Genomic DNA, 57,671 nt, shown 5'->3' with positions numbered 1-57,671 from the left:
TGAAAAATTTTTCCAAGATCGGTGTTATGAGGACCGTCGAGGTGGGTACAGCACCACCGTGCCTGGCGCCGTCCCACCCCGTCCTGGCCTGTCGTTTCCTGCCGTCTCAACACCGGTACAGCGAGTTCCGTCGGCTTCGCTGGCAAACGATGCGGACACGGACAGGAGCAGCTCCAAGGCGCACGACAGCACCCCGGTGACCGATACCTCACGGCATGGCCATCTGGGAAGTCGTCGTACGGCTCGAGCTGGTGTGGTGCTGGTGGATACTGCTCAGGCGGTGYGAACGCGGGTGCGCGCTGGGCGTTTGAGCGCTCGGCGTTCATCCTCGCTCAAACCGCCCCAGACCCCGGAGTCCTGCCCGGTGTCAAGAGCCCAGCTCAAGCAATCACTTGTCACAGCACACCGCCGGCAGACGGCCTTTGCTTCTTCGACCTGGCGTTCAGYCGGACCGGTAGTACCGATCGGGAAGAAGAGCTCGGGATCCTCGTCGCGACAGAGCGCTCTGTGGCGCCAGTCCATGCGTACAACTCCCTCTCTCGTCTCGGGCCACACTGCACGTGAGACGCTTTACGAGCCGCCACGGTTGTGTCGCACTTTCCGGCGGCCAAACGGCTGCCGGGTCCGCGCGGCTTCTCGATCTTTCAACCGGATGCACCGTCGCGTGTGAACCCGAGGTGTGTGGGTCCATCCACCTCGGACATTCGCCACCCTCCCACCGCAACTGGCATGGGCGCAAGGACCTGCAAGTGGCTTCCCGCCCCTTACCGACCCCTGACCACCTGGCTTCGTCCGTTAGAGACACAGGTGGACCACTCTTTGCGGCGGATCAGACGACAGCGACACACAGACCGTCCTAGTACCGCCAACTCAGTGAACACGCACGCCCGGCAGAGGCGGACAACATGCCGAATTGGCATTCGAGGTTGTCATCCTGGGTTTCTCGCTCAGTTCCCGAGTCCGGGCCTCCCGGATCTCTGGCTGGCTTCCGGCTCATGGGCGTACCAAGCCGTGATCACGCCGCTTTTGGCGTTTCGACGCAGCTGGCCTCGGCGGCCCTGGCGTTACCGGGGGCGTGGCCGTGATGGCATCGTTGGCGCATGCAGGTTCTTGGTCACCGCGGTAGCCGGGTTCCCGGTCCGGAGAACACATCTGAGGCGGTGGAYGCCGCGTTGCGCGCCGGCGCTGATGGTATCGAAGTGGACGTACGGCGCAGCGCCGACGGGGATCTGGTCTGCGTCCATGATCCTCGGCTGCCGGGGCGGCTGACCGGCCGGGCCGTGATACGCCGGACGACCCGCGAGCTCACCGGTCTGGGTGTGCCCACCCTGGCCGAGATCCTCGACGCCTGGGACGGCCGCGGCCGCCTCGTCCTCGAGATCAAGAATCAGCCGGGCCAGCCCGACTTCGACGCCCCCCGGGAACGGACCGCCCGGGCCCTGGTCGAACTCCTGCGCTCCCGTGGGCTCACCCGGACCTCCGGCGGCGCGTCCGGGGCCGTGACCGTCTCCTCGTTCGACTGGTTCGCGATCGAGGCGGTGCGCGACGCCGGGATCGGCGTGTCCACCGCGTTCCTCACCATGCCGCGGATGTCGGTCAGCGGCGGCATCGCCTATGTGCGCTCCGCCGGCCATCAGGAGCTGCACGCCCACATCTCCTCGGTGCTCGGCTCCCCGGACGTGCCCGAACGGGCCCGGGCAGCCGGCGTGGGCCTGGTGACCTGGACGGTCACCTCGGTGCGGGACGCCGACCGGCTGCGGGCCGCCGGTGTGGACGGGGTGATCTGCGACGACCCGGCCGAGGTCGTCCGAGGACTGGGCCGGGGAGCGGCCTGAGCGGACGTTCGCGTCCGTCTCAGACGATGACGCGCAGCGCCCTCGGCTCGGATCGCAGCGTCACCTGAGCCTGCGGGCCGATGTACTCGCCGTCCATCTGGAACGGCAGCTCGCGCGCGGCCRTCAACGTGATCGTGTGCTGGTCGTGCAGCGCACGGACGTTCTTGCCGTGGGGGCCTCGAGCGCTGTGCAGCATCTGCAGGCCGGCGTGGGCCGTCCGCGCGAGCGTCAGCCGGCGCAGGCCGAGAAGATCCAGGCCGGTGTCGAACGAGGCCGCCGGACAGGCACGTACCAGCCGGGAGTCGAGATACGTCCAGGGCGTCGTGTTGCACACCACGACGGCCTGGACGGTGCCGGGCCGCGCGGTGCCCGGGTCGGCACCGTCGGCGGCTGCCCCGGCTGCCCCGGCTGCCCTGGCTGCCCCGGCGGTCTGGCCCGGTTCGTCGGTGGTGATGGTGATGGGCGGACGGTGGCGCCCGGCGCCACGGACGAACTGCCCGAGTGCCGAGCGCAGGTACAGCCCCGGGGTGTTGCGGCGTCCGCGTACCCGCTTGCGCTCCACCCGTTCGACCACGGCCGCGTCCACGCCGAGGCCGGCGCAGAACATGAACCAGCGGGACTGGCTGATGCCCGACCGGCTGGTGAAGGTGGCGTGCCCGAGGCCGATCCGGCGACTGCGGCCTTCGCGCAGTGCCTCCAGGAGTTCTCCGGTGGCCTCCACCGGGGAGGCGGAGTAGCCGAGCGCGCGGGCGAAGACGTTGGTGCTCCCACCGGGCACCACAGCCAGCGCGGGCGCGCCCGGAACCGGCCCCGCCCGCAGGAGACCGTTGGCGATCTCGTTGACCGTTCCGTCGCCGCCGAAGGCGACGACGAGGTCGACACCGGCGTCGGTGGCGCGCTCGGCGAGTTCGATGGCGTGGCCGCGGCCCTTGGTGGYGACGGTCTCCAGGTGCAGATCGGCGGCCAGGGCACTGACCAGGACATCCCGGATGCGCTGGGTCGTAGCCGTGGCGAGGGGGTTAACGACCAGCAGCGCACGCATGATGTCTACGTTAGCCGTTCAGGGCTTTCCAGGYGTCATGACGTAATTCTTGCCACCGGTGGAATCCCGTGACCGGTGGAATCCCGACGCCGGCGGACATCCGCGTGTCAGGTGGGGGCCCGTCAGGCATACCCACCGGGGTTACGTGGCCGTGGGGAACACGTACTGTCGGCATGTGGGTTCCAGGGCTGGATCCGAGCGGATCATACCGACGCCGGCGGGCGGTCGACAACACGACGATGCCCGGCATGGCGCCCGGCGTGCCGTACGCGCGTTGCGGGCCGCCGTGGTACTGCTGGCCGCCGAGGGGCTGTTACTCGTCTCCCTCGGCGTCTTTCTGGTGGTGCGGGGTTTCGGCGCGGACACCGACGACCGGGGCCGGGCCGAGCTCGGCGGCCTGTTCGCGGTTGTCGCCGGAGTTGTTCTGTGGCTGCTCACATGGGCGTTGCTCGCGCGCCGACAGTGGGCCCGTTCTCCGCTTGTTGTTGTTCAAATTTTGTGTATTCCGGTTGCTGTTGGCCTTCTGCAGGCCCACCGCTATGGCGAGGGTGTCCCGCTGGTCGTGGTCCCGGTCGGGGTGCTGGTGCTGATCGGTCTGGCCGGTGCCTACCGCCCGCACCAGCCCACGGGCCCGGGTGGTTCCTCTGAATGACCTGGCACGATCTGGCACGAGCGGGCCACCGCCGCCGGGGGCGGCCCGCTCGGCCGGGAGCGAGGGGGCCGAGCGGCAGCCGCCTGGCCGCGCGGTGAACGCTCGTCAGGTGTCGTCCAGCAGGCCGCGGCGCAGTTGGGCCAGCGTGCGGGCGAGCAGCCGCGAGACGTGCATCTGGGAGATCCCGAGCTCGGTGGCGATCTGCGACTGGGTCATGTTGCCGAAGAACCGCAGCAGCAGGATGCGCTTCTCCCGTGGGGGCAGCTTCTCCAGCAGCGGCTTGAGCGACTCCCGGTACTCGACTCCCTCGAGGGACTCGTCCTGGACGCCCAGGGTGTCGGCCACCGCCGGGGCCTCGTCGTCGCCGGAGTCCGGTGCGTCCAGGGAGACCGCCGAGTAGGCGTTGGCGGACTCCAGGCCCTCCAGCACCTCCTCCTCGCTCATCTGGAGATGAGCCGCGATCTCGCTGACCGTCGGTGAGCGGCCGAGCGTCTGGGAGAGTTCCGAGGTGGCCTTGGTCAGCGCCAGCTTGAGTTCCTGGAGCCGCCGCGGGACCCGGATCGCCCAGYCCTTGTCCCGGAAGTGCCGTTTGATCTCGCCGACGATCGTCGGCGTCGCGTAGGTGGAGAACTCCACGCCACGCTCGGGATCGAAGCGGTCCACCGACTTGATCAGGCCGATCGTCGCCACCTGGGTCAGATCGTCCAGGGGCTCGCCGCGGTTGCGGAAACGGCGCGCGAGGTACTCGACGAGCGGCAGGTGCATCCGGACGAGCTGGTCGCGGATCTCGGCTCGCTGCTGGTCCCCCTCGGGAAGGGCGACCAGTTGGGTGAACAGCTCCCGGGCACGCACCCGGTCGTTGGTCTCACCGGGATGGTCATGGCCGGAATGACCGGCGTCGGCATCGGGGTTGGAGTGATCATTTTTGGGATGGCCCTGGGCCGCGACCGTCGCCCRCCTGGGCGAGCGTGGCGTCAGGGCGGCCTCCGCCACCGGCGTGCCGGGCGACGTCTCGTCCGTGGCCTCCTCGTCCGCGGCGAGGAAAAGATCGTGGCTGTCGTCGAGAAAGGCCTTCGAGCGTTGCCTGGTCGTGGCCACGGCGTCCTGAAACGGTCGGGTACGCCCTGCGGTCACGGCGTGCCCACCGGTCCGGTGGCCGGCGCGCCGGCGTTCTCGGTCCACGGTGCCATGGGGGCCGCTGCCGCGGGCGCTGGTGTTTCGGGCGCCGCGGCCCGGGGACTGTGGATGTGTTCCTCGGGTATCCCGCGTCGCTTGCGTAGCACGATGGTGACTCGCGAGTCCGCGTCCACGGAAGAGGACACCTCGTCGGCCAGCGCGGTCAGGACCGTCCAGGCGAACGTCTCGACGGACGGTGGCTCGCCGTCCAGGCTGAGCACCGTGACCGAGACGTCGATGACGCCGGGGGAGAGCTCGAAGGTGCATTCCAGGCCCGAACCGGGAACGGCCGACAGCAGCAGCAGAGCGCATGCCTCGTCGACGGCGATCCGCAGGTCCTCGATGTCGTCGAGGGTGAAGTCCGCGCGGGCCGCCAGCGATGCCGTGGCGGTCCGCAGGACCGACAGGTAGGCACTCGCGGCGGGCAGGGTGAGCTGGACGACGTCTCGCAGCCGTCCACCGGGGACCCCTGTCCCGGGGACACCGCCCTGACCGCTGGTGGTTTCGGTCCTCGGCGTTGTGTCCACGGTGTTACCCCCTTGTGTGCCTTGTGATTCCGTATCCCATTTGATCTCTTGACCCCCACCTGGGCAGCGGTCGTGCCGGTCAAGGCTGGAGACGTCCGTGCCCAGTTCATGCCACGTGGAGACCACCGTACCCAGTGCCGAGGCGCCACCGCAGGTCGGGTGATCGATTCTGAGGATTGTGTGGGTGATGCCGACTACGTCCCGTCGTCGTTCGGGGATGCTCCTGCCCGCGGGCTCCGGCCGGAGCCGGGATTGTGATCAGCAGTAGTGGCAGCGTGCTCTGTGGCATGCTCCGCGGCCAGCCTGGTAGATCTTCCGGTCCGGTAGATCTTCATTGTCGCGACCGGCCGGGCCGGGCCGTATCGCGCAGAGCCCGGTTCCCCGGGCCACCAGCGAGCCGGCAACAGGCAGTCATGCTTGTTCCGGTCATGCCAACTCGTGGTGCCGGAAGCCCGGGTTCCCGGATCCCTGCGCGGAGGTTACGCGGCCCACATGGCCCACACGTGTGGCCTGGATGTGGGTGTCCCGCGCGGCCATGCGGCCTATGCGGCCTTGGTCTCCCAGAAGATCGTGGAGATCCGCTCGATGAGGTCGAGCAGTTTCTGCCCGTCGGCCGGGTCGACCGAGCCCTTGGCGCCGGCCGCCCCGGCCGCCTTGGTGGCCTGCCAGAACAGGTCGTGGAGCTCGGGGTACTTCTCGAGGTGGTTGGGCTTGAAGTAATCGGTCCACARCACCCACAGGTGCTGCTTGACCAGGTCCGCCCGCTCCTCCTTGATGGTCAGGGCGCGAGCGCGGAAGGCCGGGTCGTCGTTGCTCTGGTATTTCTCCTGGATCGCCTTCACGGACTGCGCTTCGATCTTCGCCTGGGCCGGGTCGTAGACTCCACAGGGCAGATCACAGTGGGCGCTGACCGTTGTCTTCGGACGTAGGAGGCTCATGCTGCCATCCCTTCTCGTCTCGTTGGACGCCTGAGGCAACTCTCGGGTGGGTRCGCATGCCGCCTGGTCGAAGGCCGGGACGCCGCGGACGTGCCCCAGCGGCCCTCGGATGGTGTCGATGCATGGCTCCACCTTGTGGCAACTTACCCGGGTGGGCCGACATGTTGCCGTGCGGATGGTCTCCGTCAGCGGCCGCTCCATGACACCGACGCTGCGGGACGGGGACGCGTGCGTGGTCCTGTGGGGAATGTCGCCACGAGTGGGTGACGTGGTCGTCGCACGGTTACCCGGCCGTGGGCTCGGGGTGAAACGGGCCGCCTTCGTCGAGCCGGACGGGTCGTGGTGGCTGCGATCCGACAACGTGGCGGCCGGCACCGACAGCGCGACGTTCGGCTCGGTCCCGGCCGAGGACGTGCTGGGCCGGGTGATCGCACGTTACTGGCCGCGGCCCGCCTGGATCCGCAGGGTCTCGTAGTAGGCCGTGCACGCGCTGTAGGACGGCAGCAGGCCGGCGGCCTCCGCCTCCTTCAGCGACGGAGCCCGCGCGTCCTTCTCGGACAGCAGCGGAGTCACGTCCCGCGGCCAGGGCAGCGTCAGGTCGGGGTCGAGCGGGTCGATGCCGTACTCGCGCGCGGGGCTGTAGGGCGTCGAACAGATGTACGATATCGCCGCGTTGTCGGTGAGCGCCATGAAGGAGTGGCCGAGTCCTTCGGCGAGGTAGAGGCCCTTGCGGTCCACGTCGTCGAGCAGCACCGCCTGGTGCGTTCCGTATGTCGGCGAACCGAGCCGGATGTCGACCACACAGTCGAGAACCCGGCCATGGACGCAGGTGACGTACTTGGCCTGGCTGGGCGGTACGGCGGCGTAGTGGATGCCGCGCAGCGTCCCGCGCCGGCTCACGCTGTGGTTCGCCTGGGBGAGGTGGAGCGGGTGGCCGACCGCCTCGACCACGGTCTCGGACCGGAACCACTCCAGAAAGGTGCCCCGGTCGTCGGTGTGCTGGCGGGGGGTGAACACCCAGGCGCCGGCTATCTCGAGTTCGTGAACCTCCACGAACGCGCACCGTACCCGGTAACGATGCCCCATGGGGGCCAATGCGCCCCCACCTGCCAGGTGGGCATCCCGGCCGGCGCACGAGGACCACGCCGGCCAGCGCCGGCCATCGCTGATCGCCGCTGATCGCTGCTGGTCACCGTTGGTCCGTGCCTGTTCCGGTATCGATCCATTGGTGTTCCGGTACGCCGGGCCGGCCACAAAAACTATTCGGGACACCCGGGGCACGCGCATGCTTCAGTCGAGGACATGGGGTGTCCGCGCAGGAGGCGGCGGGGCCCGCATGTCATATTGGAAGGCATCCCCGGGCGATCCCCGGACCTGCCGTCCACGCCTCCCACCCGTCGAGGCATCTCGTCCGAGGGAGTAGTGATGACTGCCACAACCGATCATTCTGTCAACCAGGCCGTTCCCGACGCGCTGGGGGATCTGCCGCCGGCCGTGCCCCGGCCCGCCGTCKAGTCGGATGGGCCGGGGTCGCTGGCCCGTGACATCGACCCCGTGTTCACCCTGCACAGGGGTGGCAAGATCGGCATTGCGCTGACCGTCCCGCTGAACGACCGGGAGGATCTTTCGCTTGCCTACACCCCCGGGGTCGCGCGGGTCTGCACGGCCATCGCGGACGAGCCGGGCCTGGCGGACGACTTCACCTGGCGGTCGAACGTCGTCGCGGTGGTGACCGACGGCACCGCCGTGCTGGGGCTGGGCAACATCGGCCCGGCCGCGGCCCTGCCGGTCATGGAGGGCAAGGCGGCGCTGTTCAAACAGTTCGCCGGGGTGGACGCGATCCCGATCTGCCTGGACTGCACCGACACCGAGCAGATCGTGGAGACGGTCGCCCGGCTGGCGCCCAGTTTCGGCGGCATCAACCTGGAGGACATCTCCGCGCCGCGCTGCTTCGCCGTCGAACGGCTGCTCCAGGACCGTCTCGACATCCCGGTCTTCCATGACGACCAGCACGGGACGGCGATCGTGGCGCTCGCCGCGCTGGAGAACGCGGCGCGGCTGACCGGCCGGCGGTTGGACGACCTGCGCGCGGTGGTCTCCGGCGCGGGCGCCGCGGGCCTGGCGGTGACCCGTATCCTGCTCGCCGCCGGCATCGGGGACATCGCGGTCGGTGACAGCCGGGGGATCCTGCACCCGGACCGGGCCGATCTCACCCCGGTCAAGGCGGAGATCGCGGCCACGACCAACCGAGCCGGGATCTCCGGTTCGATCAACGCCGCGCTGGCCGGGGCGGACGTCTTCCTCGGCCTGTCCTCGGGCACGGTGCCCGAGGCGGCCGTGGCCTCGATGGCGCCGGACTCGATCGTGTTCGCGATGGCGAACCCCGACCCCGAGGTCGATCCGGAGGTCGCGCGCCGGCATGCCCGGGTCGTCGCCACCGGGCGCAGCGACTACCCGAACCAGATCAACAATGTGCTGGCCTTCCCCGGTGTGTTCCGCGGGGCGCTGGACGTGCGCGCGAGCCGGATCACCGAGTCGATGAAGCTGGCGGCGGCGGACGCGCTCGCCGCTGTGATCGCGGACGAGCTGACCGAGGAGCACATCATCCCGAGCGTTTTCGACGACCGGGTGGCGCCGGCGGTCGCCGCCGCGGTGGCCCGCCAGGCACACGCCGACGGGGTGGCCCGCCGGTAGACGCACCACGCGCCGCTGGTGGATGTGCTGTCGGCCGGCGCGTGGCCGGTGGCGCGTGGGGCCCCCGGCCGGGGTCGTACCGCGGAGGCGTCCTGCGGCGGCCTCGGACAGCCGGGACAGGCCGTCCGCCGCGCCGCCACCGGGCCCCGGCCTCCCGTCACCCTGGCCGCGGTCGGAGCGGGCCGCTCAGACCCGGCCGCAGCCGGGGCACTGCCGGTTCTCGGACACTTCCGCCAGCGGCCGCAGCGTTCCGCATCCCTTGTAGGTGCAGGAGACGAAATCCGTCACGGAAACGACGATCGTGGTGCCGTCGGCGTAAGCGGTTGGCGCAGGATCGGCCACCGACACGGGTATTTGCTGTCTCCGGCGGAACCACCGGGACACACCCGAGCTGGGCTCCTGCACCCGCCTGTGTGTCGTCACGTTGAAGAGTGGAGCACAGCCGCCCCTGTCGTGCGACGCAGGCGGTGTAGCGCACATGGTTTTTCATGTGTGTGTAGTTATCTAGTAGTTTATTTGTTGTTTTTCCGATGGATGTGGATGGAGAAAATTCCGGCCACTCCTCCCGATCGATGTGATCACGAGCGTCACGCCGGCCGTGGCTTTACTGTTGGTTGGTGCTCGCTGTCGCCGCTGTGTCCCAGAACGCCGACGACCCCCTCTCTGCTCTGGACGTCGGTGAGCAGCCCGCCCCCGACGTCCCCGACGGTTGGACGACCGTGTCCGTCCGGGCCGCGACGCTCAACCATCATGATCTTTTCAGTCTGCGCGGGGTCGGGCTGCCCGCGGACAGGCTGCCGATGATCCTCGGCTGCGACGCGGCCGGGGTGAGCGCGGACGGCGACGAGGTGATCGTCCACGCGGTCATCGGTGACCCGGCCGCCGGCGGCGGGGACGAGACCCTCGACCCGCGGCGGACGCTGCTCTCGGAGCTGTACCCCGGCACCCTGGCCGAGGCGGTGGCGGTACCGCGGCGCAACCTGGTGCCCAAGCCGCCCTCGCTGTCGTTCGAGGAGGCCGCCTGCCTGCCGACCGCGTGGCTGACGGCCTACCGGATGGTCGTCCACCGGTCCGCGCTGCCGGCCGCCGGGGGCGGAACCCTGCTGGTGCAGGGCGCCGGCGGCGGGGTGTCCACGGCCGCGATCATCCTCGGGAAGGCCGCCGGCCACACCGTTCTCGTCACCTCCAGAGACGCCGCCAAGCGGGAGCGGGCACTGAAGATCGGTGCGGACGAGGCGTTCGAGCCCGGCGCGCGGCTGCCGGTCAAGGTCGACGCGGTGATCGAGACCGTGGGGGCGGCGACCTGGGGACACTCCCTGYGGTCGCTACGGCCCGGCGGCCGGATCGTCTGCTCGGGCACGACCACCGGTGCCAACCCACCAGCCGAGCTCAACCGGCTGTTCTTCCTCCAGCTCTCCGTCGTCGGCTCCACCATGGGCACCCGGGACGAGCTGGCCGAACTCGCCGCCTTCATCGACCGGACCGGGGTCCGCCCGCTCGTCAACGACGTCCGTCCGCTCGCCGACGCTCGCGCGTCGTTCGCGAAACTCGTCCGCGGGGACGTCTTCGGCAAGCTCGTCCTCACCGTCTGAGCTGTCTGGATCATTTGAACCATCTGAAACAGGCGAAAAACGGTACGAAAAAGGCAGGGGGCAGATCGAAATCGGTCTGTCCCTGCCTTTTTCTTTCGGCTGTTCGGCTCGGGGRGCCGCACCGTGGGAGGCCGGCTGGCCGGCGCGGTGGCCAGGGAACGGGTGCCCCTGCCGCTATGCCGGCCGTCCGCCTCAGTCGTCCAGGTCGTCGAGGCGGGCCAGGTAGGTGGCCAGTTCCTCGACCGCGTCCTCGTACTGGGGATGCAGGTCGACGAACGTGCGCAACTGGTCGGCGAGCCAGTCGAGCGTCACGGACTCCTCACCGCGACGCTGCGACAGCTCCTCGACACCCCGGTCGGTGAAATACACCGCGTACTCCGCCCCACGCTGAGATGACAGCCACGCTGAGATGAGAGGGAAGGCTAACCGGCGAACGCCTGTCCGAGCAGCTCCGCCTGCTCCTTCTCGTGCCGCGAGGAGGAGCCGGAGGCTGGCGCGGCCGACGCGTTACGGGAGGCCCGGCGCAGCACCAGGCCGGCGGGCAGCGCCTCCGGCAGATGGATGGCCATGTGCGGGTAGGCACCCTGGTTGGCGGGTTCCTCCTGCACCCAGGTCACCTCGGTGAGGTTCGGGTAGGTCGCCAACACCGCGCGCAGCTCCGCGACCGGGGTCGGGTAGAGCTGTTCGACCCGGACGAGCGCGGTGTCGGTGATCTCCTTCTTGGTCCGCGTGGCCAGCAGGTCGTAGTAGACCTTCCCACTGGACAGCAGCACCCGGCGGATGCCGGCGTGGTCATCGACGCTCGCGTCGTCGATGACCGGCAGCCACGACCCGCCGGTCAGCTCCTCGACCGTCGACGTCGCCGCCTTCAGCCGCAGCATCGACTTGGGGGTGAAGACGACCAGCGGGCGGCGCACGGGCGAGAGCGCCTGCCGGCGCAGCAGGTGGAAGTAGCTCGCCGGGCTGGACGGGGCCGACACCAGCATGTTGTTCTCGGCGCACAGGCTGAGGAAGCGTTCGACGCGCGCCGAGGAGTGGTCCGGCCCCTGGCCCTCGTAGCCGTGCGGGAGCAGCAGGCCGACCGCGCTGCGCTGCCCCCACTTGGCCTCGCCCGCCGCGATGAACTCGTCGATGATCGACTGGGCGCCGTTGGCGAAGTCACCGAACTGGGCCTCCCACAGCACGAGCGCGTCCGGCCGGGCCACCGAGTAGCCGTACTCGAAGCCCATCGCGGCGAACTCGGACAGCAGCGAGTCGTGGACGTAGAAGGTGCCGGCGCCCGACTCGACCTCCAGCGACTTCAGCGGCGAGTACTCCTCGCCGGTGTGCCGGTCGACCAGGACGGCGTGCCGCTGGCCGAAGGTGCCGCGCCGGCTGTCCTGCCCGGCGAGGCGGATGGGCCGCCCGTCCAGCAGGATCGAGCCGAACGCGATGGTCTCGGCGCACGCCCAGTCGATCGCCCCGGTGGCGACCATCTGGGCCCGGCGCTCGAGCTGCGGGCGCAGCCTCGGGTGGACGGTGAAGCCATCCGGCAGCGTGGTCTGGGTGTCGATGATCTTCTTGACGACGTCCAGTGACACGGCGGTGGACACGGCGGCCGCGGCGGCGGCCTCCGCCGGGGTCGTCACCAGCCGGGGCTGGCTGGCCGGCCGGCTGGTGGTGTCGCGGGTTTCCGCGAACGCCTTCTCCAGCTGCGCCGAGTAGTTCTTCATGGCCTGCTCGGCCTCGGCCGGGGTGATGTCGCCACGGCCGATCAACGCCTCGGTGTAGAGCTTGCGCACCGACCGCTTGGTGGCGATGGTGTCGTACATCAGCGGCTGGGTGAACGACGGCTCGTCCATCTCGTTGTGGCCACGCCGCCGGTAGCACACCATGTCGATCACGACGTCCTTGTGGAACGCCTGCCGGAACTCGAAGGCCAGCCGCGCGACGCGCACACACGCCTCGGGGTCGTCCCCGTTGACGTGGAAGATCGGGGCCTGCACCATCCGGGCGACGTCGGTGGCGTACACCGACGACCGGCTGGAGACCGGCGAGGTGGTGAACCCGACCTGGTTGTTGATGACGACGTGCACGGTGCCGCCGGTGCGGTAGCCGCGCAGCTGGGAGAGGTTCAGGGTCTCGGCGACCACGCCCTGGCCGGCGAAGGCGGCATCCCCGTGGATGAGCACGGGCAGGACGGTGAAGCCCTCCGGGCCCTTGTTGAGCAGGTCCTGTTTGGCGCGGACGACACCTTCGAGCACCGGGTCGACCGCCTCCAGGTGGGAGGGGTTGGACACCAGGGAGACCGCCACCTGGCGGCCGTCGAGGGTGGTGTAGGCGCCCTCGGCGCCGAGGTGGTACTTGACGTCACCCGAGCCGTGCGCGGTCTGCGGGTCGACGTACCCCTCGAACTCGGCGAAGATCTGCCGGTAGGACTTGCCGATGATGTTCGCCAGGACGTTGAGGCGGCCGCGGTGGGCCATCCCGAAGGCGACCTCGTCCATGCCGGCCTCGGCGGCCCGTTGCAGGACCTCGTCCAGCAGCGGGATCGCCGACTCCCCGCCTTCGAGGGAGAAACGCCGCTGCCCGACGTACTTGGTCTGCAGGAAGGACTCGAACGCCTCGGCCGCGCCAAGACGTTCGAGGACGTGCAACTGCTCGGCGGGGTCGGGGCGCTCGGCGGAGCGTTCGACCCGCTGCTGGATCCAGACCCGCTCGTCCGGCTCCTGGATGTGCATGTACTCGATGCCGACCCGGCGGCAGTAGGAGTCCCGCAGGACGCCCAGGATGTCGCGCAGGGTCATCGTCCGCTGGCCGGCGAAGCCGTCGACGGGGAACTCGCGGTCGAGGTCCCACAGGGTCAGCCCGTGGCTGATGATGTCGAGGTCGGGGTGGCTGCGGATGGCGAACTCGAGCGGGTTGGTGTCGGCCATCAGGTGGCCGCGGACCCGGTAGGCGTGGATCAGTTCCAGCACCCGGGTGCCGTGGTCGAGATCGCCCTCGTGGGACGAGGTGATGTCGGCGACCCACTGCACCGGCTCGTACGGGACGCGCAGTGAGCGGAAGACCTCCTCGTAGAAGTCGTCCGCGCCCAGCAGCAGCTGGTGGATGCGGCGCAGGTACTCGCCGGACTGCGCACCCTGGATGATCCGGTGGTCGTAGGTGCTGGTCAGGGTGATGATCTTTGAGACGGCCAGTCTCGACAGGGTCTCCTGGGAGGCGCCCTGGAACTCGGCCGGGTACTCCATCGCGCCGACCCCGACGATCGTTCCCTGGCCCTGCATCAGGCGGGGCACCGAGTGCACGGTACCGATACCGCCGGGGTTGGTCAGCGTGATCGTCACGCCGGCGAAGTCGTCGGCGGTGATCTTGTTTGTCCKGGCGCGCCGGATGAGGTCCTCGTAGGTGAGCCAGAACTGGCTGAAGTCCATCGTCTCGGCCTGCTTGATCGCGACGACGACCAGCTGGCGCGAGGAGCCCTTGACCAGGTCGATGGCGATGCCCAGGTTGACGTGTTCCGGCGTGACCAGGGCGGGCTTGCCACCGACCTCGGTGTAGGAGTGGTTCATCACCGGCGTGGCCTGCAGCGCCCTGACCATGGCGTAGCCGATCAGGTGCGTGAAGGACACCTTGCCGCCGCGGGAACGAGCCAGATGCCGGTTGATGACGATCCGGTTGTCCGCGAGCAGCTTGGCGGGCACCGCCCGCACCGACGTCGCCGTGGGGACGTGCAGGGACGTCTCCATGTTCGCGACGACGCGGGCGGCGGCGCCTCGCAACGGTGACGTCGGGACGCCACCGTCCGCGGCGGGAGCGCTCTGGCCGGCCGCTGGTGCGGCTGTTGCCGCTGGCGCGTCGGCCGCGGGGGCCACCGGGGCCACCGGGGCCACCGGGGCCACCGGGGCCACCGGGGTCGCGGTGGCCGGCTGGCCGGCTGGGGCCGCGTCGGGGACACCGCCCGCGGCCAGTACCGCACCGTCGGCGACGGCTGGCGGGATGGGCCCCGCCACGCCTGGCTGGCCGTTGACACCCTCTGGCCGGTAGTCGGAGAGGAACTCGCGCCACTGCGGCGAGACGCTCTCTGGATCGGCGAGGTACTGCTGGTAGATCTCGAATACCAGCCACTCGTTGGGGCCGAAGTCGGGGCCGGACTCGGGTACCGTCGGTGCTGTCACGGGGGCGTTCCCCTCTATCCACCTTCTGCTGGGGCCCGAGGCGCGGGCCCTTCCGCTGCCGTGTAATCAGGCTACTCGTCACCTTCACCTGTATGTGTCTGAAGGTCGTGGCCCGTGATCCGGGCCACGAGCGATCCAGGCGGCCGTAGGCGGCTGTAGTTTGTGAGTTGGGTAACTGGTGGCCTGCTGGTTTGATGACTGCGGCCTGCCTGTTGATTACTGATGGTCATTAGCACTGTTACCGTCGGTCTTCATCCTGGGCGGTGCCGTAGGCGGTCCGTCCCGGACGGCTGGGAGCGGGCCGCCGCGACATGCCAGGATCGCCACGTGGCGGTGTGGCTCGGTGTCGACGTGGGTGGGACCTTCACCGATCTCGTCGCGGTCGGCGACGACGGTCGGATGATCTTCGGGAAGGTGCCATCGGTGCCCGCCGACCCGTCCGAAGCGGTGCTCGACGCCGTCCGCGGAGCCGGTCTTGCCGGCCCTCTTGCCGGCCCCGGCTCCGGCCGGGGCGGAGCAGCCGGGGCCGTCGAGCGGTTCGCCCATGGCACCACCGTCGCGACGAACGCCCTGCTCGAGCGGCGCGGGGCGCGGACAGCCCTGGTGACCACGCACGGGTTCGCCGACATCATCGAGATCGGCCGCCAGAACCGGCCCGCGCTCTACGACCTCACCCGGGACCGCCCACCCCCGCTGGTGCCCCGCGAACTGCGGTACACCGTGGTCGAGCGCACCGGGCCGGACGGGGTGATCGTCCCGCTGGACGCCAACAGCCTGCGGGACGTCGTCGCCGCCCTCACCGCACTGTCGGCTGTTGCCGAGGCCGGCGGGACGCCGGCTGTTGCCAGGGCCGGCGGGGTGGTCAGGCCGCTGGCGGCCGTCGCCGTGTGCCTGCTGTTCTCCTTCGCCCATCCCGAGCACGAACGCCAGGTCGCCGACGCGCTGCGGGCCGCGCTGCCCGGCGTGACCGTGGTGGCCTCCCACGAGGTGCTCCCACGGTTCCGGGAGTACGAGCGGTTCGCCACCACCGTCGCCGACGCCTATCTGACGCCGACGCTGTCGACCTACCTTGGCGCGCTCGCCCGCCGGTGCGCCGCGGCGGGGCTGCCGTCCCCGCTGGTCATGCGCTCCTCAGGGGGAGTGGTGGAGCTCGCGATCGCCGCCGAGCACGCCGCGGCGTGCGTGCTGTCGGGGCCGGCCGGCGGCGTGGTCGGCGCCGCCTACGTCGCGGCCCGCTCGGGCCTGGCCGACCTGCTGACCTTCGACATGGGCGGGACGTCGACGGATGTCGCCCCGGTGATCGGCGGTCGGGTGCAGACCACGGCCGAGGCGGTGCTCGCCGGCATACCGGTCACGTTGCCGACGGTGGACGTCCACTCGGTGAGCGCCGGCGGTGGATCCGTCGCCTGGGTCGACTCCGGTGGGGCGCTGCGGGCCGGGCCCCGTTCGGCCGGCGCCGATCCGGGCCCGGCCTGCTACGGCCGCGGCGGTGTCGAACCGACGGTGACCGACGCGGACCTGGTCCTCGGCTATCTGGCGGACGGGGCGAGCCTCGGCGGCGAGGTCACCCTGTCCAGGGCGGCCGCCTTCAAGGCGCTGGCCGCTCTGGGCGCGCTGCTCGGGTCCGGCCCTCACGGCCTGTCGGTGGAGGAGACGGCGGCCGGGGTGGTGGCGGTCGCCGACGCGGAGATGATCCGTGCCCTGCGGGTGGTCTCGGTGGAACGCGGCCTCGACCCGCGGGAGCTGACCCTGGTCGCCTTCGGCGGCGCCGGCGGGACACACGCGTGCGCGCTGGCCGAGGATCTCGGGATGCGCCGGGTGCTGGTGCCGCTGGCCTGCGGGGTGCTCTCCGCGCTGGGGCTGGCCATCGGCGACGTCCGCCGGGACTATCTGCGTCCGCTGCACAGCCCGCTGGCAACGGCCGGCCTGGACGCCGCCTTCACCGAGCTGACCCGGGCCGCCCACGCGGACACCCCCGCCGCGGACGTCCCCGCGCTCGTGATCGAACACCAGGTGGACTGCCGGTACGTGGGTCAGTCACACGAGCTGACGGTGGTGGCCACCGCCGACGGGGGTGGTGCTGGCGGTGGTTTTTCCGTCGCGCGGATACGGGCGGCCTTCGAGGCCGAGCACCTGCGCCGCTACGGGCACACCGCGCCCGACCGGGAGGTCGAGGTGGTGGCCGTACGGCTGGTGGCCACGGTGCCGGGCCGCCGACCCGAACTGCGGGCCCCGGCCGCCGACCCCACCGCCGCCCGTACCCGTCGTCCGATCTACCTGGACGGCTCCTGGCGGGAGGTGGACGTCGTGCCCCGCGCCGCCCTCGGCCCCGGCGACACCGTGACGGGACCGGCCGTCGTCGAGTTCCCCGAGGCGACCTGCCTGATCCGCCCCACCTGGCACGCCCAGGTCGACCCCGCCGGCTCCCTCCTGCTCACCCGCGTCCACTGATACAGACCGAATTTCTCGCAGCCGGCCGTGGGTGAGCCCAACGGTGCGTGTCACGCAGATGGGTTTCGAGGTCGGCGTCGACAAGGGCCGACAAGGTGGGTAGCGTTCCCGCGCGGCCCGGTCGGGTTCGTCCACGAGCGCGGTCCGCCGGGAGACCACGGCTGCCGGCGGACAGGTCAAGAAGCGGGCGAGAGGCCGTCCGAGAGCGTCTGACAGCCGGAACGGCTCCAGAGCGTCGAGGTGACGGGATCCGCCTTCGGCTCGTCCGAGAGCGGATCTCTTGAGGGAGATCTTCGATGCCAGTTCCGCCTGCGTGAGACCGGCTGCCAGCCTGGCCTGAGCCTGGCCTGCCGGACCCGCTCACCGACATCCGAGCACTGCCGCACGGGCTCCATCTGTGCGCTTCTCCCACATCGTCAGTTCCCGTGTGGCGATGCCCCCCGGCCCGCGCGCCGAGATTGTCGCGCGGGTTCCATATGGGCAGATGAGGGGACCGCAACGTGTCGGAAACATATGTGTCATATTTCACTGCGACTCTGACGCCCGTGCCGTGTCTGCCGTGTCGTCACCAGCCCGTTGGGCAGGAATCTGGCGGGTTACGCCGCTCCTGTCAGGCGATGTTCGGAATGGCCGTGTTCCCGACCGCGTCCCTGGGCAAGCTCCTCGACGCCGGGTGCTCCGACGCTGGGCGTCCTGGCACCGGGCGCCGCGGGCGGCAGTCCCGGATGTCACGGTAACGGCGTCGTGGCGCTACAGCCCGGCAAGGGCAAGATGGACGGCAGGCACTACCTGCCGTCGACCCCGGAGACGATCCTGTGGGGGCGGCTGCCGACCGCCGACACCCGACCCGTACTGAGCGTGGAGTCGGGGGCCACGGTCACCATCGACACGGTCAGCCAGGAGGGAATCCTCGACGATCAGGGACGTGACCCGGACGCCTTCTTCGGCCGTTTCGGTGTTCCGGCGTCCGAGGTCCTCGACGACGCCCGGATGATCGCCTCCTCCGGGATTCCGCACCGGTTCGGGGTGGACAGCCCGCACCTGGTGACCGGGCCGGTGTTCGTACGCGGTGCCGAGCCCGGCGACGTGCTGCGGGTGGACGTCGTCTCGTTGCATCCGCGGGCCAGGTACGGGGTGGTGTCGACCCGGCACGGTGCCGGGCTGCTCACCGGGGAGTTCCCCGAGAACGACCCGCCCGGCCCGGACGCGAACGCCCGGAACTGGGCGGCCTTCCGGACGACAAGCAGCTTCTGCGCTGTCGAACGGCGCCGCGGCAGGCTCTTCGGCGCGCTGGAGGTCTCCAAGGGGCGGAAGGTGCGTTTTCCGCTGTCGCCGTTCATGGGGATCATGTCGGTCGCCGTCGACAGCCCTGGCCCGGTCCGCTCGACTTCCGTTGGGATACATGGCGGGGCGCTTGACTGCGGCGAGTTAGTTATTGGCTCTCGTTTGTTTCTTCCAGTGCGGGTTGCCGGCGCGCTGTTCGCCGTTGGCGATCCGCACTATTCTTTAGGTGACGGAAAGGTTGCGACGGGTGGCCTGGAGGGGCCGCTGCGGGCGACGTTCCGCCTGACCGTCCTGAAGGAACCCGCCGCCCGGGCCGCTCTCGGGACGTTGCGCGAGCCCTTTGCCGAAACCGACACCCACTGGGTGCCGCTGGGGGCGCAGGCCGATCTCACCGACGCCGCCCGTCAGGCCGCCCGGTCGGCGGTGCTCTTCCTGTCCAGCCGGCTGGGGATGGACCGGGCGGACGCACTTGCCTACCTGTCCGCGGCGGCTGTCTTCGGCATCGGCCGGTCGGGCAGCGATCTACAGACCGTGTACTGCCGGATCCGCCGGGCGGACTTCGGCGAGCCGGCCGCCGCCAAACCCCGTCTGGTACGCCCCGGATTCGGCCGGGCCGCCCCCACCCCCGCTACTGACAGCTCCGCTCCCGGCGGCTCTGTTCCTGCTACCTCCGTTCCTGGCGTCTCTGCTCCTGGTAGCTCCACCGCCGGCTCCGGCCCTCCCGCCTCTGTCGCAGGCCCCGCGTCCGCGGACGAGCGTTCCGAGGAGCCGCCGGCCGCGGGCACGGCTCACGAGCCTCCGGACACGCCACGGCCGGCATCGGACGCGTCAGGCCCGGCGGTCCCGGATCCGGCCGCCGCGAGCCCGGCGGCTTCGAGATCCGCGGCGGACACGTCCGCGCCGCCGAACGCGCCCATCGCCGAGCCCGACAACGCCGGGCCTGCTCCCCAGCCGTAGGTGAAAATCGTGGCAATGGCAGCGTTTTCCACCTACGGCCGCGGGAGCTGTAGGTGGAAAACGTCGTCACGGCAGCGGTTCTCACCTACAGCCGACAGACCTGACAGCAGGCAGGCGTGGCGCCGCGTGGGGAAGGAAAGGGGCGCCTGAGCGATCGGCATCAGCGCGGGCTGTGCCGTGGTGCCGCGTGGGGAAGGGAAGGGGCCGCGGTCAGCCTGGCGCGATCTGGTCGGGGGATGGCGCGGTGATGTGAGGGGGCACGCCGAAGTCCGAGTAGGTCACCGTCCGGACGATCTCGCTGCGTCCAGCGCTGGTGTCGGCGTCGGTGCTGGAGGTGGCGACGGTGACGCGGAGCTGGCGGATGAGCCCGTCGGCGTCGATCCATGCCTCGGTTGGCTGGATCGCCGTCCCCAGGGTGTTCTTGTAGTACTCGACCGTCGTGGCGCTGATGTTTCCCCGGGTGGCGGCGGTGTCCAGGTTCACGGACAGCGTGTAGTGGGTGGTCGTGACACCGTCGATCGTTTCCTGGCCGACGGTGGTCGCCGGGGCCGAGGCCCCGCTGAGGAAGCCGAGCCGCAGCGCAAGGGCGTCACCGGTCGTGGGCTGGGTGGTCGGTGTCGGAGCGGGCGTCGCCGGGCGGCTGCCGCTGGCGCCGGGGACGACACGGGTCCATCGAGGCGGGTTCGGCACGTCGGCGGGCGGGACGCTGCGCTGGTAGAGATCAGAGCCGACGATCAGCAGCTCGCTGCGGCCCCCGCCGGCCACGTCACGCACGGTCTGACTGGCGCTGTTGACGAAGTCGACCGTGCCGGTGCCGGTGATGGAGATCTGTCTGCGCCCGGACGAGGAGACGAAGTTCGCCTGGTCGCTGAAGCGGATACGCGCGGTCCCTCGGTTGATCGTCGCCTGGTAGGCGCCGGCGAGGGGCGCGGGCACCCCGTTGATTTCGGTGGGTGCGACGTTCGTCGGGATCGCCGGCGGCGGTGCGGGGGAGTCGTCGGACGAACAGCCGGCCGCGGCCAGCAGCAGGCCCGGCGCCAGCAGCGCGAGCGCGGACGCCGTGACCCGCGCGGCGCGGGAGAAGTCAGAGCGGGAAAAGCCAGAGCGGGAAAAGCCAGAGTGGGAAAAGCCAAAAAAGCTGGGCCGGCCGAACAAGCGGAAAAAGCTGAAAAAATGGAGAGCGTACAAAAAACGTGACTGTGTCGCCCCGGGCCCGCTGATGGTCATCACCGTCCGTCCTCCCTGGCCGTCCGTGCCGGCCGACGCGGGCCGTGTCACGCGTCGGCCGGCACGGTGGCCAGTGCCATCGGCCGGGTCCGGGCCATGTGATCGTTGTGACCGCGGCGTCGGGAGTCCCGGTGAAGATACGTGGTCACCGCACCACCGGATCGCCAGCCGCGCCCGCGTTATATGCGCCGGAAGATCAGCGCACGCTTGACCTCCGCGATGGCCTTGGTGACCTGGATGCCACGCGGGCACGCGTTCGAGCAGTTGAACGTCGTCCGGCAGCGCCAGACGCCTTCGCGCTCGTTGAGGATCTCCAGGCGTTCGTCGCTGGCGGCGTCCCGGCTGTCGAAGATGAAGCGGTGCGCGGCCACGATGGCGGCCGGCCCGAAGTAGTCGCCGTCGTTCCAGAACACCGGACAGGACGTGGTGCAGGCCGCGCACAGGATGCACTTGGTGGTGTCGTCGAAACGTTCCCGGTCGGCGGCGGACTGCAGCCGTTCCTTGGTCGGCTCGTGCCCCTCGGGAATGAGGTAGGGCTTGACCGCACGGAACGCGTCGAAGAACGGCTCCATGTTGACGATGAGGTCCTTCTCGACCGGGAGCCCCTTGATGGGCTCGATCGAGATTTYCGAGCCGAGGTCCTTGACCAGCACCTTGCAGGCGAGCCGGTTCGCGCCGTTGATCCGCATGGCGTCCGAGCCGCACACGCCGTGCGCGCACGAGCGCCGGAAGGACAGCGAGCCGTCGAGGTTCCACTTGACGTAGTGCAGGGCGTCCAGCAGTCGGTCGCTGGGGACGAAGGGAACCGCGAAGCTCTGCCAGTACGCCTTGTCGCTCTCCTCGGGGTTGTAGCGCCTGATCTTCAGCGTGATGGTCCGCCCATCCGAGGTACTGGGACTGGCGCCGGCCGGTACAGTGGTTGATAGATCGTCTGTGACAGTCACGCCGGACCTTTCTCACATCGGACCCACAAGGCGGGTCGGCAAATCATAGACCGTGCCGCCGGTCTCCCGACCGTCGGTGCCTCGCTCCCCGAGCCCGGAGGAATACCGGGCCCGGGATCGTGGCCGCCGTCCGGGAGTGCCGGGGCACGCTGGTGCGGGTACGGGTGGCCGTGCTGACCAGCACCCTTACGACGTCTTCCTGTCTCTTTTCAGCCGTCTTCCCGCGGCTGCCACCCCGAGTACCCTCCCGCGTTTTCCCACGGTCGTCGAGGCAGCGGCATCACCGCGCGGAACGGGTGGCCGGCCAGATCCTGGCGGGGTCCCGAGCACCGGGGCCGGGTCCCGCCAGGACCGCCCGCCACCCGGCGCGCGGTTGGTAGCGGTCAGTACTTGCGTTCCATGGGCTGGTAGCGGGTCATCGCCACCGGCTTGTAGTCCAGCCGGATCTCCGAGTCGGGTGAGGCGGCGGCCAGCGGCCCGGAGCGGTAGGCCATGGTGTGCCGCAGGAAGTTCACGTCGTCGCGGTTGGGGTAGTCCTCGCGGGAGTGCCCCCCTCGGGACTCGTTGCGGGCCAGGGCACTGGTGACCAGGCATTCGGCGAGGTCGAGCAGGAAGCCCAGCTCGACCGCCTCCAGCAGTTCGGTGTTGTAGCGGCGGCCCCGGTCGGTGACGCCGACGTTCTGGTAACGGGCCTTGAGCCCGGCGATGTCGCCGACCGCCTGCTTCAGGGTCGCCTCGGTCCGGTAGACCGACGCGTTGACGTCCATCGTCTCCTGGAGCTCACGGCGGATCGCTGCCACGTTCTGCGTCCCGCTGCCGTCGCGCAGCCGGCTGAGCAGGCCTTCGACGAAGCCGGCGGGATCGTCCGGGAGCTCGGCGTGGGTGGGGACCTCGTTCGCGTGCGCCGCCGCGGCGATGCCGGCGCGACGGCCGAAGACGTTGATGTCCAGCAGCGAGTTGGTGCCGAGCCGGTTCGCGCCGTGCACGGAGACGCACGCCACCTCGCCCGCGGCGTAGAGCCCCGGGACGATGTCGGTGTTGTTCCGCAGCACCTCGGCGTTGATGTTCGTCGGGACGCCGCCCATGGCGTAGTGGGCGGTCGGCTGGATCGGGATCGGGTCCGTGTAGGGCTCGATGCCCAGGTAGGTACGGGCGAACTCGGTGATGTCCGGGAGCTTCGCGTCGAGCTGCTCCGGGGGCAGGTGCGTCAGGTCGAGGTAGACGTGGTCGCCGTCGACGCCACAGCCGCGACCGGCACGGATCTCGGTGTAGATGGCCCGGGCCACCATGTCCCGGGGGGCGAGGTCCTTGATGGTCGGCGCGTAGCGCTCCATGAAGCGCTCGCCGTCCTTGTTGCGCAGGATGCCGCCCTCACCGCGGGCACCCTCGGTGAGCAGGATGCCCATCTTCCAGATACCGGTCGGGTGGAACTGGTAGAACTCCAGGTCCTCCAGGGGCAGCCCGCGCCGGAAGATGATGCCCATGCCGTCGCCGGTGAGCGTGTGCGCGTTCGAGGTGACCTTGAAGACCTTGCCGAAACCGCCGGTGGCGAACACCACGGACTTGGCCTGGAAGACGTGCACCTCGCCGGTGGCCAGCTCGTAGGCGACCACACCGGCGGCGACACCGCCGTTCAGCAGCAGATCCAGCACGTAGAACTCGTTGTAGAACTCGATGTCGTGCTTGACGCACTGCTGGTAGAGGGTCTGCAGGATCATGTGGCCGGTGCGGTCGGCRGCATAGCACGAGCGGCGGACGGGCGCCTTGCCGTGGTCGCGGGTGTGGCCGCCGAAACGACGCTGGTCGATGCGGCCCTCGGGGGTCCGGTTGAACGGCAGGCCCATCTTCTCCAGGTCGAGGACCGCGTCGATGGCCTCCTTGCACATGACCTCGGCGGCGTCCTGGTCGACGAGATAGTCACCACCTTTGATCGTGTCAAAGGTGTGCCATTCCCAGTTGTCCTCCTCGACGTTGGCCAGGGCCGCGCACATGCCGCCCTGCGCCGCGCCGGTGTGGGAGCGGGTGGGATACAGCTTGGTCAGCAMGGCGGTGCGACACCGCTTGCCGGATTCGAGTGCCGCGCGCATGCCCGCGCCGCCGGCACCCACGATGACCGTGTCGAACTTGTGAATCTGCACCGCTTGGACCTCCGCCTTCCCAGGCGCTATCAGGAGATGTTCGGGTCGAACGTGAAGATGACCAGTGATCCCAGGGAGATCACCAGGAACGCCGACACGTACAGCAACATCTTCAGCCAGAACCGKGTCTGTGGCCGCTCGGCATAGTCGTTGATGACGGTGCGTAGGCCGTTGGTCCCGTGCAGCTCGGCGAGGACGAGCATGAGCAGGTCCCAGGTCCGCCAGAACGGCGAGGCCCAGCGGCCCGCGACGAAACCGAAGCCGATCCGCTGCACACCGCCGTCAAGAATGTTCATGATGAACAGGTGACCGAGCACCAGGAAGACCAGCAGGATGCCGGAGACCCGCATGAACAGCCACGCGTAGARCTCGAAGTTCGTCCGCGCCTTGGTGCGTACGGGCCGGCGTTGTGGGCTGCGCGGAGCCTCGATGGCCGGGGTGGCCGCGCCGTCGATCGTTGTCGCCATCAGGACGCGCTCCCGAACAGGGTCTCGACCGTGTGTTTCAGCATGTAGAAGGTGCCTGGAACGACCAGGATGACCCACAGTACGATCTCGGTGTACAGCATCTGGCGCTGGAAACGGGGGCCGGACGCCCAGAAGTCGATCAGCACGATCCGGATCCCGTTGAGCGCGTGGAAGAGAACCGCCGCTACCAGCCCCACCTCCAGCAGGTTCACGACCGGGTTCTTGTACGTCGCGATCACGGTGTCGTAGGACGATGGGGACACCCGCACCAGCGCGGTGTCCAGGACGTGGGCGAACAGGAAGAAAAAGATCAGTACGCCCGTGATCCTGTGAGCAACCCAGGACCACATACCCTCGCGGCCGCGGTAGAGCGTGCCCGCTGGTGCCTTCGGCACTGAAAGCTCCTCCGGACCGGCCTTCCGACAGGCTGGTCCTGATGATCCGTCCGATGACTCATGGTGGCTTGTCCGGCCAAAGATGACACGGCTGTCATGGCCCCGCCAGTTCACGAGCGTGGCACAGGGGGCCGCGCTCGAGCCGATGATCCGGGCAGTGATCTGACGGGCAGGCAGCTCGCGTCACCGAGGAACCAGGGCACCCGGAGACATCATGATGTGGACGACGGTTTGTGTGCACCCGATGCTAGTGCTGGCCTCCTGGCGGGGCATGCYGGCTTCCGTGACACTTAGGTGAGGTATGTCACAGATAGTGATCGTCTTCATTGTGTGACGAAGCGCTCTGAAGGGTAAGGGGCCTCGCCGTCAGGGGCCTCTGCCGGAGGCGCGGCATCGTGACATCAGGCCCCTCCGGCAGGCGGCGGTGCTCCGCCGGACGGCGGAGGGGGCGGGGGCTCGGTGGGCGGCGTCGATGGTTCCTGCGTTGGCGTCCTGGGGGGCGGGCTCGTTGGCGGGGCCGGAGTGGTCGGGCTCGCGCCCACCTGCGTCGGCGAGGGGGTCACGGGCGGCGGCTCGGTCGCGGTAGGCGGCGGCTCGGCCGGTGTGCTTGCTACGGGCGGTGACGATGGGCGGGAGGTGGGGATCCTGTCCACCCCCACCGGGGCTTTCAGGCTGGACGTGAGCGCGGAGGGGTTGACGCTGCGCTGCCCGGCGACCCCGCTCGCCGACGGGCTGGTGCCCCCGCCAGGCTGCAACTGCACGTCGGTCTCGGGACCTGAGCGGAGCACCGTACCGATCACGAGCGCCACACATATGACCACGGACGCGGCCACCGCCGCGAGCGCACCGCGGTGCAGGGGAGTTCTGTCACGCCACCAGCCGGTTGACGTTCGTCCGCTTCCCAGGTGATCATGAGTTGTGCTGTTGCCGGGCGGGCTACCCACGGCACTGCTGGTAACCGGTAGCAGACCGTCATCGGGGTCGTCCTGGCTGCCGACGCCGTACCCGCCGAAGTCGAACGGGGGCGGGGTGAACCGGTTGCCGGCCAGGGTGGTTGCGGCCGAGGTGTCCAGCAGCGGGGCGCCGCCGGCACGCGTCCGGACCGCCACCGCGGTCGCCGGCTCCTCAGGACTGCCAGCACGGTCACGCCGCGCGGACGCCGCCGGGGCGCTGACCGCCCGGCCGGTGCTCGGCGCGTCCGTTCCCACCGTCGCGGCGGCGGCCGTCCTCCTGGCGACCAGCGTCCCGGCCTCGGTCGGATCCTCGGCCGCGCCGCCGGCCACCGCGCCGCCATCCTCGGCCGGGCCGCCCACCGACCGGTCCACGGTCGCCGGGTCGGCCGTGGGCGCGCCGGTGACGGGAGGAGTTACCCGCGGGCCGCGGGCCCGCGCGTCCCCGCCGGATGCCGGATCGCCGCTGGCGTGCTCCACGGCACCCACCGCGAGCCCGGGGCCGGACTTCCTCGCCGTGTCCGCCACCGCTTCGGTCACCGGTTCCGCGTCGGGTCCGGTGACCGAAGCCGGCACGGGCACGGCCCCGCCCGCGATCGGGCGCAGCCGCCGACGTACCTCGGCCACGTCCGGCCTGCTCTCGGCCGGCCGGTCAAGCAGGTCGCCGAGCAGGCCGCGCAGGGGGCCGGCGAGCTGGAACGGGCGCCGGCGCCCCTCCACCACAGCGGTCAGAACGGCGTAGGTCTCCGGCCCCTCGAACGGTGGCTGCCCCTCCACCGCCGCGTACAACGTGGCACCCAGCCCCCACAGGTCACTCGCGGGGGTGCCGGAGGAGCCACGCACCCGTTCCGGGGCGATGTAGGCGGGGGAGCCGACGAGCGCACCCGTGCCGGTGAGAGTCGCGTCGCCTTCGGTGGCCGCGATGCCGAAGTCGGTCAGCCGGACGTGGCCGTCCCGGCCGAGCAGCACGTTGCCGGGCTTGATGTCGCGGTGCAGCACGCCCGCCGAGTGGGCGGCGGCGAGCGCTTCGGTGAGTGTCAGCCCGATGGCCGCCACCTGGTCGGGCGGCAGCGGCCCCTCGGCACGGATGACCTCGCCGAGGCTGTCGGCGTCCACCAGTTCCATGACGATCCAGTGGCGCTCGGCCTCCTCGACCACGTCGTAGACGGAGACTATGGCCGGGCTGTTCAGCCGGGCGAGGGCGCGGGCCTCCCGCAGCACCCTCGCTCGCAGCCCGTCGCGCTCGACCTGTGAGCCGGTGTGCGGAATCAGAATTTCTTTGACCGCGACCGGGCGTTGGAGAAGCTCGTCCTCACCGCACCAGACGACACCGGCGCCACCTCGTCCGATTGGAGTATCCAGACGGTAACGCTGAGATACATATCGGGGTGTGTTGTGGCGCGCGGGGTCTCCGGGCGGCGGTGCCGATCTGGCCATCACCGTCAAGTCTTGCAGATGCACGGCCGGACGTGCAGACAGCCCTCATCTGGCCTGGCCCGGCGCGCATGGTCGGACATCGGCCCGGAAGACGGTCAGGGGCCGGGCCGGAACGTCGAGAAAAGTTGCCACATCAACGGAAGGTCCATTTCCCAGCGGGAGTCCGCGGTACGCCAGTACAACGCGTAGCCRTGGCCATTGCGCACAAATCCTCGATTGAGAACGTGCACCGTCTTTCCGCCTGATGTGTACGTGAACTCCCAGTCTGCCTGCATTGCCCCGTCCCCGCCGTCACTCGGTGCGATCTTCACTCGTCGGTAGTCGGGCACCTGGGCGCTCAGACCGTCCTCGTGCGCCGTCCAGTCCGCCAGCGCGGACGGATTGGCCTGCTGGGTGATGTCGATGTGCAGGTAGGCGCCGGTTTGCGGATTGGTGAAGTTTCGCCCTTCGTTTCCGGGCGCGGGCCGTTCCTYCCAGCCCTCCGGATAGGCGATCGACCAGCCCGACGGGCCGGAGTAGGTACGCCAGCCCGGTGGCGGGGGCGCTGGCGTGCTGTCCAGCGGGGCCACCCCCGGATCGGCTGTGACCGTGGCAGCCTTGATGCTCGCGCCAGGTGACGCCTGGGCGGAGGTCGGCGGGCCGGTGATCGTGGGAGTGGCCTGGCCCGTGGTGGTCCCGCCCGAGGCCCCCTGGCCGGTCGCGGCCGCGGCCGGCAGCCGGCCCGCCCCTGGCCGGTCCGGATCCGATGTCAGCGCCGCGGCGAGGACGATGACCGTACCCGCCAGCACCGCCGCGAGGACCGCGGCGATCACGCCGAGGCGCCGGCGGTTGGGCCGGTCGGCCGCCACGGCGCCCGTCGGCCCCGCGACGCCCGGCCCGCCTGGCTCGCCCGGCTCGGCGGCCGTGGTCGTCCTGGCCGTCCGGACGGACCCGGGCGTCTGAGCCGCTCCGGCGGTTGCTGCCGCCGCGGCTGTTCCCGGCGTTGCCGCTGAACTGACCGTCCCGGCCGGTTCAGCCGGTTCGGATGTCTTCGCTGGTCCGGGACGCGCGGCGGGAAGCTGACCCTGGAGGCCGGCCGGCGGGGTGGCCGTCCCGGTCGGTTCGGCCGCTGTTTTCGCTGGCCCGGAGCGTGCGGGGGGAGCCTGCTGCCGGGTGTGGGCCGGCGGCGTGGCCGGCTCCTCGGTTTTCCCGGTAGGGGACGTGGCCGGTTCCCCGGCAGGGGGCGCGGCCGGCTGCCGGGCGGCGGCCGCGGCGCTTACCGCCGCCTGGATGTCGGGAGCCGGGGCGTCCAGCGTCGGGATGTCGAGTGCCGGGGTGTCGACGGGACGGCCGGCCCGCTGGTGACCGGCTTCGGTGCTGTCGGGCGTGGCGTCACCGGCAGGGGCAGTGCCGCCGGCCGGCGGGGTGCCGCCGCCGGCCGCGGGGCTGCCAGCGGCGGGGCCGCTGGTGGAGGCCGGTGTCGCGCCCACCGGGTCGTCCGCCCCGGTCGTACGCGCCGGATCCTCTCCAGCGGGGACGGTGCCCGCCGGGATCGTGCCGGGCGCGGCGCCGGTGCGGCCCGCCGGTGCCCGCGGCGGACGCTCACGGTCGGTACGGCCCGCGCGGGTGCCCGGCAGCCGCCGGGAGGCCTCCCGTTCGCTGACCTTCCGCAGCCGTCGCCGGGTCAGGGACAGCGACGGGCGGTCAGCGGGCTGCACCGCCAGGAGGTCGGCGAGAATCGGCGCGAGGGCCCCGGCCAACCGGAAGGGATGGCGTCTGCCCTCGACGATCGCCGTCAGCGTCGCGATGGCGCTGTCGCGCTCGTAGGGCGTGCCACCCTCGACCGCGGTGAACAGGGTCGCGCCCAGCGCCCAGATGTCGCTGCCCGGGCCGCCGGCCTCCCCACGAGCCCGTTCCGGGGCGATGTAGGACGGTGAGCCGAGCAGGATGCCGGTGCGGGTCAGGGTCGGATCCCCGGCGGACAACGCGATGCCGAAGTCCGTCAGCCGGGCGCGCCGGTCCGCGCTGATCAGGACGTTCGCCGGTTTGACGTCCCGGTGGACGATCCCGGTCCGGTGCGCGGCCTCCAGGGCGTAGGCGAGGCTGATGCCGATCCGGGCCACCCGCTCACGCGGCAGCGGGCCCTCGTCGTAGATGATCTCTGCCAGGGAGCGGCCTTCCACGAGCTCCATGACGATCCACGGGCGGCCGTCCGCCTCGAGCACGTCGAAGACCGGGACGAGCCCGGGATGTTGGACCCGGCCGGCCGAGCGCGCCTCGCGCAGCACCCGCTGGCGCAGGATCGCCCGCTCGTCGGCGGAGATCGACGGTGGGAGGCGGATCTCCTTGACGGCGACGTCCCGCCGCAGCAGTTCGTCGGTGGCCGCGTACACCACACCGAAACCGCCGCGGCCGAGTTCGGCGCCGAGCCGGTAACGACCCGCTACGAGCTGGCCGGAATCCGGTTCCTGTCCGGTTTTCGACGTCGGGTGGCGTTCGAGCGGCATCCGGCCGTCCCACCTCCTCGTGGACTTTGCTCGTGGACATTGCCCCTGGACATTGCCCGTGGACTTCGCTCGTGGGCTTCGCCCGTGGACTTCGCCCGTGGACATTGCCCGTACTCGTGGACATCGCCCGTGGACGTCGCTCGGCCTACTTCATCACACGTCGACCGCACCGGTTCAGGGCGCGTTGTATACCGGCGCCACGAGCTATCCAGCAGAGGACGTCCAGCGCGGGGTGTCACGGAAGGCGCCAGACGTACACGCCACCGGTGAGCTCCGGCGGCTGCCCGGTCAGCGACGTCACCGTGTCGCGCAGGCCGTCCCGGTGCCTTGCCGGGCCGAGCACGACCGCGCGCACACCGAGCTCGGCGAAGTCGGCGCGGCTTCGGGCGATCTGTGCCGGGGCCACCGGACCGGTGAAGCTGCCGCTTTCGATGTCGTCAAGTAACTGAGCTGTCACCGTCGGCTTTTTTCCGCCCATGTAGGCCTTCCCGTCGTGGCCCGGACCGATGAAGTAGCCGCCCGGCATCGAGAAATGGAAGTCCGCCGCGGTCTGCCAGGACATCGCGGTTGCCCGCAACCCGGTCGGATAGGGCAGGAGAAGCCCGTTGGAGCCGGCCGGAAGGGTTTTCACGGCGTCGGTGGTGAAGAACGCGGGCACGTCGGGTGAGCGTTCGACGGTGTACGGCCGAGGAATCAGTGGGAGCACGCAGGCCACGGCAAGGGCCACCGCTGCCGGGACACCGGCAGCTGCGAGCCGGGCAGTCGCCGGGACACCGGCAGCTGCGAGCCGGGCAGTCGCCGGGACACCGGCGGCGGCGAGCCGGGCAGGCAGGCGGTCCAGGGCGCAGGCGAGCACGAGCCCGGCCATCAGAGCGGTGCCGAGGGAGAACCGGTTCGGCAGGGCGGCATCGAAGACCGGCAGGCCGGCGACCAGGCCCCAGGGCAGCCGCAGGCCCGTCTCCACGTTGTTGACCAGCAGCGTCTCGCCCAGGGAGAGGACCGCCAGCACCGCGCCGGTGAGCCCGGCTATCCGTATCCGCAGGTCGCGAAAGCCCAGGACGACGGCGCACACGCACACGCTCAGCAGGGGCCAGCCGAGGAAGCTCATGTACTCCGGCGCACCGCCGGGGAACTCGGCCGCCCGCGCGCTCTGCGCGGATGTCGCGAGCCACTGGCGTTCGGAGGGGACGTACAGGCCGGTCAGATCGCTCTTGAAGAAGTTCGCCAGGAACGGGCTGCCGTGGGCCCGCAACGACCCGAGGAACTGGATGCCCAGCGGCACCGCGGTCAGCGCCAGGCAGGTCAGGAAGGCGATCGCGAACGTGCGCAGCGGCCCGCCGGTCAGGCGGAGGTACCCCGGCCGGCTCACCAGCAGCAGGACGATCCCGACGGCGGCCGTCACCGCGGTGATGAACAGCACCTCTTCGCCGGTCAGCAGTTGCAGGCCGGCGCCGACGCCGAGCGGTACGCCGGTCCGTGCCGGCCGGTGCGTCCCCCGGACGGCGTCCACGACAAGGCCGAGCAGCAACGGTACGGCCGGCGCCAGTGCCAGGCTGAGATGCCCCGTCCCGGCCGCGACGAGCGCCGGCGAGAAACCGTAGACGAGCCCGGCCACGTAGGCCGCCGCGGTACGCACCCGCAGTTTCCGCGCGAGCAGGTAGGCGCTGAACGCGGACAGCGAGAACGCCAGCATGACGAGCAGGTTGTAGGAGGCCACCGGTCCGGCGGCCCGGGTCACCGGCGTCAGCAGCAGGCCGGGGACCAGTACGGACGTGTTCCACAGCGCGTTTATCCCCTCCGGCGCGTTCGCCAGGTGCGTGACGAAGGGGTTCGACAGGTTCGTGACGGCGTGCGCGGTGTGCGCCAGCCACCAGCAGTACAGGGAGGTGTCGTTCGGGTTACCGGCGATGATGTTCCGGGTCGGGTCGGACCACACCCGGGCGGTCAGCAACAGGGCCAGCAGGAGATAGCTCGACCCGATCAGGGTGTGCGTCCGGAGGCGCCCGCGCCGCCGCCCGCGGACGGCCGTACCGCCGGCTGCGGCCGGCTCCGTGACCGGCTCCGTGACCGGCGTTGCGCCGGGCTCTGGGGCGGGCGCGGCCCGGCGGACGGTCAGCGGCGTGGCTTTCTCCCCGGTCGCAGGCGTGTCCGTGTCGGCGGGATCCAACGCGTCCTCCTGTGGCCGACAACGTGTGAGCGCGGCCATACCGTCCGTTTATCAGGGCGTCGTTTGTCGATCGAACGCTCTGTCCGCGACCGTTCTTACTCTGCGAATCAGCAGCATTACATCAGTCGCTGTCACCGCAGGTCCGACAGTCGCCGTCCGGACAGTCGCCGTCCGGAGAAGCGCCGTCCTCGACACCGGGAGCCCTGTGACCGGCGGGCCGGCAGTAGCGATCATGTTTCCCGCGTGGCCGGCGGCCCGGGCCGGCGAGCGCCGGGCAGGCCTGGGCCGCGAGTGTGTTTCTCCGCACGGCCGGGAGTCGGCTTCCCGGGGCGTCCGGGTGGGGCATGCTGGACTGTGCGCTGTCACCCGGGAACGGGTCCAGGCCTCCGGGAGGTGTCGCATGGCAGCAGGAAGCGCTCCTGGGGGTGGTCCCGCGGGCGGCACCGGAGCTGGTCCCGCGGGCGCGTCCGCGGTGGATGCCGTCGACTGGCGGTGGCTGCGGGCCGAGGCGGCCCGGGTGGCGGCCCGTGCGTACGCCCCGTACTCACGGTTGCATGTTGGTGCCGCCGCCGTGGTGGACGACGGCAGACTGGTCGTGGGCTGCAACGTCGAGAACGTCTCCTACGGTCTCACGCTGTGTGCTGAATGCGTGCTGGTGGGCGCTCTGCACACCGCAGGCGGCGGCCGGCTGGTGGCGTTCGTCTGCGTGACCGGCACCGGTGCGCCGGTGCTGCCCTGTGGCCGCTGCCGACAGTTGCTGTACGAGCACGGCGGCCCGGATCTCCTCGTGGCGACGGCCGGTGGCCCGCGCCGGCTGGCGGATCTGTTGCCGGACGCCTTCGGCCCCGCCGACCTGCCATCCACCGACCTGCCATCCACCGACCTGCCATCCACCGACCTGCCATCCACCGACCTGCCATCCACCGACCTGCCACCGCCCGCTACCCGCGCCACCGGTACAGGCGCAGAGACCGGACGGGACGCCGGCACAGGCCAGGACGATGGTGACTTTCGGTGACTTTTCACGTCGTCGACCTGATCCGGACGAAGCGGGACGGCGGCCGGCTGCCCGACGCGGCCGTGGACTGGCTGATCAGCTCGTACACGGCGGGCGCCGTCCCCGACGAGCAGATGGCGTCCTATCTGATGGCCGTGGTGTGGCGCGGCATGCGGCCGGCGGAGCTGTCCCGGTGGACCGCGGCGATGGTCGCCAGCGGCGAACGGCTCGACCTGTCCGGGCTTGGCCGCCCGACCGTGGACAAGCACTCGACCGGCGGTGTCGGCGACAAGGTCTCGCTGGTCCTGGTGCCGCTGGTGGTGGCCTGTGGCGCGGCGGTGCCGCAGCTCGCCGGCCGCGGGCTCGGCCACACCGGCGGGACCCTGGACAAGATGGCGGCCATCTCCGGCTGGCGGGCCTCGCTGGCCCCGGAGCGGATGCGGTCGGTGCTCACCGACGTCGGCGGGGTCATCGCCGCCGCGGGCGCCGGCCTGGCCCCGGCGGACCGGAAGCTGTACGCGCTGCGGGACGTGACCGGCACGGTCGAGTCGATCCCGCTGATCGCCTCGTCGATCATGAGCAAGAAGATCGCCGAGGGGACGTCCGCGCTGGTGCTGGACGTCAAGGTCGGCTCGGGCGCCTTCATGACGGCCCAGGCGCCGGCCCGGGAGCTGGCCGAGACCATGGTCACCCTGGGTGACGCGGCCGGGGTGCGCACGGAGGCGCTGCTGACCGGCATGGACACCCCGCTGGGGCGGACCGCCGGCAACGCACTCGAGGTCGACGAGGCGGTGGCGGCCCTGCGCGGCGGCGGCCCGGCCGATCTGGTCGAGGTGACGGTCGCGCTGGCCAGGCGGATGCTCACCCTCGCCGGGCTGGCCGGCGGCCCGGACCCGGCGGACGTCCTCGCGGCGGGCCGGGCGCACGACGTGTGGCAACGGATGGTCACCGCGCAGGGCGGCGACCCGGACGCGCCCCTGCCCGTGGCCCGGCACGTCGAGACGCTGCCCGCGCCCGCGACCGGTTTCCTGCGCCGGCTGGACGCGCGCGCCGTCGGCCTGGCGGCCTGGCGGCTGGGGGCGGGCCGGGCGCGCCAGGACGACGAGGTGTCGGCGGTCGCGGGTGTGCGGTGGTTCGCCGGCCCCGGTGAGCGGGTCGTCGCCGGGGCACCGCTGCTGGAGCTGCACACCGACGACCCGGCCCGGCTGGCCACCGCCCGGGCGGCGCTCGCCGACGCCGTCGAGATCGCGGACACGCCGCAGTCCGTCCAGCCGCTCGTCCTCGCCCACGTCCACCTGTAGGCGGCCTACCTGCAGGCGCTGGCTGGCGGATGCCGGTCACCGGCATCCCGGATACCTACCGATGGTTTTCGCCGGTGATTTCTGCCGACAGATCTTTCCGCGGTTCCCCGCCCGTTTCGGTTCTTTCTGGTGGATTCTCCCGGGTGGCTCCCCCGAGTAGATCTCCGTTGCCGGGATTCGCTGGTAGATCCTCTGTTCGGCTCACCATCTGGGCACAGGACCTGGGGAGGACGGCCGCGCCTTCGGATATATGTTCGGACGATGACCGTGTCCGCGCCGTCCCCGCCCACGCTGGAGGCCATCCGGCGGGTGCCCAAGGTGCTGCTGCACGACCATCTCGACGGTGGGCTGCGGCCGGCGACCGTCGTCGAGCTCGCGGACGAGGTGGGCTACGGCGGRCTGCCCACCACCGACGCGGACAAGCTCGCGACCTGGTTCCGCGGCGGCGCCCACAGCGGGTCTCTTGTGCGCTATCTGGAGACGTTCAGCCACACTGTCGGGGTGATGCAGACCCCGGGCGCGCTCGCCCGGGTCGCCCGCGAGTGCGCCGAGGATCTTGCCGCCGACGGTGTCGTCTACGCCGAGGTCCGTTTCGCCCCCGAGCTGCACGTCGAGCGGGGGCTGGCGCTCGATGCGGTGATCGAGGCCGTCATCGACGGGTTCCGGGCCGGCTCGGYCGGTACCGGGCTGAAGATCCGCGCCCTGCTGACCGCGATGCGCCACGCGGCCCGCTCGCTGGAGATCGCCGAGGCCGCCGTCCGATGGCGGGACCGGGGGGTCGTCGGTTTCGACATCGCCGGGGCCGAGGCCGGCTACCCGCCGACCCGTCACCTCGACGCGTTCCAGTACATGCAGCGGGCCAACGGCCACTACACGATCCACGCCGGGGAGGCGTTCGGGCTGCCGTCCATCTGGGAGGCCCTGCAGTGGTGCAACGCCGACCGGCTCGGCCACAGCGTCCGGGTCACCGACGACATCACCGTCGACGCCGACGCGAACGCGATCCTCGGGCAGCTGGCCAACTACGTACGGGACGTCCGCGTGCCGTTGGAGATGTGCCCGACATCCAACGTGGACACGGGCGTGTGCGCGAGCATCGCCGAGCATCCGATCGGCCTGCTGCGCAGGCTGCACTTCCGGGTGACGGTCAACACCGACAACCGGTTGATGAGCGGGGTGACGCTGTCGAGCGAGTTCGCCGCGCTGGTGGACGCCTTCGGGTACGGATGGCCGGACATCCGCTGGCTGACGGTGAACGCGATGAAGTCGGCGTTCATCCCGTTCGACCAGCGGCTGACGCTCATCAACGACGTGATCAAGCCCGGGTTCGCGCCGGTGTGCGGCGATGGGTGACCCGCAGCCCGACCCGTCCGCCCCAACCGGCCCGGACGCCGGCTCCGGGCGGGCCGGGGCGCCCGGCGGTGCCGTGACCGGGCCGGACGGGCGCCCGCGCTGCCCGTGGGCGCTGTCCGCGCCGGAATACATCTTCTATCACGACGACGAATGGGGACGCCCGGTCCGCGACCGGGCCGGGCTTTTTGAACGGCTCAGCCTGGAGGCGTTCCAGTCCGGTCTTTCCTGGCTCACCGTCCTGCGTAAACGGGATGCCTTCCGGGCCGCGTTCGCGGATTTCGACCCGGTGGCTGTCGCGGCTTTCGGCCCGGCCGACGTCGAACGGCTGGTGGCGGACGCGGGAATCATCCGCAACCGCCGGAAGATTCTCGCGACAATCACCAACGCCCGGGCGCTGCTGGCGCTGGACGGGTCGTTCGAAGAACTGATCTGGTCGTTCCGGCCCGTGACCACGGCAGTGCCGCTGGTAACGGCGGACCTGCCGGCGGCCACGGCCGAGTCGGCGGCGCTGGCCCGGGAACTGAAATCCCACGGCTTCGTCTTTGTCGGCCCCACGACAGCGTATGCGCTGATGCAGGCGTGTGGTCTGGTCAACGACCACCTTGCGGCCTGCGCGGTCAGGAGCTTGGGGGGCTGACCGGCCCCCGCGTCGCCGGTGTCTGCGAGCCTCTCCGCGCTCCGGCCGCGCCGCGCGTGAACCGGCCGCACCGGGCCGCTCCGCTACCATGGCTGATCATGTCGGACGTGATGGTACTTGCGATTGTCAGTGTTGTCGTCACCGRCATCGGCGCGCCGGGAATCACCGCTTTCTCCGGCCGTATGGAAACACGACGATCACATCGTCTCGCCGTTCAGAAAGAATGTCGTGACGTGTTGGACTTCGCCGCCGAGCAGCTGACCCGGTCCCAGCTGGTAACTGCCTACTGTATTTCACTGTGGTCCCGGGGAATCATGGATGGCGACGACGAGGCGATAGAATATCTGAAGCGCCGGAACCACGCGAACGAAATGGCCCGGACCGCCTACGGGCGGCTGCGCGTCAGATTCGGCCCGACCGCCCCGGTCACCCGTCACTACGACGACGCCGTCGAGTGCATGCGACGGCTGACCGACGTGCTGCGGGGCTACCGGGCCGGCGACACCTACGGCGCCTGGGAGCAGCAGGCCGGCGCCGAGTCCGCCGAACTGACCGCGGCCGGCACCAAGTTCCTCACCGCCGCGAAGAAGGCCCTCTCCGCCCAGCGGTAGGCGCCGCCGCGGGGCACCGGCCCTGACACGGGACCGTGGCGCTACTCCGGGACAGCGGCCCTGACGCGGGACCCGGCGCTTACTCCGGGACACCGGCGAGCACGTCCCGGGTGGCGGACATGCCCAGCCTGGTCGCGCCGGCGCCGACGAAGGCGAGAGCCTGTTCGGCGGTACGGATGCCCCCGCTGGCCTTGATCCCGAGCCTGCCGCCGACCGCCGCCGCCATCGCCCGCACCGCCCGCAGGCTCGCCCCGCCCGCCGGATGGAAACCCGTCGAGGTCTTCACGAACTCCGCGCCACCGGCCTCCGCGGCCCGGCAGGCCGCCGTGATGCTGGCGTCCGGCAGCAGCGCGCTCTCGATGATCACTTTGAGGATCACGTGCGGTGGGACGGCCAGCCGCACCTCGGTTATCTCGGTCTCGATCGACCGCCAGTTCTCCTCCATCGCGCAGGCCAGGTCGATCACCAGGTCGATCTCGTCCGCGCCGTCGGCCACCGCCCGGCGGGCCTCCTGCGCCTTGACCGCCGTCAGGTGGGTGCCGTGCGGGAACCCGATCACCGAGGCCACGGCGAACGCCGGGTCGTCCGCCGCCGCCCGCTCGTCCTTCGGCCGACCCCGGCGGGCCGCGGCGGCGGCCAGGTAGACATGGGTGGGCGCCACACATACCGCGCCGACGCCCAGCTCGGTGGCCTCGCCGCACAGCGCGAGGATTTCCTCCCCGGTCGCCTCGGGGCGCAGCAGGGTGTGATCGATCATCCGGGCGAGTTCGGACCGGCGCGGGGCAGCGGGAGGGCCCGGCACCGTCGCACCGGTTCCACCGGTTCCACCGGTTCCGGCGGGACGGTCCGCTCCGGCTGGAAGGCTCGTCATAGCGTCCATCATTACGGGTGAAGTGGCAGCCGGAGTTCCACCGGGCCAGGTGAAGGCCCTTGGACGGCGGGAGGCAGTTGTGCGGGTCGACGTCGTCGAACATCCTCTGGTGGCAGCGCGGCTGACCGTGCTGCGCGACAGGGGGACGCAGCCGCCGGTGTTCCGCGCGGCGCTGCGGGAGCTGTCCACAATGCTGATCTACGAGGCCGCCCGGGAGTTGCCGGCTGTCCAGCACACCGTGGCCACCCCGCTCACCCCGGCCGTGGGCAGCCGGCTGGCCACGGCGCCGATCGTCGTGCCGGTCCTGCGGGCGGGGCTGGGGATGCTGGAGGCGGCCCTCGGTCTGCTGCCCGAGRCCCGGACCGGCTTCGTCGGCCTGGCCCGGGACGAGCGGACCTTCCAGCCCCACGCCTACCTGGAGTCACTGCCGGCGAACCTCGCCGACTATCCCGTGCTGCTCCTCGACCCGATGCTCGCCACCGGCGGATCAGCCGCGCACTGCCTGAACCTGCTGGCCGAGCGTGGGGCGAAAGGCATGGTCCTGGTCTGCGTGCTCGCCGCGCCCGAAGGGGTCGCCGCGCTGGACGCGGGCGATTTCGACGTGCGGATCGTCACCGCCTGCATCGACGAACGGCTGGACGACGACGCCTTCATCGTCCCTGGCCTCGGCGACGCAGGCGACCGCCAGTTCGGCGCGGTCTGATCAGCGGCCGAGGAGGAACTGGCGGACGGCGTCGCCGAGTGTGGCCAGGCGGGTGCCCGCCTCGTGGCGGGTGAGCGCGAGGCTGTCGGCGTCCGCCGTGGGCTCGACCGGGACGGTCACTTCCAGGTAGGCCTTGATCTTCGGTTCGGTGCCGCTGGGACGGACGACCACCCGCCCTCCGCCCGCCAGCCGAAAAATGACTACGTCCGCGGACGGCACCTCGTCCCCCGCCGTGCCGGTACGGGCAGACCCATCGGCGAGGGCGGGCATACCTGTTGTCGTGGGCGCGGCGGCCGGCGCAGGCCCGGTGGCTGGGGTGGGTGTGGTGGCGAGGTCGTGGATGTCGAGCACGTCGACGGTGCCGATCCTCGCCGGGGGCTCGGCGCGCAGCGCGTCCATCACGGCGGAGATCCGCGCGCTGTCGGTGACCCGGACGGACACCTGGGCGGTGGCGTGCAGGCCATACCGGCGGACGAGATCGTCGAGCCGGTCGAGCAGGGTCCGGCCGTGGCGTTTCTCCGCCGCGGCGATCCCGGCGATCGCCAGGGCCGCGGTGATCCCGTCCTTGTCGCGCACGAGCGTCGGCGCGACCGCGTAGCCGAGCGCCTCCTCGTAGCCGAAGACGAGGCCGGCGTGCGCCCGCATGATCCATTTGAAGCCGGTGAGGGTCTCGAAGCAGGGGACATCGTGTGCGGTCGCGAGCGTCGCCAGCGCGCCCGAGCTCACGATCGTCGTGGCGACCGGGCCGGGCCGGGCGCGCAGCACCTCGTCCGCGAGCAGCAACCCGACCTCGTCGCCGGTGAGGACCCGGCTGCCGACCGCGGCCGCGCAGCGGTCGGCGTCCGGGTCGTTGGCGATGACGACATCGGCGTCCACCGCTCGGCCGAGGGCGAGCACCCGGTCCAGCGCGCCGGGTTCCTCCGGGTTCGGGAACGCGACGGTCGGGAAGTCCGGGTCGGGACGGGCCTGTTCGGCCACCACGAACGGCGCGGCAAGGCCGGCACGGGTGAACACCGCGGTCAGGGTGTCCGCGCCCACACCGTGCAGCGGCGTGTACGCCACCCGCAGGTCAGCGAGATCGCCTGCGGCCAGATCTCCCGCGGCGAGGCTGCCGGTGGTGCCGGTGCCGGGCGGCCGCAGCGTGGCCGCGGCCGCGGCCACATAGGCGGTGTGGATCTCCGGGCCGAGGTGGATCCAGCCGTCACCAAGGGGGAGGGAGGCGGCCGGTCCGACGGCGTCGATCGCAGCCTCGATCTCGCTGTCGACGGGAGCGACGATCTGTGCCCCGTTCGCCGGATCGCCGGGCGGCGCGCCCAGGTACACCTTGTAGCCGTTGTCGGTCGCCGGATTGTGACTTGCGGTGACCATAATGCCGGCGTCCGCGCCGAGCCGGCGGACGGCGAACGCCAGCACCGGCGTGGGCACCGGGACCGGCAGCAGAGCCGCCCGCACTCCCGCCCCGGCGAGCACCCGGACACTGTCGAGGGCGAACCGTTCACTGCCATGCCGGGCATCCGCGCCCACGACGACCAGCGGAGCCGGGAGATCGCCGTCCGCTGACGCTCCCGGGCCGGCCTGCCGGGCGAGCAGCCAGGCGGCCAGGCCCGCCGCCGTTCGCCGGACGACCGCGGTGTTCATCCCGGCCGGGCCAGCGCGAAGCGGCCCACGAAGCCCGGCCGTGCCGAAGCGCAGGGCGCCGGAGAACCGTTCACACAGGGTCGCGAGGTCACCGGTGGCGTGCGCGGCGTCGACCAGGGCGGTCAGTTCGGCCCGGTCGGGCGGCCACGGGTCGTCGGCGATCCACCGCCGGGCCCGGGCGAGCAGGAGGCCCGGGAGGCCCGCGTCATCCCCGGCGGGCGACATGCTCATCCCCGATGGGCACATTCATCTCCGGCAGACGTTTTCGTCGCCGATGGGCACTTTCGCCGCTGGCGGACACGGCCATCCCGGTGGGCGTAGCCATGCCGGCGGGCGCGTCCACCTCCACCGCTCAAAGCCTGGTGACGATCGAGGCGAGCAGCGCGCCCATGCGTCCGGCCGCCTCGGCGCCGGCGGCCAGCACCTCGGTGTGGTCGATCGGCTCGTCGGTCATGCCGGCGGCAAGGTTGGTCACCAGGGACAGCGCCAGCACCTCGGCGCCCTCGGCCCGCGCCGCGATCGTCTCGTGCACGGTCGACATGCCGACCAGGTCCGCGCCGAGCGTCCGCAGCATCCGGATCTCGGCCGGGGTCTCGAAGTGCGGTCCGGGCAGCGCCGCGTAGACCCCTTCGGTGAGGGCCGGGTCGGYGGTTCGTGCCAGTGCGCGCAGGCGCGGTGAGTAGGCGTCGGTGAGGTCGACGAACCGCGGTCCGACCAGGGGCGAACGGCCGGTGAGATTCAGATGGTCGGAGATCAGCACGGGCTGGCCGACCGTGTGGTCCGCACGCAGCCCCCCGGCGGCGTTGGTGAGCACCACGGTGGACACGCCCGCGGCGCAGGCCGTGCGGACACCGTGGGTGACGACCTGGGGATGATGGCCCTCGTAGGCGTGGACCCGGCCGAGGAACAGCAGGAGATGACGCCCACCAAGGGCGACCGAGCGCACCGTCCCGGCGTGACCAGGGGCGCTCGGCGGCGGGAAGCCCGCAAGGTCGGTGACGGCTACTTCGCCGGTCACGGTTCCGGCCGCGGCCAGCACGTCCGCGGCCGGCAGCCATCCGCTGCCGAGCACGACGGCGACGTCGTGACGCCCGACACCGGTGATCTCGGCCAGTTGGGCCGCGGCAGCTGTCGCGTCCGCGGCAGCCCGTGTGCCTGGGTCGGCCGCCGTCCGCGCGCCTGGGCCAGTCGCCGTCTGCGCGGCGGTGGTGTCCCGCATGCGGTGACTCTAGCCTTCCGGCGCGGCCTCCCGGTGCGTCATCGGTTCCGCCACCGTCCTGCCGCTGCTTCATCCTTGTGACGTCATCCTTGTGGCGTCACCGCCCACGCAGGCKACTCAGTAGGTGAGAACCGTCGTTATCGCAGCGGTTTTCACCTACAGCCGCGGAGACCGTAGGTGAAAACGGTCGTCGTGATGACGGTTTCCACCTACGGCTTGCGCGGGAAGACGCCTTGCCCGGGCCGATGGTGAGTGGYCGTCATCGACAGGCAGATCCGCGACCAGGCTGATCCTCCCGACTCAGGAACACCTCTCATATCTGGCGTACCCAATGGGCGATCACCCTGTGAAATTCGAGGCCGGTGTGCTGAAACGCATACCTTCACCGGATCCGGTCCGCCGGCGACAGCCGTCGTCGACGCTGCGATGGTTGTGATTCCGGTGCCGCTGGAACGGTATCCAGGGTCATATGAGCCATGAATCGTGCCACCCGCACCTGGTCAGCGGTGGTCGATGTTCGGCGTGTCCTGGCTGGTCCCGCTTGGGGATCTGCCGCTCCGCGGCGGCCGGTCCAGGCTCACCGACCAGGCGCTGGCAGCGATCACCAGGGCAATCGCGCAGATCTGCCGTACGGTGAGATGTTCGTGGAGTACGGCGAACCCGACGCCGGCACCAACAGCAGGGCCACCCCGAGACCGGTTATGAGGACGGACGGATGCGCAGCCACGGTGTTTGCGTCGGTGGCGGCGGTGACCGGCGCGAGAATGCAGGCTCCGACGGCCAGCGCCACCGTGAGGCCGCTCCAGTCCGGGAACAGATGCCCGACCCGTTGGTTCAGAACCGTGTACCCGGCCCGGCACAGCGCGGCCAGCACGCCCAGGAGGATTCCGAGAAGGCTCAGCGATGGAGCCGAAGCGGTCAGCAGCAGCACACCCGTCAGGGCCAGTAATGCTGCCGCAAGGTGTTCCAACCGGTGGGACAGGACGATCGACAACGTCAGTGGGCCGAGCAGCTCCAGGGTGGAGGCCACGCCGATCTGCAGGTGACCGATTGCCTGGAAGTACGCCACGTTCATTGCCGCGAGGACAAGACCGAGCGAGATCGCGACCCGCCATTGGTGAACCGCGATCCGACGTGGGCGGGGGCGTACCAGCAGTATCATGATCATGGCTGAGAAGGTGAGGCGCATACCGGCCAGAGCCGTGGGACCGACATGGTCGTAGGCTCCCTTGGCCATGGCCGACCCCACCTGCAGACTGGTGATCTGACCCAGTACCAGCACGGGAGCCGCAGCTCTCCCCGCCCGGAACGGGTGGCTGCTCCTCACGGACCGGGCTGTGTCCGGCCGTGGTGGCCCGGTCCTCACGGACCGGGCTGTGCCGGCCACGGCAGCCTGGTCGAGACGGCGTTCTCCTTCTGGAGCGAGTGGATGGTCATCACTGACTGTTCCTGGTCTTTTACGGATCGCTGGTGTCGACGGTCCGGTCACGTCGGGCCGACGCCTGACGGCCGACGGTTGATCATGATTGTGTGTCAGCTGCCAGGGGGGCCGGCGGCGGGCCGGAAGTCGTGGTCCGGGCGTTCCCGGGTGACCGGGCCGTGCGAGTTGCGGGGCCAGTCCCAGGCCACGCCGTAGTGGAGCCCGCGGGAAAGCTCGACGAAGTCCTTGCGGACGTATCCGAGGCTGCTCGGCACAAGCCAGTGCTCCTCATCCTCCGGGTGCAGCCGGGTCTCCGGGCCGAGCACACCATTGAAATACCAGACACGAACCGGTGGTACCGTCGGGTCGAACTGGAGCTGCAGTATGTGTCGACTGTTCTGCTGTGCTTTCGGTACGTAGTTCAGAACTGGTGCCATCTCGCGGTCGGTGTGTACTCGYAGCCGGTACGCGAAGGCAATCCGGTCGCCAGGAGAAAGCGCCGTCGAAAACTCGAGCTCGGTCACCTCGTACCCGTTCGGAGCGAAGGTGGAGCGCCGGACGGCACAGTTCGCCAGCGCTTCGACGGAGATCACCCCGGGGCGCGGGTCGCTGTGATAGCGGGCGGTCGCGACGTAGTGATCGACTCCTTCGTCGAGGGCGACCAGGGACCGGAATATCAGCACCTCCGTCGGGATCCGGCCGGAAAGTCGTACCAGCAGCTCAGCCCGGTCGAGGAGAAACCGCGGCCGGCTGGCGTCGAGGGGGCCCGGTGCGCCGCTGCCGGTCAGGTAGTCCTGCCAGCCGGCACCGGTCCCCAGCTCCGCGACCCGCTGCCTGAGCAGGAGCGCGGCCTCGACGGTCCCCCGATAGAACCATTCCCGTACGGTCCGCTCGTGCCGGCCCCGACGGCGGGCGAGCGCGTCTATCCGGGCTGTCAGGGACGGCTCGTCCGGATTCTCGCCGTCAATATTGAAACCGATCTGGGCGCCGGTCCGCAGTTTTTCCTGGGGGATGGCGTGACAGCACTCGGCTATGATGTTCTGTAATGCGGCGGCGCGTTGGTCGTCCGACCATTCTCCAGGTGCCGCGGGCAGCAGCCGTACCAGTGGTGAACTCCTGAGTTTCTCGACGTTCAAACCCGGCCCCGCCGAGAGCGCGACAAGCTCCGCCCTGATCGTCTCGACGGTCAACTGGGTTATGGTGTCGCCGGTCATGGGCAGCCCCGTTCCCGTCCTGGAAACAACCGATCGGACTCCCGGCGGGTCGCGCCGGCCGGGCAGCGTGAACCCGCGCGGCCGCGCGTCGGTTCCGCCGGTGGTGGCGTGCGCCGTGGAGCCTTTCCATCAACGGTAGACGTAATCGCGGGCACATGTGTGTTTTCCCGGTGAGCGCCGACAAGAATAATCGCTTTTGCCTGCTTTGTGGCCGGACCCGGACGACCGTCGCCGGGGCACGGCCACCGGGTGGCCCCGGCCGGCGGGTCGTCTCGGGACGACGGGACGGCGTGGTGCGCCTCGGGCCAGCGAACCGCTGTCGTCGAATCGCTCCCGGGGACGGCGGTCGGGACGGACAGCGCCACCTGATGTCACCCGCGGTCGTCCGGAGCCGCCCGGTGCGGCGCACGGGCCGGTCGCGCCGAGCGCTCGCGGTGACGGTGGGCGTCGGCACCTGCCTCCCGCCGCCAGCCCGCCGGGCACCGTCTGGCGGAAGGCCAACCCGCCCAGCGGCTCCGCGGACGGCGCCACCCTGCCGGGCGTCGGCTGGCGCATCCGGAGTGGTTCAGCCCTCGCTCCTCGCCAGCGCGTTGGCCATCCCGGCGGCGATCCCGTCAGGCCGTTGCCGTGACAGCGGTGAACCCGGCGCGAGAATCGCGCATGAGTGGGCCGGGTTTCCCTACGATCTGGCCATGAGCGAGCGTCTGTCGGAGTCCGGCCAGCCGATCAAGCCGGTTTACAGTGCATCCGATCTGCCCGCGGGCCTGACGGAGCGCCTGGGTTCACCCGGTGAGTATCCGTTCACCCGGGGCGTCTACCCGACCATGTACACCGGCAAGCCGTGGACAATGCGGCAGTATGCCGGTTTCGGTACCGCCAGGGAGTCCAACGAGCGGTATCACTCGCTTGTCGCCGCGGGCACCGGCGGACTTTCGGTCGCGTTCGACCTGCCAACCCAGATGGGTTACGACTCTGACGACCCGATCGCTCACGGCGAGGTCGGAAAGGTCGGGGTGGCGATCGACTCGATCGAGGACATGCGGGTGCTCTTCGCCGGCATCCCGCTGGACAAGGTCTCCACGTCGATGACCATCAACGCGCCGGCGTCCGTCCTGCTGCTGCTGTACCAGCTGGTCGCCGAGGAGCAGGGCGTCCCCGGCTCGAAGATCACCGGAACCATTCAGAACGACGTCCTCAAGGAATACATCGCCCGCGGTACCTACATCTATCCGCCCGCACCGTCCCTGCGGCTGATCGCCGACACGTTTGCATACTGCCGCAACGAGATTCCCCGGTGGAACACGATCTCGATTTCCGGCTACCACATGGCCGAGGCCGGAGCCACTCCCGCGCAGGAGATCGCCTTTACACTCGCCAACGGCATCGCCTACGTCCGGGCCGCCGTCGAGGCGGGACTCGCGGTGGACGAGTTCGCTCCCCGGCTGTCCTTCTTCTTCGTCTCCCGCACGACCCTGCTGGAGGAGGTGGCGAAATTCCGCGCCGCCCGCCGGATCTGGGCGGACGTGATGAAGAACACCTTCGGCGCGACGAACCCCAAGTCGATGATGCTGCGTTTCCACACCCAGACCGCGGGCGTGCAGCTCACCGCGCAGCAGCCCGAGGTCAACCTGGTCCGGGTCGCGATACAGGGCCTCGCCGCCGTGCTGGGCGGCACCCAGAGCCTGCACACGAACTCCTACGACGAGGCCATCGCCCTGCCGACGGTCAAGGCCGCGACGCTGGCGCTGCGCACCCAGCAGGTGCTCGCCTACGAGACGGACATCACCGCCACCGTCGACCCGTTCGCCGGTTCCTACGCGGTCGAGGCCCTCACCGACGAGGTCGAGCATGCCGCCCGTGAGCTCATGGAGCAGGTCGAGAAGCGCGGCGGAGCCGTCGCCGCGATCGAGCAGGGCTACCAGAAGAGCGAGATCGAGAACTCCGCCTACGCGGTCATGAAGGGCATCGAGGACGGCTCGCGCACCGTGGTCGGCGTCAACCGGTTCCGTGCCGAGCAGGAGGAGCAGTACGACCCGCTGCGGGTCGACCCGGCGATCGAGGCCGACCAGTCGGCCCGGCTGGCCGCCCTGCGCGCCGACCGCGACAACGCCGAGGTGACCCGCCGGCTGGACGAGGTGAAGGCCGCCGCGCAGGGCAGCGACAACGTCCTCTACCCGCTCAAGGAGGCGCTGCGCGCCCGGGCCACGGTCGGCGAGGTCTGCCACGCCCTGCGCGCCGTCTGGGGGATCTACCACCCCGCCGACGCCTTCTGACCTCGCCGGGCGCGGGCGAAACCCCGGCGGCGTTTCTCGTCACCTTGCGTACCCTCCGGGTACGCGGCGGCTCCTCGACCTTGCCGGGCTTCCGCCCGCATCCCGGCGACCGGGCGCGGGCGAAACCCCGGCGGCCCTGCGACGGCGGTCTTGTGATACCTACCGGGCCGTTTGGTATCACAAGGATCCGCCAGCGGTCGGTAAGTATCACAACGCCGAGCCGAGCTCGGCCCGGGCCGGGTGGAGGCGGGTTCGTCCGGGCGGGCATCGGGGACGGCGCCGCGTGGACGTCGGAGACGCTCCCGCACGGACGGTGTCCAGGGGAAGGGGCGAGGTCGGGAGCGCTCAGGAGGACGGGTGGGTGTGGGCAGCCGGCGCCGGCCCCGCGCGGACGGCGTTCGTGGTGGAAGGCTGGACGGTGTGCGCGTACATCCAGCACGGAAGGCTCGCCCGCCGGAGGTTCCGCTGGAGCCGGGGGAGTTCACCGAGGTCGTGCTCCGGGGCCGGCTCACCGACCCCGCCAGCCCGGGCGCGTTCACCGCGCGGGCCGAACGGTTCATCGGGCACCGCCTCGGGACGTCCCGCTGGATTCTGCTCACCACCCGCCGCCTGCTGGTCGTCGCGCCCTTCCCCCGGCCCGGTGACTACTTCGACGTCGCCTTCGACCGGCGGATGGTGTCGGCGTCACAGGGACGCAAGCACGGTGATCTGATCATCATCCCCCTGGCAACCCCCGCCGGCCCCCAGATGCTGCGGGTTCCGGCATCCATCCGCCCCGAAGCCACCCGCTTCATCCGTGCCCTGCGCTCGCGTTAGAGCGTGTCTGACGGCTCCTGGACGGGATCGACCACGGAGCCAGATCGTGATCGCTGTGATGGTCGGGGTGCCGCGGAAGATGTAGCCGCGTTCGGGAACCGAAGCGGGTTGGCATGGCCGGCGATGCCGTATTCATATTCTTTTCCGTGTCGTCCACGCGGCAGGAAACGGTTCCGATCGGCCGAGTATGTTCTGTTTTCGGCGGCGGCGCGAGAAGTAAACGCACAACGGCCCGGCGCGGGCGGTGAGGCCAAATTTCCCTCGGGTTAATGTCCCTGAACGGTCCGGCTAACAACGCCTCGCCAGGATGTCGCGGAGTCGGGCCGGTTCGGATCCGGGCGAAAGAGGTGTTGGTCATGCGAACGGATGCGGGCCGTCGGCTCGTCGTCGTCGGCAACGGCATGGTTGGCCAGCGGTTCGTCGAGGCGTTGCGGGAGCGGGACGTCGACCGTGGCTGGCAGGTCACCGTGCTCGGCGAGGAGTCCCGCCGCTGCTATGACCGGGTCGCGCTGTCCTCCTACTTCGACGGGGTCGACCCGGACGCGCTGGACCTCGTCCCCGACGGTTGCTACGACGGGCGCGACTACGTCCTGCACCTCGACGAGGCCGTCACCGCCATCGACCGGGCGGGACGCACCGTGACGACCAGCAACGGCCGGGCCTTCGGCTACGACGGGCTCGTGCTGGCGACCGGTTCCTACCCGTTCGTCCCGCCCGTACCTGGTGCCGACCTTCCCGGCTGCTTCGTCTACCGGACCCTGGACGACCTGGATGCCATCCGCGCGGCGGCGCTGCACGCAACGGGCCGGGTCGCCGTTGGCGAGACCGACACCACTGGCAGCAAGGCCACTGGCGGCGGAGCCGCGCCGGTGGGCCTTGTCGTCGGCGGCGGCCTGCTCGGCCTGGAGGCCGCGCGGGCGCTGCGCCTGCTCGGGCTGTCCGTGCACGTCGTCGAGATGGCCCCGCGGCTGATGCCGTTGCAGGTCGACGGTGGCGGCGGCGCGCTGCTGCGCCGGCTCGTCGAGGAACTCGGCGTCACCGTCCACCTGGGCACCTTCGCGGCCTCGGTAGCCGGGGCAGCGGCGGCCAGGGAGCCGATGTCGGTAACGCTGGGTGATGGAACTCTGCTGTCCGTGGACCTGGTCGTGTTTGCCGCCGGGGTGCGTCCCCGCGACCAGCTCGCCCGGGCGGCGGGACTGGCGGTGGGCGAGCGTGGCGGTGTGCTGGTCGACGCCGCCTGCCGGACCTCCGACCCCGCCGTCTTCGCGATAGGCGAGTGCGCCTGCGTCGACGGCCGGGTCTACGGGCTGGTGGCACCCGGTTACACGATGGCCACGGTGCTCGCCGACCGGCTCGTCGGCCGCGCGGCCGAGTTCGGCGCGGCGGACACCGCCACCAAGCTCAAACTGCTCGGAGTCGACGTCGCGAGCTTCGGCGACGCGCTGGCGACCGCCGACGGCGCGCTGGAAGTCATCGTCAGTGATCCGGTCGGCGGGGCCTACGCCAAGCTCGTCGTCTCCGACGACGCGACGACGTTGCTCGGCGGCGTGCTGGTCGGGGACACCTCGAAGTACGCGGCGCTGCGGCCGCTGGTCGGCCGGCCGCTACCCGGCGATCCACTCGCAATACTCGCGCCGAGCGGTGACGGAGTGGCCGTCACCGGGTCCCTGCCAGCCGACGCGATGGTCTGCTCCTGCCACGCGGTGACCCGCGACGCGATCGACACCGCGATCGTCGAATCAGACCTCACCACCGTCGCCGACATCAAGGCCCGCACGAAGGCCGGCACCGGCTGCGGGTCCTGCGTCCCGATGCTCAAAACGCTGCTTGCCGAGAGCGGAGTGGCGGTCAGCCCGGCGCTGTGCGAACATTTCGACTATTCCCGCGCCCAGYTGTTCGATATCGTCCGCGTCAACCAGATCAGGACCTTCAGTGAGCTGGTCGGCGAATACGGGCGGGGCCGGGGTTGTGACATCTGCAAACCGGTCGTGGCCTCGGTTCTCGCCAGTCTGGGGAACGGTCATGTTCTGGACGGCGAGCAGGCCGCGCTCCAGGACACCAACGACGCTTTCCTGGCCAACATCCAGCGCAACGGAACCTATTCGGTGGTACCGCGCGTCCCCGGCGGTGAGATCACCCCGGCGAAACTGATCGCGATCGGCGAGGTCGCCCGCGACTTCAGGCTCTACACGAAGATCACCGGCGGTCAGCGCATCGACCTGCTCGGGGCCCGGGTCGAGCAGCTGCCGGCGATCTGGCGGCGGCTGGTCGACGCCGGTTTCGAGTCCGGACACGCCTACGGCAAGGCGCTGCGCACGGTGAAGTCCTGCGTCGGATCGACCTGGTGCCGCTACGGCGTCGGGGACTCCGTCGCGCTCGCCATCGAACTCGAGCTGCGCTACCGCGGCAYCCGCTCACCCCACAAGATCAAGGCGGGGGTCTCCGRCTGCGCGCGGGAATGCTCCGAGGCCAGGGGCAAGGACATCGGCGTGATCGCCACCGAGAACGGGTGGAACCTCTACGTCGGCGGTAACGGCGGCTTCCGGCCTCGRCACGCGGATCTGCTGCTCACCGACGTCGACACCGAGACCCTGGTCCGGACGATCGACCGGTTCATCGTTTTCTACATCCGCACGGCCGACCGGCTGCAGCGCACGTCGAGCTGGGTCGAGTCGCTGTCGGCCGGTAACGGCGGTGACCACGTCGACGGGCTCGCCTACCTGCGCTCGGTCCTGGTCGACGACACGCTGGGTATCGCCGCGGAACTCGACGCGGCGATCAGGCGGCACGTCGCCTCCTACGAGGACGAGTGGGCGGCGGTGCTCGACGACCCCGAGCGGCTGCGTCGGTTCACCTCGTTCGTCAACGCGCCGGACACCCCCGACCCGAGCATCACCTTCATAACAGAACGTGATCAGCCGCGGCCGGTGCCGCTTCCGGCACCGAGCCGGGGGGTCCCAGGCGCCGGCCCCACCGTTCTCGCTGTCCCTGCCGTCCCCGCTGCCCGCGGTGCCGACGACCTGACCGGCACCGCGGGCGGGGCCGACGGCGACGAGCCGGCGCGAGCGGCAGTCGCGGTCGGAGACGCCCCGGCCCCCGACGCGTTCCGATGACCGCCCCGARCCAGATGGACGAGGACGCCGACACGATGTGGACCGCGGTGTGCCGTTATGATGAACTGCTGCCCGAGCGTGGGGTGGCCGCGCTGGTCGGTGAGATCCAGGTCGCGCTGTTCCGCGCGCATGACGGAGCCCTCTTCGCGATCGGCAACCAGGACCCGTTCACCGGCGCGTGGGTGCTGTCGCGGGGCATCGTCGGGACCAGGGCGGAGCGTCCGACCGTCGCGTCCCCGCTGCACAAGCAGGTCTTCGATCTGCGCACGGGGGAATGCCTGGACAACCAGGACGTCGCGGTGCCTGTATACGAGGTCCGTGCCCGCGCGGGAATGGTCGAGGTGAGGGTTGCGTGAGTGCTGGACCAGTCCGTGACCGTGCCATCCGTGATGACGGTGCCGTCCGTGATGCCGGCGTCGAGCCGCTGGCCGGCTACACCGTCGGGATCACCGCGGCACGCCGCCGGGAGGAGTTCGGCGCCGCGCTTGAGCGTCGCGGTGCGCGGGTCCTTTACGGACCGGCGATCCGAATCGTGCCACTGGCGGATGACACCCAGCTACGGCACGCGACCGAATGCTGCCTGACCGCGCCGCTGGACGTTGTCGTCGCCACCACCGGGATCGGTTTCCGCGGCTGGATGGATGCCGCGGACGCCTGGGACCTGCGGGAGCCGCTCTGCAAGGCCATTGGCTCCGCGAACCTGCTTGCCCGCGGGCCCAAGGCCCGGGGCGCGATCCGCGCCTGCGGGCTGCGTGAGGCATGGTCGCCGGAGTCGGAATCCTCCAACGAGGTGCTGGAGCACCTCATCGAGCGGTACGACCTGACCGGCAGGCGCATCGCCGTCCAACTGCACGGCGAACCGTTGCCCGACCTCGTCGAGACCCTGCGGCTCGCGGGCGCGGACGTGATCGAGGTCCCGGTGTACCGGTGGATCGCGCCCGAGGACACCGCACCGCTGCGGCGGCTGATCGACACGGTCGCGACCATCGAGGTGGACGCGGTCGCGTTCACCAGCGCACCCGCCGCAATGAGCTTCCTGCGGACCGCGGACGAGCTGGGCCTCGGCGAGGCCGTGCACGAGGCGCTGGTCGGTCCGGTGACGGCGGCGTGCGTGGGGCCGGTGACCGCCGGTCCGCTGCTGGACCGGGGCATCCCCGTCATCCAGCCGCCGCGGGCCCGGTTGGGGGCGCTGGTGCGCGAGATCGTGGAGCAGATCCCGCGCCGGCGCGGCCGGCTGCTCCCGGTGGCGGATCACTGGGTCGACATCCGCGGCCAGGCCGCTGTTGTCGACGACCGGGTCGTCCCGCTCAGCCGGACGAGCATGGCGTTACTGCGCCGGCTCGCCAGCCGGCCGGGGCACGTGGTCGCCCGCCGCGAGCTGCTGCCGCCCGGTGGCGGCGACGAACACGCCGTCGAGGTGGCCGTGGGTAGGCTGCGCACAGCGCTCGGGGACCCGCGCATCATCCAGACCGTGGCCAAGCGCGGCTACCGGCTGGCCTTCGATCCGGAGCGCGGCGCCGTCGGCGCCCAGGACTGGCGCTACTGAGCGATCCCCACCCGCGACGACTGCCGCCGGACGGATCTCGTCCTGACGGCAGTCGCCCGCGGGTCAGCCTGAGGTGGTCGCCAGGGTGCGGACCGAGGCCGGCGCGGCCTCGATCTCGATGCTGCCGCGGCGCAGGTAGCACCACCAGGTGACCACGGCCATCACGACGAACAGGCCGACGTAGACCCACAGCGCCGGGGCGATCGTGCCGTACGCCTTGTTCGACTCGGCATAGATGATCGGCACCAGGAATCCACCGAAGGCGCCCACCGCCGAGCAGATACCGATGGCGCCGGCGGCCTCCCGCCGTGCCCGCCGCATGGTCTCCGGGTCTCCGCCGTTCTCCTGCCCGCGCCTGGCGAAGATGGCGGGAATCATTCGGTAGGTCGATCCGTTCCCGATCCCGCTGGCCAGGAACAGCAGCATGAAGGAGGCGAAGAAAAGACCGAAGTTCGGCTCGTCGAGTATTTTGCCCTTCGGGCCGATCGACGCCACCGCGCCGAGACCTGCCAGCATCATGACGACGAACGAGGCGACGGTCACCTTCGCGCCGCCGATCCGGTCACCGAGTCTGCCGCCGAGCGGGCGCGCCACCGAACCGACCAGGGCGCCCAGAAATCCGTAGCTCAACGCGACGTCCGGCCGGTTGAAAAGCGCCGGGTTCTTCAGCAGYGCGGGGAAGGCCGAAGAGTATCCGATGAACGAGCCGAACGTGCCGATGTAGAGAAAGGACATGATCCAGGTCTGGCCGCGCCGGGCCGCGGACGCCGTCGAGCCGAAGTCCGCCTTTGCCTCGGCGAGGTTGTCCATGAACAACAGCGCGCCGACAGCCGAGATAATGGCGAGCGGAATGTAGATCAGCCCGATCCGGGCAAGGGCCGCACCGGTGCCGGCCGCGATCATGACCGCGCCGACTTTCTGGACCACGGCGACGCCCAGGTTGCCRCCGGCCGCGTTCAGCCCGAGTGCCCACCCCTTCTCCTTCTCCGGATAGAAGAACGAGATGTTCGTCATGGACGAGGCAAAGTTCCCGCCGCCGACACCGGCAACGGCCGCGATCGCCAGCAACACGCCGAAGGGCAGCTCGGGATGCTGGACCGCCCACATCATCACCCCGCAGGGGATGATCAGCAGGAGGGCCGAGAGGACCGTCCAGTTCCGGCCGCCGAGCAGGGGGACCGCGAAGGTGTAGGGCAGGCGCAGGAACGCTCCGACGCCGGAGGGCACCGCGACGAGCCACAACTGCTGGTCGACGGTCAACGAGAAGCCCGCGGGACCCGGCCCGCCGCCCGCGTTCGCGCCCATCTTGACAACCAGAATGCTCCACATGACCCAGACGGAGAATCCGAAGTGTTCCACGATCACGGACCAGATGAGGTTGCGACGGGCGGTCCTCTTGCCGGTGGTGTGCCAGAAGRCTGGATCCTCCGGTCGCCAGTCGTCGATCCACCGGCCGGACCAGCGGTTTCGCCGACCGGAGCGGGCCGGGTCCGCGACGGGTGTGCTCATGAGATGGGCTCCTCGGGCCAGTCGGGAATACATCGGGAAGAAAGCGTCGCGGGCGACGCTAGGGGGCTGCTGTTTCACAGCCTTCGACTCGGTTATTACGCGGCCGGAAAACAGTTCTCTCACGCATTGGATGGGTGCTGTGAGCGCCCCGTCTGCCACGCCCGGAATAGGCCTGTGTTACGCGGCCGGACAGGGCCGTGGCTCTCCTGACACCACTGTCCGCGTGGGACGCGCGGGTCAGCGGCCGGGGCGACGGTGAGCGGCGGCAAGCTGGTCGGTGCTGTGTCGCGAAAGCTCGCTCGGCACGTCGGACGGAGATTGCTCGCGGATCACAGAGCCTCGGCGTCGGTTGTGTGGTTGCCGTAATCGGCGTCCTACGTTCGGTGTGACAACGGGGAAACGCGCCGATCCTACGGTCGGACTGCGCCCGGATGTCTCTGCCAGGCGTATCACGTGCGGGGAGGGTGTGGTGGTCGCGTCCCAGGTCAGATCCGTGTGTTCGTACTGCGGGGTCGGATGCGGCATGGTCCTCGATCTCGCCGTGGAGCCGGACGGCCGTCGCCGGGTACGCGCGGTCTCCGGGGACCGGGCGCACCCGGCCAATGGCGGACGGCTGTGCACGAAGGGCGCGACCAGCGCCGACATGCTGGCCGCGCCGGGCCGGCTGGCCACCGCGCTGATACGCCGGGAGCGCGGCGGCGAACCGGTCGACATCACGGTCGACGAGGCGATCGCGACAGTGGCCCGGCGGCTGCGCGCGATCGTCGACGAGCACGGCCCGGACGCGGTCGCCCTGTACGTGTCAGGGCAGCTGACGCTGGAGGCCCAGTACCTGGCGAACAAGCTGGCGAAGGGGTTCATCGGCACCAACCAGATCGAGTCGAACTCGCGGTTGTGCATGGCCAGCGCCGGCAGCGGTTACAAACTGTCGCTCGGTGCGGACGGGCCGCCCGGGTCGTACGACGACTTCGACCACGCCGACGTGTTCCTGGTCATCGGCGCGAACATGGCCGACTGCCACCCGATCCTGTTCCTGCGGCTGATGGAACGGGTGCGGGCCGGCGCCAAGCTGATCGTCGTCGACCCGCGCCGGACCGCGACCGCGGCGAAGGCCGACCTGTTCCTGCGGGTCCGGCCGGGCACCGACCTGGCGCTGCTCAACGGGCTGCTGCACCTGCTGGTCGAGGGCGGGCACGTCGACGAGCGGTTCGTCGCGGAGCACACCGACGGATGGGCGGCGATGCCGGCGTTCCTGGCCGACTATCCGCCGGCGACGGTGGCCGAGCTCACCGGCGTCGCCGAGGCCGACCTGCGCCAGGCCGCGGAGTGGATCGGCACCGCGGGTAACTGGATGAGCTGCTGGACGATGGGACTCAACCAGAGCATCCACGGCACCTGGAACACCAACGCGCTGGTCAACCTGCATCTGGCCACCGGGGCGATCTGTCGGCCCGGCAGCGGGCCGTTCTCGCTGACCGGCCAGCCCAACGCGATGGGCGGTCGGGAGATGGGGTACATGGGCCCGGGTCTGCCCGGGCAGCGTTCGGTGCTCGTCGACGCCGACCGCGCCTTCGTCGAACAGCGATGGGGCCTCACCCCCGGCCGGCTACGCGCCGACGTCGGCCAGGGCACAGTGGAGATGTTCCAGCGGATGGCCGCCGGGCAGATCAAGGCGTGTTGGATCATCTGCACCAACCCCRTCGCCTCGGTCGGCAACCGCGCGACCGTCCTCGCGGGCCTGGCCGCCGCCGAGCTGGTCGTCGTTCAGGACGCCTACGCCGAGACCGAGACGGGCGCCCACGCCGACGTGATCCTGCCGGCCGCGATGTGGGCCGAGACCGACGGCGTCATGATCAATTCGGAGCGGAACCTGACGCTGAGCCGCCGTGTCGTCGACCCGCCGGGTCAGGCGCTGCCCGACTGGCAGCTCATCGCCCGCGTTGCCACCGCGATGGGCTACGCCGAGGCGTTCGACCACGGCAGCGCCGAGGACGTCTTCGCCGAGATCCGCGAGTTCTCCAACCCCCAGACCGGCTACGACCTGCGTGGTGTGACCTACGAGCGGTTACGGGCCGGGCCGGTGCAGTGGCCGGCCGCGCCCGGGTGCGGCGAACGCAACCCGATCCGGTATCTCAACGACGGCGTCAGCCAGCCGTTACTGGAACGCCCGGACGGCACCCGCCCGCGGCTGGTGTTCCCGACCGCGACCGGCCGCGCCGTCTTCCATGCTCGGCCGCACCTGCCCCCGGCGGAGCTACCCGACGACGACTATCCGTTCCTGCTGAACACCGGACGGCTGCCACACCAGTGGCACACCCTCACCAGGACCGGCAAGGTGGCCAAGCTCAACAAGCTCAACTCCGGTCCGTTCGTCGAGGTCAATCCGACCGACGCCGGCACGCTCGGCATCGCCGACGGGGACCAGGTCGAGATCGTCTCCCGTCGCGGCCGGGTCGTACTGCCGGCAGTGGTCACCGACCGGGTCATGCCCGGCGGCTGTTTCGCCCCGTTCCACTGGAACGACCTGTTCGGCGAGTACCTGAGCGTCAATGCCGTCACCAGCGACGCCGTCGACCCGATCTCGTTCCAACCGGAGCTGAAGGTCTGCGCCGTCGCCCTGACCAAGATCGATTCTCCTACTCCCACCCCTGTCCCGGCGGAAGCTCCGCCGGTGGCGCCGGCAGCCGCGTTGCCCGCCGGGGCCCGGGCGCTGAGCGCGACGCTCGGCATCGACCTGACTCCGCCGGTCCTCACCGAGCCGCAGCGGCGTTACCTGGCCGGGTTCCTCACCGCGCTGGCCGCCGCGCCGGCTGTCCCGGATGCGGCGCCGCGGCTACCCGGCGAGGCGCCGTTCGACCCGGACGACGCCCACTGGGTCAACGGATTCCTCGCCGGCGGCTTCGCCGCGACACCCACCGCCGACCGCGCCACGACGGCCGGATCCGAACACGTGCCCGAGCCCGGGCCTGCCGAGGCGCGGGTGGTGCAGGTGCTGTGGGCGTCGCAGACCGGCAACGCCGAGGATGCCGCCGTCACCGTGCGGCGCGGGCTGACCGAGGCCGGATGGTCGGCACRGCTGCGCGGCATGGCGGAGCCGGCCGGTGACGTGCTGGGGGAGCCCGGTGACCTGCTGGTCGTCACCAGCACCTTCGGTGACGGCGACGTGCCGGACAACGGCGCGAGGTTCTGGGACACGCTGCGGGCCGCGGACCCTCCGCGGCTCGACGGCCGCCGTTACGCCGTGCTCGCCCTCGGCGACTCCAGCTACGACGACTTCTGCGGCCACGGCCGCCGCCTCGACCAGCGTCTCGCCGAACTGGGCGGCAGGCGGCTGGTTCCGCGCGTCGACTGCGAACCCGACTACCACGACGCTCTGGCCGGCTGGCTGGAGCAGGTCATCTCCGCCCTCGCCGCCGCGCCACCCCGACCAGGCGCCCCAGTCACCGCTCCTGCCCAGACCGCTCCTGCCCAGACCTCTCCCGCCCAGGCATCTCCCGTCCCGCCGCCGTCGGGATCCGTCCCACGGCCGCGGGCATCCGTCGAGACAGCGGCGGCAGCGGTGGCGGCGCCGAGCCGCAACGATCCGTGGGCGGTGCCGCTGGTCGGTAACCGGCTGCTGAGCCTGGCCGGCTCGGCCAAGGAGGTGCGGCGTTTCACGTTCGACCTGACCGACAGCCGGCTGGACTACACCGCCGGCGACACCCTGGGGGTCTGGCCGACGAACTGCCCCGATCTGGTCGACGAGTGGCTCGCCGCCAYCGGCCTGGACCCCCACACCGTCGTCGACGTGGGCGAGCCGATGCCGCTGGTCGAGGCGCTGCGTCACCGCCTGGACATCACCACTGTCCGCCCGGACCTGCTGCGTTTCGTCGCCGAACACACCCGCGACGTCCGGCTGCGCACCCTGCTGCGCCCCGACAACAAGCTCGAACTGACGAAGTGGATGTGGGGCCGCCAGGCCGGCGACGTCCTCGCCGAACACCCGGTGCGGGCCGGCGTCACCGACTGGCTGACGGTGCTCGGACGGTTGCGGCCCAGGATGTACTCGATCTCCTCCTCGCCGCTGGTGGAGCCGGCGGCGGTGAGTCTGACCGTCTCCGTCGTCCGTTTCGTGGGCAGCCGCGGCCGCCCCCGCAAGGGTGTGTGCTCCACCTACCTCGCCGACACGGCCCCTGGCCACCCGGTGCCGGTGTTTCTGCAACGCTCGCCGCGCTTCCGCCCGCCCGCCGCCGACGACGCACCGGCTGTCATGATCGGCCCGGGTACCGGCATCGCGCCGTTCCTGGGCTTCCTGCAGGAGCGCCAGGCCCGCGGCGCGCGCGGGCCGAACTGGCTGTTCTTCGGTGAACAGCGCCGCGCGACCGACTTCTACTACGCCGACGAACTCGAAGCTCTCGCCACCACTGGTACCCTCACCCGCCTTGACCTGGCATTCTCCCGCGACCAACGCGCCAGGATCTACGTCCAGGACCGCATGCGGGAGCATGGCGCGCACCTGTGGGCKTGGCTGCGCGACGGCGCCTGCGTCTACGTGTGCGGCGACGCCGCCCGCATGRCCAAGGACGTCGATCAGGCACTCCGCGACATCGCCACCACCCACGGCAACCTCGACCCCGAGGAAGCCGCCGCCTACATCAGACAGCTCGCCACCGACAACCGCTACGTCCGCGACGTCTACTGATTCCACTGGATGTTTGGTGCTGGAGCTGTTGCGCTCAGCATCGGTGTAAAGCTGCTGGAAGAAACTCCCCACATGAGACACCCTCTAACCCTGGATGCACCGACGAGCTTTCCCTGATCATCTTCCGGGACTGTTTCAAGATCGGTGTTTCCGGCCCGACACGCCGGGCCCTCGGGGTCCGGCGGGATGGGCACTGTGAGTGATGACATCGGGTGATATGACCCCTCGCAAGCAAGATCGTGAATCGGGGCGG

Annotated in this window: 42 protein-coding genes and 2 pseudogenes (1 of these 44 running past the window's edge); 20 read left to right on the top strand and 24 right to left on the bottom strand. The window is 70.7% G+C overall.

Annotation, left to right across the window (positions count from 1 at the left end; all coding sequences use genetic code 11):
• Window positions 1–3, top strand: the final stretch of a protein-coding gene (locus tag BL254_RS00210; RefSeq protein WP_047222690.1) for a sensor histidine kinase. Its footprint begins 1,470 nt before the window's first position; 3 of the gene's 1,473 nt are visible here — the last part of the coding sequence; the start codon falls outside the window, past its left edge; its stop codon occupies window positions 1–3.
• Between the two features lie 270 nt (window positions 4–273).
• On the opposite strand, the gene BL254_RS00205 is transcribed toward BL254_RS00210, so the two are convergent.
• Window positions 274–522: a WhiB family transcriptional regulator gene (locus BL254_RS00205; protein WP_076842177.1), complete on the bottom strand. Its 249-nt coding sequence runs from the start codon at window positions 520–522 to the stop codon at window positions 274–276.
• A gap of 578 nt (window positions 523–1,100) precedes the next feature.
• On the opposite strand from BL254_RS00205, the gene BL254_RS00200 reads away from it, so the two are divergent.
• Window positions 1,101–1,835 (top strand): glycerophosphodiester phosphodiesterase, encoded by a 735-nt coding sequence (locus BL254_RS00200; RefSeq protein WP_047222689.1) that lies wholly within the window; start codon window positions 1,101–1,103, stop codon window positions 1,833–1,835.
• A 19-nt stretch (window positions 1,836–1,854) separates the two neighbouring features.
• Here the strand turns inward: BL254_RS00200 and BL254_RS00195 are convergent, their stop codons facing one another.
• Window positions 1,855–2,877 (bottom strand): diacylglycerol kinase family protein, encoded by a 1,023-nt coding sequence (locus BL254_RS00195; protein WP_076842176.1) that lies wholly within the window; start codon window positions 2,875–2,877, stop codon window positions 1,855–1,857.
• Window positions 2,878–3,052: 175 nt separating this feature from the next.
• Here BL254_RS00195 and BL254_RS00190 point away from each other — a divergent pair, with 175 nt between their 5' ends.
• The gene (locus BL254_RS00190; RefSeq protein ID WP_235433452.1) at window positions 3,053–3,529 is read left to right on the top strand and encodes a hypothetical protein; all 477 of its coding nucleotides are present in this window, start codon (window positions 3,053–3,055) and stop codon (window positions 3,527–3,529) included.
• A gap of 105 nt (window positions 3,530–3,634) precedes the next feature.
• Here the strand turns inward: BL254_RS00190 and BL254_RS00185 are convergent, their stop codons facing one another.
• The 3 genes from BL254_RS00185 to sodN all read right to left on the bottom strand — a co-directional run bounded on the left by BL254_RS00185 (window position 3,635) and on the right by sodN (window position 6,170).
• Window positions 3,635–4,663, bottom strand: a complete 1,029-nt coding sequence (locus tag BL254_RS00185) for an RNA polymerase sigma factor SigF (RefSeq protein ID WP_254857643.1) — start codon at window positions 4,661–4,663, stop codon at window positions 3,635–3,637.
• The gene (locus tag BL254_RS00180; protein WP_047222687.1) at window positions 4,660–5,232 is read right to left on the bottom strand and encodes an anti-sigma factor; all 573 of its coding nucleotides are present in this window, start codon (window positions 5,230–5,232) and stop codon (window positions 4,660–4,662) included. Before BL254_RS00180 ends, BL254_RS00185 begins: the two co-directional genes overlap by 4 nt.
• 542 nt (window positions 5,233–5,774) lie before the next feature.
• Window positions 5,775–6,170: a superoxide dismutase, Ni gene (sodN, locus tag BL254_RS00175; protein ID WP_013872465.1), complete on the bottom strand. Its 396-nt coding sequence runs from the start codon at window positions 6,168–6,170 to the stop codon at window positions 5,775–5,777.
• 118 nt (window positions 6,171–6,288) lie between these two features.
• Between sodN and BL254_RS00170 the strand changes: the two genes are divergently transcribed.
• Window positions 6,289–6,645: a S24/S26 family peptidase gene (locus BL254_RS00170; RefSeq protein ID WP_047222722.1), complete on the top strand. Its 357-nt coding sequence runs from the start codon at window positions 6,289–6,291 to the stop codon at window positions 6,643–6,645.
• Here the strand turns inward: BL254_RS00170 and BL254_RS00165 are convergent.
• Entirely contained in the window at window positions 6,606–7,256 is a 651-nt protein-coding gene (locus BL254_RS00165; protein ID WP_371389680.1) for a dTDP-4-dehydrorhamnose 3,5-epimerase family protein, read from the bottom strand. The genes BL254_RS00170 and BL254_RS00165 overlap by 40 nt on opposite strands.
• A 339-nt stretch (window positions 7,257–7,595) precedes the next feature.
• Between BL254_RS00165 and BL254_RS00160 the strand changes: the two genes are divergently transcribed.
• Window positions 7,596–8,864, top strand: coding sequence for an NADP-dependent malic enzyme (locus BL254_RS00160; protein WP_076842175.1), 1,269 nt, complete (start codon window positions 7,596–7,598; stop codon window positions 8,862–8,864).
• A gap of 186 nt (window positions 8,865–9,050) precedes the next feature.
• Here BL254_RS00160 and BL254_RS26680 read toward each other — a convergent pair whose 3' ends face one another.
• Complete coding sequence (locus BL254_RS26680; RefSeq protein ID WP_175648244.1) at window positions 9,051–9,212, bottom strand: hypothetical protein; 162 nt, start codon at window positions 9,210–9,212, stop codon at window positions 9,051–9,053.
• 269 nt (window positions 9,213–9,481) lie between these two features.
• Here BL254_RS26680 and BL254_RS00155 point away from each other — a divergent pair, with 269 nt between their 5' ends.
• Window positions 9,482–10,456, top strand: coding sequence for a zinc-binding dehydrogenase (locus tag BL254_RS00155; RefSeq protein WP_076842181.1), 975 nt, complete (start codon window positions 9,482–9,484; stop codon window positions 10,454–10,456).
• A gap of 192 nt (window positions 10,457–10,648) precedes the next feature.
• Here the strand turns inward: BL254_RS00155 and BL254_RS26675 are convergent, their stop codons facing one another.
• Window positions 10,649–10,825 (bottom strand): DUF6104 family protein, encoded by a 177-nt coding sequence (locus BL254_RS26675; protein WP_013872471.1) that lies wholly within the window; start codon window positions 10,823–10,825, stop codon window positions 10,649–10,651.
• A 53-nt stretch (window positions 10,826–10,878) separates the two neighbouring features.
• Window positions 10,879–14,613 carry a multifunctional oxoglutarate decarboxylase/oxoglutarate dehydrogenase thiamine pyrophosphate-binding subunit/dihydrolipoyllysine-residue succinyltransferase subunit gene (locus tag BL254_RS00150; RefSeq protein WP_076842174.1) on the bottom strand — a complete coding sequence of 1,245 codons (3,735 nt, stop codon included), beginning with the start codon at window positions 14,611–14,613 and terminating at the stop codon, window positions 10,879–10,881.
• A 327-nt stretch (window positions 14,614–14,940) separates the two neighbouring features.
• Between BL254_RS00150 and BL254_RS00145 the strand changes: the two genes are divergently transcribed.
• Window positions 14,941–17,064 carry a hydantoinase/oxoprolinase family protein gene (locus BL254_RS00145; protein WP_047222683.1) on the top strand — a complete coding sequence of 708 codons (2,124 nt, stop codon included), beginning with the start codon at window positions 14,941–14,943 and terminating at the stop codon, window positions 17,062–17,064.
• Between the two features lie 198 nt (window positions 17,065–17,262).
• On the opposite strand, the pseudogene BL254_RS29160 reads toward BL254_RS00145, so the two are convergent.
• Window positions 17,263–17,394 (bottom strand): annotated as a pseudogene (locus BL254_RS29160) (helix-turn-helix domain-containing protein); the annotation flags it as partial.
• Window positions 17,395–17,808: 414 nt separating this feature from the next.
• On the opposite strand from BL254_RS29160, the gene BL254_RS00135 reads away from it, so the two are divergent.
• Window positions 17,809–19,305: an acetamidase/formamidase family protein gene (locus BL254_RS00135; RefSeq protein WP_235433450.1), complete on the top strand. Its 1,497-nt coding sequence runs from the start codon at window positions 17,809–17,811 to the stop codon at window positions 19,303–19,305.
• Between the two features lie 210 nt (window positions 19,306–19,515).
• On the opposite strand, the gene BL254_RS00130 is transcribed toward BL254_RS00135, so the two are convergent.
• The 8 genes from BL254_RS00130 to BL254_RS00095 form a co-directional block, all read right to left on the bottom strand.
• Window positions 19,516–20,460, bottom strand: coding sequence for an LppX_LprAFG lipoprotein (locus BL254_RS00130; protein ID WP_139342100.1), 945 nt, complete (start codon window positions 20,458–20,460; stop codon window positions 19,516–19,518).
• A gap of 251 nt (window positions 20,461–20,711) precedes the next feature.
• Entirely contained in the window at window positions 20,712–21,476 is a 765-nt protein-coding gene (locus BL254_RS00125) for a succinate dehydrogenase iron-sulfur subunit (protein ID WP_076842173.1), read from the bottom strand.
• A gap of 383 nt (window positions 21,477–21,859) precedes the next feature.
• Window positions 21,860–23,614 (bottom strand): succinate dehydrogenase flavoprotein subunit, encoded by a 1,755-nt coding sequence (sdhA, locus tag BL254_RS00120; RefSeq protein WP_076842172.1) that lies wholly within the window; start codon window positions 23,612–23,614, stop codon window positions 21,860–21,862.
• 29 nt (window positions 23,615–23,643) lie between these two features.
• Entirely contained in the window at window positions 23,644–24,081 is a 438-nt protein-coding gene (locus BL254_RS00115; protein WP_076842171.1) for a succinate dehydrogenase hydrophobic membrane anchor subunit, read from the bottom strand.
• Window positions 24,081–24,476 carry a succinate dehydrogenase, cytochrome b556 subunit gene (sdhC, locus tag BL254_RS00110; protein WP_013872480.1) on the bottom strand — a complete coding sequence of 132 codons (396 nt, stop codon included), beginning with the start codon at window positions 24,474–24,476 and terminating at the stop codon, window positions 24,081–24,083. Before sdhC ends, BL254_RS00115 begins: the two co-directional genes overlap by 1 nt.
• A 401-nt stretch (window positions 24,477–24,877) precedes the next feature.
• Window positions 24,878–26,863 carry a serine/threonine-protein kinase gene (locus BL254_RS00105; RefSeq protein WP_076842180.1) on the bottom strand — a complete coding sequence of 662 codons (1,986 nt, stop codon included), beginning with the start codon at window positions 26,861–26,863 and terminating at the stop codon, window positions 24,878–24,880.
• Window positions 26,864–26,958: 95 nt separating this feature from the next.
• On the bottom strand, window positions 26,959–29,349 hold the full coding sequence (locus BL254_RS00100) for a serine/threonine-protein kinase (RefSeq protein ID WP_076842170.1): 2,391 nt from the start codon (window positions 29,347–29,349) through the stop codon (window positions 26,959–26,961).
• Window positions 29,350–29,584: 235 nt separating this feature from the next.
• Window positions 29,585–31,516: a hypothetical protein gene (locus tag BL254_RS00095; protein WP_139342099.1), complete on the bottom strand. Its 1,932-nt coding sequence runs from the start codon at window positions 31,514–31,516 to the stop codon at window positions 29,585–29,587.
• A gap of 400 nt (window positions 31,517–31,916) precedes the next feature.
• Here BL254_RS00095 and BL254_RS00090 point away from each other — a divergent pair.
• From BL254_RS00090 to BL254_RS00070, 5 genes and pseudogenes are all read left to right on the top strand, one after another.
• Window positions 31,917–32,372, top strand: a pseudogene (locus BL254_RS00090) (cytidine deaminase); the annotation flags it as partial.
• A 158-nt stretch (window positions 32,373–32,530) separates the two neighbouring features.
• Entirely contained in the window at window positions 32,531–33,814 is a 1,284-nt protein-coding gene (locus BL254_RS00085; RefSeq protein ID WP_076842168.1) for a thymidine phosphorylase, read from the top strand.
• Between the two features lie 261 nt (window positions 33,815–34,075).
• Window positions 34,076–35,167 carry an adenosine deaminase gene (locus BL254_RS00080; RefSeq protein ID WP_076842167.1) on the top strand — a complete coding sequence of 364 codons (1,092 nt, stop codon included), beginning with the start codon at window positions 34,076–34,078 and terminating at the stop codon, window positions 35,165–35,167.
• Window positions 35,160–35,804 carry a DNA-3-methyladenine glycosylase I gene (locus BL254_RS00075; protein ID WP_083730728.1) on the top strand — a complete coding sequence of 215 codons (645 nt, stop codon included), beginning with the start codon at window positions 35,160–35,162 and terminating at the stop codon, window positions 35,802–35,804. Before BL254_RS00080 ends, BL254_RS00075 begins: the two co-directional genes overlap by 8 nt.
• Before the next feature lie 233 nt (window positions 35,805–36,037).
• Entirely contained in the window at window positions 36,038–36,415 is a 378-nt protein-coding gene (locus BL254_RS00070) for a hypothetical protein (RefSeq protein WP_139342098.1), read from the top strand.
• Window positions 36,416–36,494: 79 nt separating this feature from the next.
• On the opposite strand, the gene deoC is transcribed toward BL254_RS00070, so the two are convergent.
• Window positions 36,495–37,286 (bottom strand): deoxyribose-phosphate aldolase, encoded by a 792-nt coding sequence (gene deoC / locus BL254_RS00065; RefSeq protein WP_254857640.1) that lies wholly within the window; start codon window positions 37,284–37,286, stop codon window positions 36,495–36,497.
• 79 nt (window positions 37,287–37,365) lie between these two features.
• Here deoC and upp point away from each other — a divergent pair, with 79 nt between their 5' ends.
• Entirely contained in the window at window positions 37,366–37,989 is a 624-nt protein-coding gene (gene upp / locus BL254_RS00060; RefSeq protein ID WP_076842164.1) for a uracil phosphoribosyltransferase, read from the top strand.
• Here the strand turns inward: upp and BL254_RS00055 are convergent, their stop codons facing one another.
• The 4 genes from BL254_RS00055 to BL254_RS00040 form a co-directional block, all read right to left on the bottom strand.
• Complete coding sequence (locus BL254_RS00055) at window positions 37,990–39,858, bottom strand: phospho-sugar mutase (protein ID WP_076842163.1); 1,869 nt, start codon at window positions 39,856–39,858, stop codon at window positions 37,990–37,992.
• 121 nt (window positions 39,859–39,979) lie between these two features.
• Window positions 39,980–40,846, bottom strand: a complete 867-nt coding sequence (locus BL254_RS00050; RefSeq protein WP_076842162.1) for a purine-nucleoside phosphorylase — start codon at window positions 40,844–40,846, stop codon at window positions 39,980–39,982.
• A 601-nt stretch (window positions 40,847–41,447) separates the two neighbouring features.
• Window positions 41,448–42,128, bottom strand: a complete 681-nt coding sequence (locus tag BL254_RS00045) for a DMT family transporter (protein ID WP_052914505.1) — start codon at window positions 42,126–42,128, stop codon at window positions 41,448–41,450.
• 251 nt (window positions 42,129–42,379) lie between these two features.
• Entirely contained in the window at window positions 42,380–43,480 is a 1,101-nt protein-coding gene (locus BL254_RS00040) for a hypothetical protein (RefSeq protein WP_047222672.1), read from the bottom strand.
• Window positions 43,481–44,172: 692 nt separating this feature from the next.
• Between BL254_RS00040 and BL254_RS00035 the strand changes: the two genes are divergently transcribed.
• From BL254_RS00035 to BL254_RS00015, 5 genes are all read left to right on the top strand, one after another.
• The gene (locus tag BL254_RS00035; protein ID WP_047222717.1) at window positions 44,173–45,753 is read left to right on the top strand and encodes a methylmalonyl-CoA mutase; all 1,581 of its coding nucleotides are present in this window, start codon (window positions 44,173–44,175) and stop codon (window positions 45,751–45,753) included.
• A gap of 411 nt (window positions 45,754–46,164) precedes the next feature.
• The gene (locus tag BL254_RS00030) at window positions 46,165–46,569 is read left to right on the top strand and encodes a hypothetical protein (protein ID WP_175648245.1); all 405 of its coding nucleotides are present in this window, start codon (window positions 46,165–46,167) and stop codon (window positions 46,567–46,569) included.
• 356 nt (window positions 46,570–46,925) lie between these two features.
• The gene (gene nirB / locus BL254_RS00025) at window positions 46,926–49,682 is read left to right on the top strand and encodes a nitrite reductase large subunit NirB (RefSeq protein ID WP_083730726.1); all 2,757 of its coding nucleotides are present in this window, start codon (window positions 46,926–46,928) and stop codon (window positions 49,680–49,682) included.
• The gene (gene nirD / locus BL254_RS00020) at window positions 49,679–50,038 is read left to right on the top strand and encodes a nitrite reductase small subunit NirD (RefSeq protein ID WP_076842161.1); all 360 of its coding nucleotides are present in this window, start codon (window positions 49,679–49,681) and stop codon (window positions 50,036–50,038) included. The genes nirB and nirD overlap by 4 nt, the downstream gene beginning before the upstream one ends.
• Entirely contained in the window at window positions 50,035–51,228 is a 1,194-nt protein-coding gene (locus tag BL254_RS00015) for a uroporphyrinogen-III synthase (RefSeq protein WP_371389671.1), read from the top strand. The genes nirD and BL254_RS00015 overlap by 4 nt, the downstream gene beginning before the upstream one ends.
• A 63-nt stretch (window positions 51,229–51,291) precedes the next feature.
• Here the strand turns inward: BL254_RS00015 and BL254_RS00010 are convergent, their stop codons facing one another.
• A complete protein-coding gene (locus tag BL254_RS00010; RefSeq protein ID WP_076842160.1) occupies window positions 51,292–52,737 on the bottom strand; it encodes an MFS transporter in 1,446 nt (481 codons plus the stop codon).
• A gap of 523 nt (window positions 52,738–53,260) precedes the next feature.
• On the opposite strand from BL254_RS00010, the gene BL254_RS00005 reads away from it, so the two are divergent.
• Complete coding sequence (locus BL254_RS00005) at window positions 53,261–57,418, top strand: bifunctional nitrate reductase/sulfite reductase flavoprotein subunit alpha (RefSeq protein WP_139342097.1); 4,158 nt, start codon at window positions 53,261–53,263, stop codon at window positions 57,416–57,418.
• Window positions 57,419–57,671 lie beyond the last annotated feature (253 nt).

The sequence above is a fragment of the Protofrankia sp. BMG5.30 genome, assembly GCF_001983005.1.
In the GTDB taxonomy this organism is placed as follows: Bacteria; Actinomycetota; Actinomycetes; order Frankiales; family Frankiaceae; genus Protofrankia; species Protofrankia coriariae.
The sequence above is the reverse complement of the archived record's forward strand: the minus strand, read 5'-3'. Positions and strand labels throughout refer to the sequence as shown.

Excerpts from the sequence above, each read along its gene's own strand:
- BL254_RS00170 (WP_047222722.1), top strand. The coding sequence starts at position 6,289 with ATGCATGGCTCCACCTTGTGGCAACTTACCCGGGTGGGCCGACATGTT.
- deoC (WP_254857640.1), bottom strand. The coding sequence starts at position 37,286 with ATGACGAGCCTTCCAGCCGGAGCGGACCGTCCCGCCGGAACCGGTGGA.
- BL254_RS00035 (WP_047222717.1), top strand. The coding sequence starts at position 44,173 with ATGAGCGAGCGTCTGTCGGAGTCCGGCCAGCCGATCAAGCCGGTTTAC.
- BL254_RS00075 (WP_083730728.1), top strand. The coding sequence starts at position 35,160 with ATGGGTGACCCGCAGCCCGACCCGTCCGCCCCAACCGGCCCGGACGCC.
- BL254_RS00105 (WP_076842180.1), bottom strand. The coding sequence starts at position 26,863 with ATGGCCAGATCGGCACCGCCGCCCGGAGACCCCGCGCGCCACAACACA.
- BL254_RS00055 (WP_076842163.1), bottom strand. The coding sequence starts at position 39,858 with ATGAGCATGTCGCCCGCCGGGGATGACGCGGGCCTCCCGGGCCTCCTG.